This window comes from Acinetobacter sp. ANC_7682, from assembly GCF_056779795.1.
The window spans coordinates 1-47,780 of the sequence record NZ_JBWYIQ010000023.1; the positions used below are offsets into that span (position 1 = coordinate 1).

Annotated in this window: 47 protein-coding genes and 1 tRNA gene; 39 read left to right on the forward strand and 9 right to left on the reverse strand. The window is 38.3% G+C overall.

The window, feature by feature from the left end:
• The first annotated feature begins 333 nt into the window (after nt 1-333).
• The 4 genes from pabC (at nt 334) to AC1M9D_RS09825 (ending at nt 3,318) form a co-directional block, all read left to right on the forward strand.
• Nucleotides 334-1,143, forward strand: a complete 810-nt coding sequence (gene pabC / locus AC1M9D_RS09810) for an aminodeoxychorismate lyase (RefSeq protein ID WP_481612090.1) — start codon at nt 334-336, stop codon at nt 1,141-1,143.
• Between the two features lie 5 nt (nt 1,144-1,148).
• Nucleotides 1,149-2,198, forward strand: a complete 1,050-nt coding sequence (gene mltG, locus AC1M9D_RS09815) for an endolytic transglycosylase MltG (protein ID WP_481595968.1) — start codon at nt 1,149-1,151, stop codon at nt 2,196-2,198.
• 14 nt (nt 2,199-2,212) lie between these two features.
• The gene (gene tmk, locus AC1M9D_RS09820) at nt 2,213-2,836 is read left to right on the forward strand and encodes a dTMP kinase (protein WP_481597363.1); all 624 of its coding nucleotides are present in this window, start codon (nt 2,213-2,215) and stop codon (nt 2,834-2,836) included.
• Nucleotides 2,837-2,898: 62 nt separating this feature from the next.
• Nucleotides 2,899-3,318, forward strand: coding sequence for a PaaI family thioesterase (locus AC1M9D_RS09825; protein WP_481612075.1), 420 nt, complete (start codon nt 2,899-2,901; stop codon nt 3,316-3,318).
• Between the two features lie 35 nt (nt 3,319-3,353).
• Here the strand turns inward: AC1M9D_RS09825 and nadB are convergent, their stop codons facing one another.
• On the reverse strand, nt 3,354-4,985 hold the full coding sequence (gene nadB / locus AC1M9D_RS09830) for an L-aspartate oxidase (RefSeq protein WP_373683328.1): 1,632 nt from the start codon (nt 4,983-4,985) through the stop codon (nt 3,354-3,356).
• 233 nt (nt 4,986-5,218) lie between these two features.
• On the opposite strand from nadB, the gene AC1M9D_RS09835 reads away from it, so the two are divergent.
• The 11 genes from AC1M9D_RS09835 (at nt 5,219) to AC1M9D_RS09885 (ending at nt 14,475) form a co-directional block, all read left to right on the forward strand.
• Nucleotides 5,219-6,604, forward strand: a complete 1,386-nt coding sequence (locus AC1M9D_RS09835) for a Do family serine endopeptidase (protein ID WP_481597360.1) — start codon at nt 5,219-5,221, stop codon at nt 6,602-6,604.
• Between the two features lie 112 nt (nt 6,605-6,716).
• A complete protein-coding gene (locus AC1M9D_RS09840) occupies nt 6,717-7,178 on the forward strand; it encodes an acyl-CoA thioesterase (protein WP_481612076.1) in 462 nt (153 codons plus the stop codon).
• A gap of 163 nt (nt 7,179-7,341) precedes the next feature.
• Nucleotides 7,342-9,159 (forward strand): translation elongation factor 4, encoded by a 1,818-nt coding sequence (gene lepA / locus AC1M9D_RS09845; RefSeq protein ID WP_180028436.1) that lies wholly within the window; start codon nt 7,342-7,344, stop codon nt 9,157-9,159.
• Between the two features lie 16 nt (nt 9,160-9,175).
• Entirely contained in the window at nt 9,176-10,030 is an 855-nt protein-coding gene (gene lepB, locus AC1M9D_RS09850) for a signal peptidase I (protein WP_035267182.1), read from the forward strand.
• Between the two features lie 25 nt (nt 10,031-10,055).
• Complete coding sequence (locus AC1M9D_RS09855; protein ID WP_481609875.1) at nt 10,056-10,430, forward strand: DUF4845 domain-containing protein; 375 nt, start codon at nt 10,056-10,058, stop codon at nt 10,428-10,430.
• Entirely contained in the window at nt 10,402-11,103 is a 702-nt protein-coding gene (gene rnc, locus AC1M9D_RS09860; RefSeq protein ID WP_035267179.1) for a ribonuclease III, read from the forward strand. The genes AC1M9D_RS09855 and rnc overlap by 29 nt, the downstream gene beginning before the upstream one ends.
• Nucleotides 11,100-12,128: a GTPase Era gene (era, locus tag AC1M9D_RS09865; protein WP_035267178.1), complete on the forward strand. Its 1,029-nt coding sequence runs from the start codon at nt 11,100-11,102 to the stop codon at nt 12,126-12,128. The genes rnc and era overlap by 4 nt, the downstream gene beginning before the upstream one ends.
• A gap of 26 nt (nt 12,129-12,154) precedes the next feature.
• On the forward strand, nt 12,155-12,346 hold the full coding sequence (locus AC1M9D_RS09870) for an NF038104 family lipoprotein (protein ID WP_180028433.1): 192 nt from the start codon (nt 12,155-12,157) through the stop codon (nt 12,344-12,346).
• A gap of 12 nt (nt 12,347-12,358) precedes the next feature.
• Nucleotides 12,359-13,072, forward strand: a complete 714-nt coding sequence (gene recO / locus AC1M9D_RS09875; protein WP_481612077.1) for a DNA repair protein RecO — start codon at nt 12,359-12,361, stop codon at nt 13,070-13,072.
• A 9-nt stretch (nt 13,073-13,081) separates the two neighbouring features.
• A complete protein-coding gene (pdxJ, locus tag AC1M9D_RS09880; RefSeq protein WP_481612078.1) occupies nt 13,082-13,807 on the forward strand; it encodes a pyridoxine 5'-phosphate synthase in 726 nt (241 codons plus the stop codon).
• Between the two features lie 14 nt (nt 13,808-13,821).
• Nucleotides 13,822-14,475: a MiaE family protein gene (locus tag AC1M9D_RS09885; RefSeq protein WP_035267174.1), complete on the forward strand. Its 654-nt coding sequence runs from the start codon at nt 13,822-13,824 to the stop codon at nt 14,473-14,475.
• An 86-nt stretch (nt 14,476-14,561) separates the two neighbouring features.
• Here AC1M9D_RS09885 and AC1M9D_RS09890 read toward each other — a convergent pair.
• Nucleotides 14,562-14,637 (reverse strand) — tRNA-Asn (locus AC1M9D_RS09890).
• Nucleotides 14,638-14,876: 239 nt separating this feature from the next.
• Between AC1M9D_RS09890 and AC1M9D_RS09895 the strand changes: the two genes are divergently transcribed.
• On the forward strand, nt 14,877-15,320 hold the full coding sequence (locus tag AC1M9D_RS09895) for a hypothetical protein (RefSeq protein WP_481612079.1): 444 nt from the start codon (nt 14,877-14,879) through the stop codon (nt 15,318-15,320).
• 512 nt (nt 15,321-15,832) lie between these two features.
• Here AC1M9D_RS09895 and AC1M9D_RS09900 read toward each other — a convergent pair.
• Nucleotides 15,833-17,059: a pyridoxal phosphate-dependent aminotransferase gene (locus AC1M9D_RS09900; RefSeq protein WP_481612080.1), complete on the reverse strand. Its 1,227-nt coding sequence runs from the start codon at nt 17,057-17,059 to the stop codon at nt 15,833-15,835.
• 215 nt (nt 17,060-17,274) lie between these two features.
• Here AC1M9D_RS09900 and AC1M9D_RS09905 point away from each other — a divergent pair, with 215 nt between their 5' ends.
• Nucleotides 17,275-17,457, forward strand: coding sequence for a hypothetical protein (locus tag AC1M9D_RS09905; RefSeq protein WP_179997905.1), 183 nt, complete (start codon nt 17,275-17,277; stop codon nt 17,455-17,457).
• A gap of 41 nt (nt 17,458-17,498) precedes the next feature.
• Here AC1M9D_RS09905 and AC1M9D_RS09910 read toward each other — a convergent pair whose 3' ends face one another.
• The 4 genes from AC1M9D_RS09910 to AC1M9D_RS09925 form a co-directional block, all read right to left on the reverse strand.
• Nucleotides 17,499-20,393: a calcium-binding protein gene (locus AC1M9D_RS09910; protein WP_481612081.1), complete on the reverse strand. Its 2,895-nt coding sequence runs from the start codon at nt 20,391-20,393 to the stop codon at nt 17,499-17,501.
• A gap of 261 nt (nt 20,394-20,654) precedes the next feature.
• Entirely contained in the window at nt 20,655-22,097 is a 1,443-nt protein-coding gene (locus AC1M9D_RS09915; protein ID WP_481590307.1) for a sensor domain-containing diguanylate cyclase, read from the reverse strand.
• Nucleotides 22,098-22,242: 145 nt separating this feature from the next.
• Nucleotides 22,243-23,676 carry a diguanylate cyclase gene (locus AC1M9D_RS09920; protein WP_481612082.1) on the reverse strand — a complete coding sequence of 478 codons (1,434 nt, stop codon included), beginning with the start codon at nt 23,674-23,676 and terminating at the stop codon, nt 22,243-22,245.
• A 76-nt stretch (nt 23,677-23,752) separates the two neighbouring features.
• Nucleotides 23,753-24,538, reverse strand: coding sequence for an A1S_2505 family phage non-structural protein (locus tag AC1M9D_RS09925; RefSeq protein WP_092767050.1), 786 nt, complete (start codon nt 24,536-24,538; stop codon nt 23,753-23,755).
• Between the two features lie 190 nt (nt 24,539-24,728).
• Between AC1M9D_RS09925 and uvrB the strand changes: the two genes are divergently transcribed.
• From uvrB to AC1M9D_RS09960, 7 genes are all read left to right on the forward strand, one after another.
• Nucleotides 24,729-26,750, forward strand: coding sequence for an excinuclease ABC subunit UvrB (gene uvrB / locus AC1M9D_RS09930; protein WP_180028424.1), 2,022 nt, complete (start codon nt 24,729-24,731; stop codon nt 26,748-26,750).
• 122 nt (nt 26,751-26,872) lie between these two features.
• The gene (locus tag AC1M9D_RS09935; protein WP_481612083.1) at nt 26,873-27,475 is read left to right on the forward strand and encodes a lipocalin family protein; all 603 of its coding nucleotides are present in this window, start codon (nt 26,873-26,875) and stop codon (nt 27,473-27,475) included.
• 106 nt (nt 27,476-27,581) lie between these two features.
• On the forward strand, nt 27,582-28,526 hold the full coding sequence (gene rarD / locus AC1M9D_RS09940) for an EamA family transporter RarD (protein WP_481612084.1): 945 nt from the start codon (nt 27,582-27,584) through the stop codon (nt 28,524-28,526).
• A gap of 156 nt (nt 28,527-28,682) precedes the next feature.
• The gene (locus tag AC1M9D_RS09945) at nt 28,683-30,395 is read left to right on the forward strand and encodes a hypothetical protein (RefSeq protein WP_481612085.1); all 1,713 of its coding nucleotides are present in this window, start codon (nt 28,683-28,685) and stop codon (nt 30,393-30,395) included.
• A 245-nt stretch (nt 30,396-30,640) separates the two neighbouring features.
• Nucleotides 30,641-32,098: a glyceraldehyde-3-phosphate dehydrogenase gene (locus AC1M9D_RS09950; protein ID WP_180028420.1), complete on the forward strand. Its 1,458-nt coding sequence runs from the start codon at nt 30,641-30,643 to the stop codon at nt 32,096-32,098.
• A 189-nt stretch (nt 32,099-32,287) separates the two neighbouring features.
• On the forward strand, nt 32,288-33,046 hold the full coding sequence (locus AC1M9D_RS09955) for an MFS transporter (protein ID WP_092767044.1): 759 nt from the start codon (nt 32,288-32,290) through the stop codon (nt 33,044-33,046).
• An 11-nt stretch (nt 33,047-33,057) separates the two neighbouring features.
• Nucleotides 33,058-33,738 (forward strand): hypothetical protein, encoded by a 681-nt coding sequence (locus AC1M9D_RS09960; protein ID WP_481612086.1) that lies wholly within the window; start codon nt 33,058-33,060, stop codon nt 33,736-33,738.
• 27 nt (nt 33,739-33,765) lie between these two features.
• Here AC1M9D_RS09960 and AC1M9D_RS09965 read toward each other — a convergent pair whose 3' ends face one another.
• Nucleotides 33,766-34,629, reverse strand: a complete 864-nt coding sequence (locus AC1M9D_RS09965) for an SDR family oxidoreductase (RefSeq protein WP_481612087.1) — start codon at nt 34,627-34,629, stop codon at nt 33,766-33,768.
• A 117-nt stretch (nt 34,630-34,746) separates the two neighbouring features.
• Between AC1M9D_RS09965 and AC1M9D_RS09970 the strand changes: the two genes are divergently transcribed.
• Nucleotides 34,747-35,121: a winged helix-turn-helix transcriptional regulator gene (locus tag AC1M9D_RS09970; RefSeq protein ID WP_092767041.1), complete on the forward strand. Its 375-nt coding sequence runs from the start codon at nt 34,747-34,749 to the stop codon at nt 35,119-35,121.
• A 55-nt stretch (nt 35,122-35,176) separates the two neighbouring features.
• Here the strand turns inward: AC1M9D_RS09970 and AC1M9D_RS09975 are convergent, their stop codons facing one another.
• Nucleotides 35,177-36,358: an MFS transporter gene (locus AC1M9D_RS09975; RefSeq protein WP_481612088.1), complete on the reverse strand. Its 1,182-nt coding sequence runs from the start codon at nt 36,356-36,358 to the stop codon at nt 35,177-35,179.
• A gap of 257 nt (nt 36,359-36,615) precedes the next feature.
• Between AC1M9D_RS09975 and cgtA the strand changes: the two genes are divergently transcribed.
• The 14 genes from cgtA (at nt 36,616) to AC1M9D_RS10045 (ending at nt 47,579) form a co-directional block, all read left to right on the forward strand.
• On the forward strand, nt 36,616-37,827 hold the full coding sequence (gene cgtA / locus AC1M9D_RS09980; protein WP_092767039.1) for an Obg family GTPase CgtA: 1,212 nt from the start codon (nt 36,616-36,618) through the stop codon (nt 37,825-37,827).
• A gap of 28 nt (nt 37,828-37,855) precedes the next feature.
• Nucleotides 37,856-38,989, forward strand: a complete 1,134-nt coding sequence (gene proB / locus AC1M9D_RS09985; RefSeq protein WP_035265485.1) for a glutamate 5-kinase — start codon at nt 37,856-37,858, stop codon at nt 38,987-38,989.
• A 201-nt stretch (nt 38,990-39,190) separates the two neighbouring features.
• Complete coding sequence (locus AC1M9D_RS09990) at nt 39,191-40,381, forward strand: tyrosine-type recombinase/integrase (protein WP_286379817.1); 1,191 nt, start codon at nt 39,191-39,193, stop codon at nt 40,379-40,381.
• A 144-nt stretch (nt 40,382-40,525) separates the two neighbouring features.
• Complete coding sequence (locus AC1M9D_RS09995; protein ID WP_286379816.1) at nt 40,526-41,653, forward strand: DUF6387 family protein; 1,128 nt, start codon at nt 40,526-40,528, stop codon at nt 41,651-41,653.
• 102 nt (nt 41,654-41,755) lie between these two features.
• On the forward strand, nt 41,756-42,049 hold the full coding sequence (locus AC1M9D_RS10000; protein WP_481612089.1) for a helix-turn-helix transcriptional regulator: 294 nt from the start codon (nt 41,756-41,758) through the stop codon (nt 42,047-42,049).
• A 3-nt stretch (nt 42,050-42,052) separates the two neighbouring features.
• Entirely contained in the window at nt 42,053-42,346 is a 294-nt protein-coding gene (locus tag AC1M9D_RS10005; RefSeq protein ID WP_286379814.1) for a hypothetical protein, read from the forward strand.
• Nucleotides 42,347-42,348: 2 nt separating this feature from the next.
• The gene (locus AC1M9D_RS10010) at nt 42,349-42,567 is read left to right on the forward strand and encodes a helix-turn-helix domain-containing protein (RefSeq protein WP_286379813.1); all 219 of its coding nucleotides are present in this window, start codon (nt 42,349-42,351) and stop codon (nt 42,565-42,567) included.
• Nucleotides 42,564-42,761, forward strand: a complete 198-nt coding sequence (locus AC1M9D_RS10015; protein WP_180075242.1) for a hypothetical protein — start codon at nt 42,564-42,566, stop codon at nt 42,759-42,761. The genes AC1M9D_RS10010 and AC1M9D_RS10015 overlap by 4 nt, the downstream gene beginning before the upstream one ends.
• A 2-nt stretch (nt 42,762-42,763) precedes the next feature.
• Nucleotides 42,764-43,072 (forward strand): hypothetical protein, encoded by a 309-nt coding sequence (locus tag AC1M9D_RS10020; protein ID WP_286379812.1) that lies wholly within the window; start codon nt 42,764-42,766, stop codon nt 43,070-43,072.
• A complete protein-coding gene (locus tag AC1M9D_RS10025; protein WP_286379811.1) occupies nt 43,065-43,463 on the forward strand; it encodes a hypothetical protein in 399 nt (132 codons plus the stop codon). Before AC1M9D_RS10020 ends, AC1M9D_RS10025 begins: the two co-directional genes overlap by 8 nt.
• Nucleotides 43,460-45,583 carry a DUF3987 domain-containing protein gene (locus tag AC1M9D_RS10030; protein WP_286379810.1) on the forward strand — a complete coding sequence of 708 codons (2,124 nt, stop codon included), beginning with the start codon at nt 43,460-43,462 and terminating at the stop codon, nt 45,581-45,583. The genes AC1M9D_RS10025 and AC1M9D_RS10030 overlap by 4 nt, the downstream gene beginning before the upstream one ends.
• A gap of 231 nt (nt 45,584-45,814) precedes the next feature.
• A complete protein-coding gene (gene ssb / locus AC1M9D_RS10035; protein ID WP_350320692.1) occupies nt 45,815-46,141 on the forward strand; it encodes a single-stranded DNA-binding protein in 327 nt (108 codons plus the stop codon).
• 105 nt (nt 46,142-46,246) lie between these two features.
• A complete protein-coding gene (locus AC1M9D_RS10040; RefSeq protein ID WP_286379809.1) occupies nt 46,247-46,621 on the forward strand; it encodes a hypothetical protein in 375 nt (124 codons plus the stop codon).
• Between the two features lie 655 nt (nt 46,622-47,276).
• On the forward strand, nt 47,277-47,579 hold the full coding sequence (locus AC1M9D_RS10045; RefSeq protein WP_286379808.1) for a hypothetical protein: 303 nt from the start codon (nt 47,277-47,279) through the stop codon (nt 47,577-47,579).
• The last annotated feature ends 201 nt before the right edge of the window (nt 47,580-47,780 follow it).

A 47,780-nucleotide genomic window follows, 5' to 3' on the forward strand; every position in this document is an offset into this window, starting at 1 on the left:
GGTAGGACATTTGATTTGTAGCGTTATTTTCATACCTCTATTTTATCAAAAGCCATATTGTTTTTTTCAGCATACTTTTTGAAACACCACCGAAACATTTAAAAAAACTTTTGCGAGTGTGGAAACAGAAGTGACTGAAAGTAAAGCCGCAATGACCCCAATTTTAAAAGAACGCATCATTATTCCCATGTGTTTGTCGTTTTTTGATGATTTGAGCATAGGGAAATTTTTTAAAATAAAAAAATAAGAAGAAATGAAAAAGTTATGATCAAAACAGCTATTCATTTTGTGAGTGACTTTTTACACTATGAGAACGGAATGAGGTTGCTTGAAATGATCTGTTTAAAAAATGCCAAGCCAATGGATGCAATATCTATTTTGGATCGTGGCTTCCATTATGGAGATGGCTGTTTTACCACGGCGAGAATTCGAAATAATAAAATTGAATTATTTGAACGTCATTTAAAAAGATTGAATACCGCAATTGAGCAATTGTCGCTTCAAGCTAATCTCGACTATATTGCTGAGTCTATCCAGTATTTACAGCAAGCGTATGATCAATTAAACGGAACCATTAAAATTGTACTGAGTCGAGGCGAGGGCCAACGAGGATACAGTTTACCGCATCATTCAGCAGATCTTTGGCTGTATTATTATCCGCAAAACGTGACTGATCATCACTATGAAGTCATTGCGAGTGGTTTACTTGAGCGAGCAATGGGTTTAACCATGCCACAATTGGTGGGAATTAAATCACTGAATCGGTTAGAACAAGTGTTACTAAAGCAGGAAGCCGATGAGAAGGGTTTTCAAGAAGCCTTAGTTACAGATGTGCAAGGCTATATTGTTGAAGGAATCAGCAGTAACTGCTTTATACGATTGAATGATACGTGGATTTGCCCTGAACTTCGTTATAATGGCGTTCATGGGGTGATGCGTGCTGAAATTTTGGAGCGCATGAATCATTATGGTATAACGTTCCAAAAAAGAGTAATTGATTTGAATGAGCTTCCTGACATTCAAAGTGTATTTTATTGTAATGCGCTCCACCCAATGAAAATCGCCTCTTGCCTTGATGATCATCGATTAGATACACAAGCGTGTATTGATCTTTTTCGCCACCTTCAACTTAATCAGATTTAAAGCTTATGTCCTCTCCTCAGAAATCAACAAAGAAAAAGAACAGCAAGACATCCTTTAAACCTAAAGCGCTTTTACTCATTATTGCAGGCCTAATGTTGCTTGCAACCATGATTTTATCTACAAGTCTATGGAAGGATTATCCTGTAGAGGGTAAAAAGCAAATGCTCGCGATTAATCATGGTGATACTTACTCACAATTTATTGATCGTTTAGCTCAAAATAAACAAGTTTCATTTCCCATTATTTTAAAGATTTATCAACGATTGATGATTCATGACAGCATGAAAGCTGGAGTTTATGAAGTTAAAGAGGGAATGAGTGTCCGTCAAGTTCTAGACATGATTTCGAATTCTGAAAATGCACAACTGAATCGAATTTTGGTCATTGAGGGTACAACATTTAAGCAGTTAAAAAATGCACTCAAAAATGATGAATTGGTGACGAAAGAGCTGGTTCATTTGAGTGATGCAGAAATATTAAAGGAATTGAATATTCCATTTTCACATCCAGAAGGTTTATTTGCGCCTAATACTTATTTTTTTGCGAAGGGTGAAACAGATCGTAAAATTTTAACTGATTTGTATCAACATCAGATGAAGGCACTAGATAAAGCCTGGGAAAATCGAGCTTCTGATTTGCCTTATAAAAATAAATATGAAGCGCTCATCATGGCATCAATTATTGAGAAAGAAACCAATGTTGATCATGAGTTAGATAAAGTCTCGGGCGTATTCGTTCGTCGATTAAAAATAGGTATGCGTTTACAAACTGATCCAACCGTCATTTATGGTATGGGCGATCAATATACGGGCAACATTACCCGTAAAGATTTAAGAACGCCGACACCATATAACACATATACGATTTACGGATTGCCACCAACACCGATCGCATTACCAAGTGATAAAGCGATCGAAGCGGCAATGCATCCAGATCATTCTGACTATATTTATTTTGTGGCGACTGGAAATGGAGGTCACAAATTCAGTACCAATCTAGATGACCATAATCGCGCTGTTCAAGAATATCTTGCTGTGATTCGATCTAAAAAATAAGGGGTAAAATAGACGTGTTTATTAGCTTTGAAGGCACAGAAGGTGTTGGTAAAACGACATTGATCCATAAAATTCGTGACTACTTCCTTGAGCAATCAAAGCAAGTTGTTCTAACTCGTGAACCAGGTGGTACTCCGCTCGCTGAGCAAATTCGTTCCGTACTTCTGACGGTGAATCATGAAGAAAGAATGAGTAATGATACTGAACTATTATTGATGTACGCAGCTCGAGCGCAACATCTGCAACAAGTTATAATGCCTGCACTTGAAAATAGTTCGATCGTGTTATGCGACCGTTTTTGTGATAGCAGTTTCGCGTATCAGTGTGCAGGTCGTGGGTTAAGCCGTGAAAAATTAGCGCTTTTAAACCAAAACTTTGTTCTAAAAATGCCTGACCTGACATTTTGGTTGGATGCTCCGACTGAACTCGGAATGCAACGAGCGCGTGCGCGTGGAGCATTGGATCGGTTTGAACAAGAAAAAGCAGCTTTTTTTGAAAAAGTACGCGCAGGATTTGCTGAATTACATCAGTTAGAACCCAATCGTGTTAAGCGTATTGATGCAACACGAAGTCCTGAGCAAGTATTTAATGATGCAATTGAACGAATTAGTTCATGGAAAGCTGAGCATAAATGCTAATTAAAAGATGCAAATATGATTTATATTGAGTCATTGTTTATGGAAGAACGATTAGACTCAATATGATCAGTAATAAAGAAGAAATACTCAAATTCCTACAAACCGAATTTCCACAAAGTCTCCAAAAATGTGAAATAATGTCAGTAGAGCCACGTGGTGCTACAGTCATTTATCATGTTGATGAAAATGATTTAAGACCTGGAGGGACAGTTTCAGGTCCGACTATGATGACAGCAGCCGATTATGGATTGTATATCGCAATACTCGGAGAAATTGGTATTGTAGGTCTTACAGTGACGACCAATATGAATATAAACTTTCTTAAAAAACCGAAAGGTGGTTGTGACATCAAGGGTGTTTGTAAATTAATGAAAGTTGGCAAAATTCTAGTTGTCGGAGAGGTTTACTTGTACTCTGTTGGGAATGATGAGCCGATAGCTCACGTTACTGGAACTTACTCAATTCCTCCCAAAAGGGCATAAAAAAGCGAGTATGAACTCGCTTTTTTATGTTGAACTTAAACCTCAACTAAAGGTGTTTCCACTTCAAAATTTGGTGGGGTGAGTACGGTTTTTCGTAATTCTTGCGAAGGCTCAGGATAGTCCAAAGTGTAATGTAATCCGCGTGATTCTTTTCTTTGCATCGCACAACGAATAATCATTTCAGAAACGAGCACAAGGTTACGAAGCTCAATTAGATTTTTACTGACATGATAATCTTGATAATATTCGGTGATTTCATGTTTCAGCATTTCAACGCGGTGTAATGCACGTTCTAAACGTTTGGTCGTTCGTACAATACCTACATAGTTCCACATGGTCTGACGTAACTCATCCCAGTTTTGTAAAATGACAACGTCTTCATCAGGATTCATGACTTGAGAAGCATCCCATTCAGGGACTTCATAGTGATCTATAATATTTTGATGTTGATCTTGAATATGCTTTGCTGCACTCATGCCATATACAAAACATTCTAAAAGTGAGTTACTTGCCATACGGTTAGCGCCGTGTAAACCTGTATAAGACGTCTCACCAATCGCATATAGACCTTGAATGTCCGTTTGACTATGTTCATCGACTACGACACCACCACAGGTGTAGTGCGCTGCTGGCACAACTGGGATCATATCTTTGGTAATATCAATACCCAGCTCGAGTAGGCGAGCATACAACGTAGGGAAGTGCTCTTTAATGAACTCAGGGGTTTTGTGGGTAATATCTAGCCATACATGTCGTATACCCAATCTTTTAATTTCGTAGTCGATAGCTCGAGCTACAATATCACGTGGTGCTAACTCTGCACGTTCATCGAAACGAAGCATGAAGCGTTCGCCGTCAGGTAAACGAAGATAAGCGCCTTCACCACGCATTGCTTCAGTAATTAAGAAGGAACGTGCTTGAGGATGATATAAACAGGTTGGGTGGAATTGATTAAATTCCATATTGGCGACGCGGCATCCAGCACGATATGCCATTGCAATACCATCGCCTGTAGCGATATCAGGGTTAGAGGTATATAAATATGCTTTCATGGCACCGCCACATGCCAGTGCAGTAAATGGTGCTAAGAAAGTATGCACTTGCTCGGTTTGCTCATCTAAAGCATATAAGCCTAAAGCACGATTTTCCTGATTCAAATGCCCCAGCTTATGCGCTGTAATGAGGTCAATCGCAATGTAATTTTCAAAGATGTGAATATTGTTTTTTTCTTGTGCCCGTTCAACTAAAGTGGTTGAAATTGCTTTCCCTGTTGCATCTGCGGAATGAATAATGCGGCGCTGAGAATGCCCACCTTCACGTGTGAGATGCAAGTTATCTTCATCATCGAGTGTGAATTTAACACCTTGTTTCAGTAAAAAATCAACAGAGGGTTTTCCTCCTTCAACCGTGTGTTGAACAGCTTGTTTTTCACAGAGATAAGCACCTGCAATGAGCGTGTCATCAATATGTTGTTGAATAGAATCAGCCTCATCAAGAACAGCTGCAACGCCGCCTTGTGCATAATACGTGCTGGCATCTTTCAAATGAGATTTTGCTAACACTGCGATATTAAAATGATCAGGTAATGAGAGTGCTAGACTTAAACCCGCACCGCCACTGCCCACAATAATCACATCAAATTGATGCGTACTTGTATTTTTCGGCATTTCCATTCGCAAACTGAATTTTAAAAGTGCGTTAATATGGCTCTTTTTCAAAGCAAAATTCAAGAGTTTGATTGATCAATTTTTTTTTTATGCACTTGAACTATTAGTTTTTAATCATATTTTAAGTAAAGTATTGTTTTCTATTAATATAGAAACATTTATTTACGCACAGAGAATTTTGATTGTGCTAAAAATTATTTTATCCAAGAATCATAAATGAGAGTTCACTTAACATGAAAAATCGCGTTATAGCATCAGGACTTTTTGCTGCAGTATTTACTGCGGCAGTGCAAACTCAAGCGGCGGCTACTGTTGACTTTTCAAATCTTGTAGAGCGAGTAAGTCCGGGTGTCGTCAGCGTGAATGTTGTTAAGAAAATGACACAAGAAGAAATTCTTCAACAACAAGTACCTGAACTACTGAAACGATTCTTCGGCAATCAAATTATTATTCCGCAGCGCCAAGCTCCTCAAGAGAAAACGGGTTTTGGGAGTGCATTTTTTATTAGCCGTGATGGTTACCTGATTACCAACCATCATGTTGTAGAAAATGCTTCACAAATCACCATCATGTTAAATGATCGTCGCGAGATTGATGCCAAAGTTATTGGTAGTGATGAACGTACTGATGTGGCATTACTGAAAGTTGAAGGTACGAACTACCCAGCACTTTCGACTGGGAATATCGACCAATTAAGAGTTGGGGAACCTGTTCTCGCCATTGGCTCACCGTTTGGTTTTGAATACTCGGCATCTGCAGGGATTGTCAGTGCCAAATCAAGAAATATGTTGGGTGAAACATCAGTTCCGTTTATTCAAACCGATGTCGCATTAAACCCTGGTAACTCTGGGGGACCATTGTTTAATCAACAAGGTCAAGTGATTGGTGTGAATTCTCGTATTTTCAGTGGTACTGGCGGATATATGGGATTGTCATTCTCCATTCCAATCGATGTAGCGATGGATGTGGCGGATCAATTAAAGAAAACTGGTAAAGTTACTCGCTCATATCTTGGTATTCATTTACAAGAGATTGATCGTAACCTCGCAGAAGCTTATAAACTACCAAAACCTGAAGGTGCTTTAATCACAGAAATTGCGCCAAACTCCCCAGCAGAGCGCGCTGGTTTAAAGCAAAATGATATTATTTTGAAATACAATGGAACTGCAATTTCAAGAACGAGTGAGCTATTAAATTACTTAAATAGAACACAGCCAAATCAAAAAATTCAGTTAGAAATCTTGCGCGATGAACGTGTACGTACGATTTCAGCAACACTTGCATCAGCACCAGATGAAACACCTGCACAAGCGCAAAATGTAAGTGAAGCTAAAAAACGCGGACCTACATTAGGTGTTGCGATACGCGAACTTGCACCTGTTGAAAAAACACGCCTTGGTGTTAAAGGTGGTGTCTACATTCAAGAGGTTGTACGCGGAGGTTTGGCGGCACAATCTCGTATTATGGCTGGTGATGTGATCACCTCGATTAATGGTAAGAATGTAAGTACAACACAAGATTTTGTGGAAGCGGTGGCTAATCTTAAAACGAATACAGTTGCACGAGTGGGTATCATCCGTGAAGGGCGAAATGCCATGATCGGATTAAGAATCAAATAAACATAAATTGAATAAAAGGCCTTGCGACAGCAAGGTCTTTTTTATTTAACCCTAAAATTATATTAAACTCTTTTCGAATGTTGATGATGAATACGCAATACAAGGGAATACAGTGAGTACAATCTTTGACCTTAAAATAAAAGCAACAGCACAAGACATTGATATTTTAGGTCATGTGAATAATGTGGTGTATGTAAAATGGATGCAAGATGTTGCAACAGCACATATTCAACAACTGGGTCTGGGGGTTGAGCAATATCTAGAACTCAAACATGCCATGGTTGCTGTTGAGCATCACATGAATTACAGAAAGGCGTGTTTTGAAAATGATGAAATTATTTTAAGAACTTGGCTTAATGATTTGAATGCGATGTATTCATTCCGTCAGTACGCTTTTTTTAGACCTTCAGACCAATCATTATTATTTGTGGGAAATACCAAATGGGCCTGTGTAGAGATTGCGACAGGCAGACCTAAACGATTATCGCCAACATTTACTCAAGCTTATCAGCCTATTTCTGAGGTATTAAATCCTTTGGATTTCACTCAAGATTATTCTTTACCCGCTAAATAAAGAATTGCTTGAGTCGGACGAATTAAATATTTCACCACATGGTGTTCATTATTATGAATACTTTGAAAAATCCATCTGCTATAATCGTCCGCAATTTGTTAAACAGCTTTTGCTATGTAGTTTTTATTTCATGCATAGCGCAATTTATTGTTCAAGGTAACCCATGGCGCAAGCTAAAAAATCCGTAAATATCAAAAATATACGTAACTTTTCGATCATTGCTCACATTGATCACGGGAAGTCAACTTTAGCTGACCGTTTTATTCAGACCTGTGGTGGTTTGCAAGATCGCGAAATGCAAGCGCAAGTTCTAGACTCAATGGAGCTTGAGCGTGAGCGCGGGATTACCATTAAAGCTGCATCTGTGACGCTTTATTATACACACCCAAATGGCGAAGAATATCAACTGAACTTTATTGATACACCTGGGCACGTTGACTTCTCATATGAAGTTTCGCGCTCGCTTGCTGCTTGTGAAGGTGCACTTTTAGTTGTTGACGCAGCTCAGGGTGTTGAAGCTCAGTCAGTTGCAAACTGTTATACAGCTATTGAGCAAGGTCTTGAGGTTCTTCCAGTACTTAATAAAATTGATTTACCTCAAGCTGAACCAGAGCGTGTTATTCAAGAAATTGAAGACATTATCGGAATTGAAGCAACTGAAGCACCTACGTGTTCAGCTAAAACTGGATTAGGAATCGAAGGTGTTTTAGAAACACTTGTGAATACCATTCCTGCTCCGACGGGTGACCGTGAAGCGCCGCTTCAAGCTTTAATTATTGACTCATGGTTTGACAACTATTTAGGTGTTGTATCCTTAGTTCGCATTAAGCAAGGTCGGGTGCGTAAAGGCGATAAAATGTTGATGAAATCAACAGGTCAAACGCACATCATTACCTCTGTCGGTATTTTCAATCCTAAACATACAGAAACTGATATTTTAGAAGCAGGTGAAGTTGGCTTTGTGATTGCTGGTATCAAAGATATTTTTGGTGCGCCAGTTGGAGATACGATTACACTTGCTACAACGCCGGAAGTAGAAACTTTACCTGGATTCAAAAAAGTTAAACCACAGGTATATGCTGGTTTATTCCCAATTGATTCGAGTGAATTTGAACCTTTCCGTGAAGCATTACAAAAACTGCAAATTAACGATTCAGCATTATTCTTTGAACCTGAAAGTTCAGATGCATTAGGATTTGGTTTCCGTTGCGGTTTCTTGGGTATGCTGCACATGGAGATTGTTCAAGAGCGTTTAGAGCGTGAATATGATCTAGACCTGATTTCATCGGCACCGACTGTAATTTATGAAGCTGTCATGAAAAGTGGTGAGACAGTTTATATCGACAGTCCATCAAAAATGCCAGATGGATCTACTGTAGAGGATCTTCGAGAGCCGATTGCAGAATGTAATATCCTTGTGCCACAAGAATATCTTGGTAATGTAATGACGTTGTGTGTTGAACGACGCGGTGTTCAAAAAGATATGAAGTTTATGGCAAACCAAGTAGCCATTACATTTGAGATACCAATGGCTGAAGTCGTGATGGATTTCTTCGATAAATTGAAATCATGTTCACGTGGTTTTGCATCATTAGATTACAACTTCGTCCGTTTTGAGTCTTCTTCTCTTGTAAAAGTAGATGTCTTGATCAATGGTGAAAAAGTCGATGCATTGGCAATGATTTGTCACCGTCAAGATGCGCGACATCGTGGTATTGCACTTGTAGAAAAAATGAAAGATTTGATTCCGCGCCAAATGTTTGATGTGGCAATTCAAGCTGCGATTGGTGCTCAAATTATCGCGCGCTCAACAGTAAAAGCAATGCGTAAGAACGTATTGGCAAAATGTTATGGTGGTGACGTTTCACGTAAGAAGAAACTTCTCGCTAAACAGAAAGAAGGTAAGAAACGTATGAAGCAGGTGGGTAGTGTAGAAATCCCACAAGAAGCTTTCTTAGCTGTGTTAAAAGTAGAGCGATAACAACAAGGAATATCCCATGGATTTTGATTTTAACCTCATTCTCGTACCTGCAACCCTAATCTTTTTTGGATTGTGGTTGCTGGATAAATTGGTGCTCAAACAAAGAGCAACCAAAGGAAAAGGGAATGAAAATTTCATTATTACATGGGCATATGATTTTTGGCCTGTACTTGCAGTTGTGTTAGTGCTGCGTTCATTCTTCTTTGAACCTTATAATATTCCATCTGAATCCATGGTTCCGGCATTGGAAACGGGTGATTATATCTTGGTGAACAAATATCAATATGGTGTTCGTTTACCGATTAGCAACACCAAAGTGTTGAATGTCAATGAGCCTGAACGTGGTGATGTGGCGGTATTTAGATATCCACCAAACCCATCAATTAGCTATATTAAGCGTATTATTGGTTTACCTGGTGATCATATCGTTTTTGAGAATAATCAATTAACCATCAATGGTGAAAAAGTTGTAACGGAATCGGCTGAATTTAATCGTGAAAAAGATGTTTCAGACACGCCAAATTCAATTTATCATTATGAAACTTTAGGTGATCATAAGTATTTGGTTCGTAATTTGGAAGGTCAAAACCCGATTATTGCGCATTTCAATTATGCACAAACCAAACAAGATCTTCCTTATGTTGCCACTGCGAATGATCGCTTTGTGAGAACAAATGGTCAAAGCTGGGAAGTAACTGTTCCGAAAGGATATTACTTTGCCATGGGTGACAACCGTGATCAGAGTGCTGATAGTCGAATCTGGGGATTCGTACCTGAGGCAAATTTAACAGGACAAGCAATTTATGTATGGATGCATAAAGAAGCTGGTTTGAAATTGCCATCATTCAGTCGTAATGGTCAAATTCAGTAATCTTTAAATATATGGATAATAAAAAATGCGTAACACTCAACGTGGTGCATCGTATACAGCGATTTTATTAGGGGTAATTGTTGCGGCATTTGGACTTAAAGTGCTCGTAACATTGTGGCAGCCTTATTGGGATGACCGACTAATCAATCAATTGATTGAAGAACAAGTTGCAATCAGCTCAAAGGCGACAACACCACAACAGTTTGCTTCAACAATGGGGCAGAAGTTTAGCATGAACAATATCCGTGACATTGAGTTCAAAGATATTGCGACTGTCAAATCTAAACAAGGTTTACAAGTGACAAAGAAATATGAAGTAAGAAAGCCATTCTTATTTAATATTGATTTAGTCCTCACATTCGAGAAAAGTTTTGATCAAAGGTCAGTTCAAAGTAAGTGATTCTCGCTTACTGAGTCGCATCGGTTATCAGTTTAAGAAAATTGAATTACTTCAACTTGCGTTGACACACCGATCGGTTAGCCATAAACATAACTATGAACGCCTAGAGTTTCTAGGCGATTCATTGTTAGGTATGATTATTGCCAATTACCTTTATCATGCTTATCCACATGAAAACGAAGGTCGTCTGACGCGTATGCGAGCTACTTTGGTTCGACAAGAAGCGTTAGGCAAAATTGCAACAGATTTGAAACTTAGTCAGAGTTTAATACTCAGTACTGGTGAATTAAAATCTGGTGGTCATCATAGAGAGTCGATACTCGCTGACACAGTCGAAGCGATTATTGGTGCAATCTATACTGATAGCCAAGATTTAAAGTTGTTAGAATCAATTGTGTTGAAATGGTATGAACCTTATTTAGATCATATTGAACCAACAGATCAATTGAAAGATCCTAAGTCCCGTTTACAAGAGTATCTTCAAGCTCGTAAAAAACCTCTCCCAGTGTATGAGGTTGTTGATATTCAGGGTGATGCACCAAACCAACATTTTAAAGTGGAATGTATGGTTGAAGGCTTGCCAAAATGTATGGGTGAGGGTTCAAGTCGTCGTTTTGCTGAGCAAGCAGTAGCGGCGGAAATTTTAAAATTTTTGGAGCAAAAGTCTTCATGACTACTCATTCCGATCACATCGATGCTGATCACGAGTCGCAAGACAGCGGCAATGATTTAATCAATCAATTTTTTAGTTCTCAAGGTACTACAATTCCCTCAGACTACAAAAGTGGCTTTGTAGCAATTGTAGGTCGTCCGAATGTAGGTAAATCTACATTAATGAACCATATTTTGGGTCAGAAGCTTTCGATTACGTCTCGTAAGCCTCAAACAACTCGACACAAGATTGTGGGTATTGATACGCGTGAGAAATCTCAGGCAGTATTTGTTGACACCCCTGGAATGCATAAGAAAGAAGTCCGTGCTATCAATAAAATGATGAATCGTGCAGCTCATTCAGCCTTGCGTGATGTAAATCTTGTACTGTTTGTTGTAGACGCTGACAAATGGACTCAAAATGATGAATTAGTCCTTGAGAAGCTCAAAAATGCCGAAATGCCTGTCATCTTGGTCATTAATAAATTGGACACATTTGAGAATAAAAATCAGGCATTACCACTAATTCAAGAACGTACTAAATTAATGAATTTTGCTGAGATCGTTCCGGTATCGGCATTGCGTGGCGCTAACCTTGATCATCTTAGAGATACGATCGAAAAATACTTACCGTTTCAACCACCATTGTATGCACTAGATCAACTCACAGATCGTTCTGAACGCTTCTTAGCTTCTGAAATTATTCGTGAAAAAATCATGCGTCAACTGGGTGAAGAGCTTCCATATGATTTAACGGTTCAAATTGAATCGTTTAAAACAGAAGAAGCGACTCTAAATGAGAAAACTGGTCGTATGAAGCCCGCTTGTACCTATATTGATGCTACGATTTTTGTTGATCGCCCTGGGCAAAAAGCCATTGTCATCGGTGAAAAAGGATCAAAGTTGAAAAAAATTGGTATGGATGCACGTGCTGATATGGAAAAAATGTTCGAAGAAAAGATCATGCTCACCCTTTGGGTTAAAGTCAAAGGCGGTTGGTCTGATGATGAGCGTGCATTAAAAAGCTTAGGATATAGTGATATCTAAGGGTTAAGCAGTTATAGGAGCTGATGATGATGAAGATGGTTGCGATAATTGTATGTGCTTTGGTTTTACAAGGTTGCATTCATAAAGTTGTCACAGTTCCTGTAAAAGTTGCGTATAAAACCACCAAAGGAGTCGTCAAAGGTACTGCAGCAGTAGTTGGGGCTGTTATTCCCGATGGTGATGACGATGATGAAAAAGAACTAAAGAAAGATAAATAATAAGATTAGTCGATGCGAAATGAACTTTTGCATGGATACTTAATCCATCATCGAAAGTATCGAGAGCGGAGTCATATTGTCCATTTATTCACTGAAGAGTATGGACGAGTTGACGGCATACTAAGACAACCTCCACCACCGCAATATCAGCCTATCGCACTTCAAGCGACAGGAAAGTCTGAATTAAAAAACTTCACAAAATTAGAAATTGTTAATCATCCCATTTTTTTTCATGGTGATGCATTCTTTTCAGGATTTTATTTAAATGAAATCTTATTGAGATTATGCCCATTAGAAGAGGCAATGCCAGATACTTTTGCACAGTACCACAAGACATTAGAAAATTTACAAAAATTAGCCCAACATTCAAATCCTAACGAATTCTTGAAGCAAATTCTTCGTCAATTTGAATACGTACTTCTAGAAGAGCTTGGTTATGCGATTGATTACTCGATAGACGCACACCAAAATGAAATTTTAACTTCACAAAAATATCAATTTCAATTAAACGAAGGCTTCATACCAGTTCAGTATTCAAGTGCCGCTACACTGACAGGTGAGCAAATTCGCAGCATGATAAATTATGAAAATGGTACAGATTTCAACGCTGAACAGTTACAATTACTGAATAAATTATATCGTCAAATGATTACTTCATTATTGGGTGATCGCCCACTAAAAAGTCGTCAATTGTGGATTCAAAACGCTCAATCAAAATCAAATTAGGAAAATGTTATGGCTGCATTGCTTGGTGTGAACATTGATCATGTTGCAACTCTAAGACAGGCTCGAGGCACACGCTACCCGGATCCAGTACAGGCAGCACTAATTTGTGAAGAGGCAGGGGCTGAAGGCATTACATTACATTTACGTGAGGATCGTCGTCATATTCATGATGATGATGTCCGTCGCATGCGCCCTGTACTTAAAACACGCATGAACCTTGAAATGGCAGTGACAGATGAGATGGTGGCATTTGCTAAAGAAATAAAGCCGCATCACGTGTGTTTTGTGCCTGAAAAGCGTCAAGAAGTCACGACCGAAGGTGGCTTAGATGTTGTTGGTAATTTTGAGGTTGTTAAGTCTGCTACACAGGAATTAGCAGCGATTGGATGTGATGTATCGTTATTTATCGATGCTGATATTGAACAAATTGATGCTGCAATTGCCTGTGGTGCGCCAACTATTGAGATTCATACAGGTGCTTATGCAGATGCTGAAACAGAAGAAGCACAGCAGGTAGAGTTACAACGTATTATCCGTGGAACAGAATACGCTGCTGCTAAAGGTTTGGTTGTAAATGCTGGACATGGACTCAATCTTGACAATGTTGCTCCTATTGCAGCAATTCCTCAAATACACGAATTGAATATTGGACATGCTCTGATTGCCGATGCTGTTTTTAAAGGACTTACGCAAGCAGTTCAAGATATGAAAGTAGCAATTAAAGCTGCACGATAAGATTGATAAGTACGATGTCAAATATTGATTATGATGAATTAATGAAGCCTGTCATAGGCTTCCTTGGTTGTGAAACTCCACAAGCTTGGTTAGATGAGGCTGTAAATAATCTTGATATTTTGATGCAAGATCATGCGAACTGTGAAAAGAAAGCAGCCAGTACAGCCATGAATCTCATGTTTAGATACAGCTTTTTTGTAGATTTACAAGTCAAGCTCGCTCAATTAGTGCGTGAGGAAATGCTGCATTATGAGCAGGTTTTAGAGTTTATGAATAAGCGCGGGCAGCAATGGGTTGGTTTAAGTGCCGGGCGTTATGCGGGTGGCTTACGCAAAGAAATTCGGACGTATGAACCAGAAGCGCTAATTGATGTTTTAATTATTGGTGCGTTTGTGGAAGCACGCTCATGTGAGCGTTTTTATGCATTAGCGCCTAGAGTCGATGAGGAATTAGGGCGCTATTATCGCTACTTACTAAAATCTGAATCACGCCATTATGAGGATTATTTGGCTCTAGCTCTGGATGTGGCTAAAACTGCGAAATTGAAAGATCCTGAGGAGGATATTCAAAGTCGTATAGAGCACATTCGTGAAGTTGAAAAGCAACTCATCTTAACACCTGATGAAACCTTCCGTTTTCACAGTGGAGTTCCAGCAAAAGCAGCTTAAAATATGGTTGAGAAAATCCTCCCAAGTGGGGGATTTTTTTGGCATAAAAAAAGCCCAAGTCTTAAATGCTTGGGCTTTTTAGTATTTGGCTCTCCAACCTGGGCTCGAACCAGGGACCTGCGGATTAACAGTCCGTCGCTCTACCGACTGAGCTATTGGAGAATCTGAATGCGATTATAAGGGGATTTAAGATTGGGTCAAGTGTAAATTGCCATACAATTGTCACTTTTGAGCCACATGTTGTTTATTTGCTCAAATAAAATATTTTTTTTAAATTTACTTGCCAATTTAGAATGAGCTTGTTAGATTTATTTAACAACAGAGCGCTTGAAACAGAGTTTTAAGCAGTGTGGATTTATACCAACTTGCCAGCACTAAATGGCTAAAATAGGAGAAAGCGAATGAATACGCTTACCATTTCTCAGATCTTTTCTAATCTTGAATTCTATAAACAAAATTACCTGTCTATCTTGAATTCGCCTAGTTCTTATTTCATTGAAGTAGATGGCGCGGTAATTGATGTATTTCCTTTTAAAAAACATCATCTGGTTTTGGGTGAGCTATTACAGCTGTGGTTTTCTGAAAAATGGTCTGTTGATTACGATCAATCATGCACGCTTGAACAATATTTGGCAGCAAATGACTTAACACCTAACGTAAATAAACTCTATATCTACTCCATAAAAGGGAATGCCATTCTTGGCACGAATAAATCGTTTGCTTGGGTAAATGAGTCGAATGCGGTGAGCGAGATTTTATTAAAGTCACCACTTAAATATTATGTTGAATGCCTAAGTTGTTCTCGTCCTTCAAAGCATTTGTTTAATAAACAGCTTGCAGTTTAGGCAAATTTTCACAAGTCAAATCTGAAATTGTTGAATGAATTGATTTTTTTTAAATATAGTCCAAGTTAGCCTGTGTCATTTTATCTTCTTTAGTAGGGTGAATTGGTGTTTCTAGAAGTTTTTTTATTAATTAAATCCTATATTGTGGTTGCTTAGATCGGTTTTATCTTCTATATGATGGTGCAAAGCATATCTATAAATGGGATTTTTCAGTGATAAATATGATCTTTCAGAATGAGCTATCGATACTATGAATAGTGTTTAAATTTCAATATTTTCAATATTTTCAATATTCTATTTGGATCACTGATGGACCATGTTTGGATAGCTTTAAAAAAACCTCCGACGTTTATCCAATCCTAAAAGCACAATTTGTTCGATTCAGTGAAAGAGCGTATTAACCAAAAGGTTTTATGTTGAGTATTGGGTTATGTAGGTGCATGAAGGGGTTTAGATTTAAGCAAAAAAAACCCGCGAAAATCGCGGGTTTTTGATCTGATTAATTTATCAGATTATTTTTCAGCTGCGATAGAGGCAATTGCTGCATCTACGCCTTCGATTGAGTCAGCCGCTTTTTTGATACGTGCAAGCGCATCAACTAGTACTTCATCTGCTGTTGCATATGAAATACGCATATAACCGCCTAAACCGAATGCATCACCAGGAACAACCGCAACACCAGTTTCTTCCAATAACCATGCAGAGAATTCTGTGCAAGATTTTAAACCTTTTGCACGGATCAATGGACGAATGTTTGCATAAGCATAGAATGCACCGTCAGCAGGTAAGCATGTAATGCCTTTGATATCATTCAAGCCATTAACAACCAAATCATGACGGCGTTTGAAAGCTTCAATCATTGGTTTAAGTACGTCTTGAGGACCATTCAATGCAGTTTCTGCCGCAACTTGCGAAATTGAAGTTGGGTTAGAAGTAGATTGTGATTGAATTTTCTTCATTGCGCCGATTAATTTAGCAGGACCTGCTGCATAGCCGATACGCCAACCTGTCATTGCATATGCTTTAGATACACCGTTGAGAACGATTACGCGATCGTAAAGATCTGGTGCAACTGTAGCAATGTTATAAAACTCGTCGTCCCAACGAATTGGTTCGTACATATCATCAGAAGCAACATATACTTCAGGATATTTACGAAGAACTTCAGCTAATGCTTCTAATTCTTCTTTGGTATAAATCATACCTGTTGGGTTAGAAGGGCTGTTTAAAACAACTAGGCGAGTTTTATCAGTAATTGCAGCTTCTAATTGAACTGGTGTGATTTTGAAACGTTGTTCTTCACCACATTTAACAATAACTGGCACACCTTCTGCGATGATCACCATATCTGGATAGCTTACCCAGAATGGAGCAGGGATGATTACTTCATCGCCTTTATTTAACAATGCAAGCGCAAGGTTAAAGAATGATTGCTTACCGCCACAAGAAACGAGAATCTGGTTAGCAGCATAATCAAGGTTATTATCACGTTTTAATTTAGCGATAATTGCTTTTTTAAGACCTGGCGTACCGTCAACTGCGGTGTATTTAGTGAAACCGTTGTTAATCGCTGCAATTGCTGCATCTTTGATGTGTTGTGGTGTATCGAAATCCGGTTCACCTGCACCTAAGCCAATAACGTTTTTACCAGCAGCTTTAAGTTCTGCAGCTTTATTGGTCACAGCAAGCGTTGGGGACGGTTTGATGGCATTGACACGATCAGAGAGACGTACGTCCACGGCAGTATTCCTTCTTATAGGGATTAAAAAATAAAAAGCACACTATCTTAGCTTAAATTGAATGTTTTAGTCGTCCAATATCTAGGCAAATTAGCAAAAAATCACGAAATTCACCGAATTTTAATGCAATGATACATATCCACATTAAACAACGTGGGTCGCATAAAAAAACAAATTTCCGTACAATAGCGTTAGATTGAAATGAGTAGTCTCAAATGAGTTCGGAAAATTCTCCCAAAAAGAAGCCTGTAGTGAATCTTCCATTTCCTATCAAGCAAGTGAATGACGCAAAGCAAGCTGATGAAGAAATCGAAGATCTACGTCCAAAGCCTCAGCGCTATGCTGATCGCACATGGATGCCGCCACGTGGTACACGTCGCTCAATGGGTAAAAGATAAAAAATAGGTGCTTTAAGCACCTATTTTTTTGCAGGGAAGAATTACACGTAACTTAAGTTTTGATCTAGAGTCAGTAAGTTGAATGTAGAACCGTCTTTAAATACGATTGATTCAACTTGATGTGCTTCACCTTTAGCCCAATCTTTAATAGTGATTTGATCAGCAGAATCTTTAAGTTTGATGATACGATCATTCCCAGAGTCTTGAACGAGTAAATCATCAATTGAGATACCAGCACCAAATTGAATGGTATCTTGACCACCTTTTTCATAGATTGTATCTACTCCAAAGCCTTGATCAAAATAGTATGTCTCGTTACCAAGATCGCCATACAATTTGTCGTTACCAATACCACCATTTAAGATGTTAATTAGACCCCCGTTTGCGATTAAGGTGTCATCTCCAGCGAGGCCTTTTAATTCGTTATTTACGAATTTGCTACCTGTGATAATGTTGTCAGATTGGTTACCCGTACCACTTTGTTGAATTTCTGATCCAGCAATCAAAAGTTCTTTGATTGGATTGATCAGCGTAAGGTTTTCAATATTTTCGGTTAATTGATACTGATCTGCAGAACTAATGACAGTGTCTGTACCTTCATAGTTGTGTTCAAGTACGAAGTCATATTTTGATTGTACATAATAGGTATCGTCACCACGACTACCTACGAGGACATTGATGCCTTCACCACCTTTTAGAATGTCATTGCCCCAACCACCAAAGAGCAAGTCATCACCTTTACCACCTACAAGCGTATCGTTGCCGACACCGCCTTTAATGATGTCATTACCATCTTTACCGTTTAAGGTACGTCCGAAAACTGAGTAAGTGGTAATAATGTTGGTGTTAGGGTTAAATAAGTTTGTCGCTACTGCTACAGAACCAGCTAAATCACCTGCATATGCGTAAGCAAGTTGAGTCAATGTATTTACAAGTTGATCACGTGAAGAGAAGCCATCATCAAATATTTCACCTTTGATGAATTGTCCAACGAAGTTTAAGCCCTCAGTCACGATTTGATTCACAACATCAAAGATACTCGCACCAGCTTTTAAGTTCGCTTTAACCACATCACCTAATAGCTCTAAATACCAAGTAAACGGACGGCTATCACCACCGTTCAATTGTGAAGTATCCACACCTAAATAGTGATCAAGAATACTTAATGGTGTGATACCTGTCCAATCACCTAGCTTGCCACCCAAGTTTTCAAGAGCTTGAGTTGCATCCATAAGTACCAATCCAAACTTACCATCAGAGCTTGGTAAATATCCTGCTGGAACAACAGTCTCGCCATCAGCATTTTTAACGCCATTCAAGAAATTGTCAGCTAAAGTTTTGATCAATACATTTGATGCTTGCCAGAATTGTTCATCCGTAATATAGATGCCTTTATCTGCGAGTGATTTACCTGTTCCTAAGCGAACATATTGATAAAGGAAGCTCTGAGGATCATCTATTGCAACAGCTTCAGCAACTTTTAACCAGTTTTTAGTACCCTGATCAACTGCGTCATTTGATGCTAAATCTTCTTTGATCACGGTATAAATAGGGCGCCAGAAATTTTTACCTTGTAAAGAACCAGTTGAGATAAACTTGTTATATAGTTCTTGAACTTGTTTAAATGCAGATTCACTTACGCGGTAACTGAATTGATTGTCAATTTTGTAGAATTTAGGACGACCGTCATCTGATGGATTAGATTGATCTGGTTGTTTTGGTTGCCCCCATTCTCGATCAAAATGTGAGTCTGAAGGTGGAAGAGTGGCACCAATATCCTTACCAATATTTACGATAATGTCTGAAATTTGATCAATGATTGCATCACCGGCTTTATGAATTTCTTCGAAACCAGGAATGAATTTATCACCAACTTTAACCAATGGCGCAACGCTATCTAATAAATCATTCACGATGCCATCTTTGCCGATAATCAAATTACCAACCAGCTCACTTGGAATTTTTAAAATTGAATCAAGGCTAAGTTCGCCATCTTTCCATTCATTTTTGTGGTGTGTATCTTTTGCTTCTACATTTGAGCCGAGGGCTTCACCAGCACCACTGAGTAAATTCGATGCTGCATCGATAATACGGTCACCTAACTCATGAACAACTTCAAATGGTTTACCAAGTAGAGCATTACCTGCTAGGCCAATAGGAGAAGCCACATCTAAAACTGTATTGACTAAATTTGCTGTTGTGACTAAACCATTACCTAGTAACTGAGCTGGAATAGAAAGTACTGAGCTAAATTTGAAATCAGGAACATAATCGAAAATAGGTTCAAGTTCATTTTCAACTTGATTTGCAACTGTATTCACAATTGATTTTAGGTTTTCAGTAGCTGATGGAAGCTCTTGAGACCATTCATTGTCATAATGCGTATCTTTAGGTTCAATAGTCCCGCCAATCGCTGAGCCAATGTCATGAGCCACATCAGAGACAGCATCAATAATCGTATCACCTGCTTTATGAACAACATCAAAACCAGGTATAAGCGCATTTCCTGCAATAGCAATTGGTGCAGCAGCATCAAGAATATCATTGGCAATATTGGTTGCACCAATAATGGTGTTTCCAATTAAATCCCCAGGAAGGCTTAAAATATTATCTAAGCTGAGTTCTTTGTCTTCCCACTCATTTTTATGATGAGTGTCATTCGGTTCGATGGTTGCACCAAGTGCTTTACCCACTGAATTCACTGCATCTGAAGCTGCATCAATAATTTTATCACCAATTTCGTGCACTGATTCGAAGGGTTTGCCAAGTAAAGCATTACCTGCTAAACCAATAGGAGAAACTACATCAAGAACAGTATTCACAGCATTGGTGGCAGCGATTAGACCATTACCAACGAGTTGAGCTGGAATTGAGAGAACTGAACTTAATTTAAAGTTAGGTAAGTAATCGAATGATTTATAATTGAACAAAGCCATTGTTATAGTCTCTTATAAAAATAAAGTGTTTTTAATCATTGTTTGTGATTAAAGTGTGATGAGAATCACATTTTATTAATTTAAAATCAATTGCTTTTGTTAGACAAGATCATGAATTTTTTGTCATAATTTAATGAAAAATATAGTAAAGCTTATATGAGAACTGAATAAGATTGATTTTTTCAAAAAAAAACACCAGTGCAATGACTAGTGTTTCAAGAGCAAATAAAATGTATGATCTAAAAATATAAATATTATAAACTATTGATTTTTATTGGATAAATATTTGTAGTATTGTCTCTTATGATCATACATGGATTGATCTGCACGCTTTAACATATCCTCAATTGTTTCATTCTCAAGGCTTGTAGCAAATCCCATTGATGCACTGATGATATGGTTAGAATAATATTGATTATCGATATTCAATAATTCTTGAATGGTCAAAATCGTCGACTGAACGGTAGTTTCATTTGCACCTTGCATCAAGATAACAAATTCATCACCTCCAATTCGAGAGGCTGTATAACTGGTATTGTGAATCGTTCTACTTAAGATATTACCCATTCTGCGTAAAATCTCATCACCTGCATCATGACCAAAGTGATCATTAATCGGTTTAAGGCCATTCATATCAAGAAAAATTGCAGAAACTGGGCGAATAAGTGCGCGTTCTAATCGATGGATTTCTTCAGTGTAGAACGAGCGATTTTTGAGTTTGGTTAAAACGTCGTGTTTACCTAAATATTCTAAATAGCTCTCAGCTTTTTTTCGCGCTGTAATGTCCGTTAGGGCAAGTTGTACAAGTCCCCAATCTTCTTCATAACCTGGAAACACAGTGAATTGAAGTAAAACATAACGAATTGAACCATCCAAAGCGTAGTTGATTGCTTCACGACTATGATGAATTTTCCCATTCCATAGTTCGATTAATTGTTCCTTAAAAGTTTGATGCATTTCTTTTGAGAAAACCTTTTTTAGATTTTGAAATAAATCAGATTTCGTCGATGCCTTGAATAAATCCAATGTTGCTTGATTGACATCTAGTAATACAATGTCTTCAATGCATTGTTGTACGAAATCTTGATGCACATCTAAAAAAGTTCTGAAATCATCAATACCAATTGATTTAAGATGATCGAGTCTTAATTTAATGCGACTAAAGTCTTCAACCCATAATGATGTGGGTGAATAACTAAATCTTGCTTCAGCTAATCGACGATTTTTTTCTTCTAAACGCCGAGCTTGCATATAACCACTAATATCTTCTGTAGTAAGCAAAATACGGTCTAAACTTTGTTCTGAACCAGGTAAAACGACAGCTCGCAGTTTTATGTCTAAGGGTTGACCACTCAAGGTGAAATTAGTGGTTGTACTTGTAAACTCTAATTCACCCTTCCAAAGTGCAACTAATTCCGCTACATGTGCATCAAACATTTGATGTTGGAAAATGGTGCTTAAATTTTGGGTGAGATGTTTAAGGCTTTGTGCTTCAAAAAGATCGAGTGTTTTTTGATTTACTTTAACAATCTTAATTTGATGTGCGCATAAAGTCACAAGATCTGGATTTTGCTGCAGATGTAAAGCTAAATCAGTAACCCCATCACTACGCCATTGGTTAAAGATGGTTTGAATGGCACTAAAATCTTCCAACCACATTGGGATAGGAGATAAATCAAAAATTGATGAATCAAGTATCTCCATAACTATCCTTGAACTTTTCTTTTAAAACAATAAATTGTGGATAATATAGCACTAAATTATTTTGATATAAAATTCAAATTTTTTATTATTTACGTGATTTAAGACACTTTTTTAAGCTAAGCTAACGTTGAGCTAAATCCTAAGCTCAATTCGTTAGATTTTTATTTTGATAAAAATGATGCTTGTTAATATACATGCATTTATCTGCACGGCGTAACATATCTTCTAAGGTTTCGCCTTTAAGTCTTGTGGCATGTCCGAGTGAAACGCTGATAGAAAGATGAGGGTGATCTAGATTATGTTGATGTATTTGAGTTTCAAGATCATGAACAAGGATTTTAACTTGCTCAACATCGGCATGAGGCATCAATAATACAAATTCATCGCCACCTATTCTAGAAATTGAAAAATCTTTTTTGTGAGTGACAAATTGAAGAATTTCGGCAAAGTTTTTTAGATACTGATCACCGACATCATGTCCGAACTGATCATTGATGATTTTTAAACCGTTCATGTCAATGTAAATACAAGACACTGGATAGAGATCAAGTTGCTCAATCCGTTCAATTTCTTCATTAAAATAAGTTCTGTTATGTAAATCAGTTAAAATGTCATGTTGACCCAAATAATGTAAGTGATTTTCTAATTTTTTTCGCTCAGTGATATCTGTAAGGGCGACTTGTATCACCGCCCAATCATCTAAATTATGTGGAAAAATATTTAATTGTTCTAAAACGAAGATTTGTTCTCCATTCGCGTTGTAGAAACTACTTTCTCGCTGTTGATATTCTTCATGATTCCACAATTGTAGTAACTGGCTTTTAAAATTTTCCAAACGTTTAATATCAAATAAATCATGAGAATGATGTAAAAATTGAGATTTATCTTTCACAGCAAAAAGTTTGAGCGCCGCTTCATTAACATCAATGAATTGTATTTGCTCGAAGCATTCCACAACAAATTCTGGATGTTGATGAATGTGTTGATCTAAATTTTCAATGTTTTGCATACGGAGCAGCTCAAATCTTTTTTTTATTTGGCTAAAATCCATGATCCATAGTGCTGTTGGATTATAAGTAAATAAAGATTCGGCAAAATGACGTGCTTTTTGATATTGGGAAATATCTTCGGTGGTCATGAGTAGGCATTTCCAATTATCCTCATAACCTTTTAATTTCATACCGCGTAATTGAACATCTAAACGCTTTCCATTGGTCGTATAATTGATCACTGGAATATGATGTTCAGTATTCTTCCAAAGTGATACAAAAAATTGGATTTGGAAAGTGCTGACTTCAGGATGAAGGAACTTCTGAAAACTTTCTAAAATTTCTTCTAAGTTTTTTGCTTCATACAGTTTAAGCGTACTTTGGTTAACACGTAAGGTATGAATCGTACTCAAGCAAAGGTGGAGACGACTGTGATCCTCCATTAAATATGCTTCAATATCTTCAATATCTTCAATATCTTCAATACCTTCAGCAGTCCATTGTTCGAAAATTTGTTTAACACCGCTGAAGTCTTGTAGCCACATCGCAATTGGAGATAAATCAAAGATGGTCAGATCTAAATGATCCATAGATGCGAGCCTTGGTGTTTAAAATTCATTCATTTATACAATATAAGTGAATGAATCTTATAAAATCAACATCTTATTAAACTGATTTTTTTGCTCGATGCTCAGGTTTTGGCGCAGAAATTGACTTAAGCCCTTGCCAAACATCAACAAAATCTTGTTCATTAATTTGGTAGAGTTCAAGTAAAGCCAATACCACACCACCCATCATGAATGCACGATCGGACTTCGGTTCATATTGGAAGGTTTGATCTTTTAGATGATAGAGGATATCTTCGATTTCAAATATGCGTTCACGTCCATTACTATCCACGGGGAACATCGGCGTTTCAATCAAAATATTGGCTAGTTTCTTTTCAGATTCATTTAAATTAAGTTGCTCAAATGCCGTTTCTAAAGAATCCGCGAACAGTAGTTCGGAAGAAAAAATGGCATGTAATAAAGGTTGGTTTAATTTAGGAAAGGTTCGTTCAACGAAAGGTTTAAACGAAATCGGGAAAATCACATTTTTTGATATACCTTTGAACATGGGGGCTATTTCAGCAACTTTGTAACCTGCTACACCACAACCAACGGCTGTAATAAAATACTTAATCTTGGGGTGGTTTTTTGTATAGATCTTAAAATCATTGATGTAGTGTTCAATCTGGGATAGAGGCATTTGTTGCAAATGCTCATTCATGGTGGGTATTGCATAGCTCTGTCCAGCCCATCCGCGGCCAGCACCTTTAATCGCACCGAAATGTTGAAGTGCAATTTTTGCAGCACCACCTGCATGAGTGCCTGCTAAATTACTACCAAATACAAATACTGTATCTTCATTTAAACTGTTGATAATCGTTTCATCGTGATATTGGTAAGTCATAGTTTTTTACATCAACATGCAATTTAAGTTCATGGTGCAATTGATTGCTGTAAGGGTCAAGTAAAATTGATTGAATTTATGGTTTTCACCCTCATCATCAGATGAGTAAATCATAAAGATTTGAGCAAGCAAGCCATGCATTACCAGTGTTATTGCATATTTTCATCATCTGTATAGCGAGAATTATCGAGTGAGTGACAGTCGTCCATTTGAATTAGTAACTAATTACGAGCCTGCAGGTGATCAACCTCAAGCGATTGAGAAACTTGTTAAAGGAGTAGAACAAGGTTTTAAGGATCAATTGTTATTAGGGGTAACAGGCTCTGGTAAGACCTATACGATGGCGAATGTGATTATGCAATTACAACGTCCTACTATTGTAATGGCACACAACAAAACCCTTGCGGCTCAACTCTATGGAGAATTTAAAGCTTTTTTTCCACATAATGCTGTTGAGTATTTTGTAAGTTATTACGATTACTATCAGCCAGAAGCATACGTACCGTCATCTGATACTTTTATTGAAAAGGATTCTGCTATTAATGATCACATCGATCAGATGCGGTTGTCCGCAACGCGTGCTTTGCTTGAGCGTAAGGATGCCATTATCGTTGCTTCGGTGTCCGCCATTTATGGTTTAGGTGATCCTAACGCATATATGAATATGCTCTTACATATTGTGACAGGTGATCGAGTCAGCCGTGATGAGTTGATTCGTCGATTGGTAGAAATGCAATATACGCGTAATGAACTCGAATTTTTACGAGGTACTTATCGAATTCGTGGAGAAATTCTTGATATTTTCCCCGCAGAGTCAGAACAAAATGCAGTGCGGATTGAGCTATTTGATGATGAAGTGGATTCGATCCGCTGGTTTGATCCTTTGACTGGAAAAATGATTCGTAAAGTCCCACGAATCACGATTTATCCAAAAAGTCACTATGTGACGCCTAAAGATAACTTACAGCGTGCCATCGAAACGATTCGTGAAGAACTCAAAGAGCGCTTGGCATATTTCAGAGCTGAAGATAAATTGCTTGAAGCTCAACGTATCGAACAGCGTACTCGATATGACCTTGAGATGATGCAACAGCTTGGTTATACCAATGGTATTGAGAATTACTCGAGACATTTATCAGGTCGACCAGCTGGAGAGGCCCCGCCAACGCTTTTCGACTACCTGCCTGAGGATGCATTACTTATTATTGATGAATCGCATGTTACGGTTCCTCAAATTGGTGCGATGTATAAAGGAGATCGATCACGTAAAGAAAATCTAGTGAATTATGGTTTCCGCTTGCCAAGTGCATTGGATAATCGACCAATGAAGTTTGAAGAGTGGGAACGTATTATTCCTACTACAATTTATGTCAGTGCGACGCCTGCCAATTATGAATTAGAAAAATCAGAACAAATTGCCGAGCAGGTGGTGCGTCCAACAGGTTTGATTGACCCCGTTATTGAGATTCGTCCAGTATTGACTCAGGTGGACGATGTCCTTTCGGAGATTAATCAACGTAAAGATAAAAATGAACGTGTCTTGGTCACAACGTTAACCAAACGCATGGCTGAAGATTTGACGTCATATTTAAAAGAGTACGGGATCAAAGTGGCTTATCTGCACTCTGATATCGATACTGTTGAACGTGTGAAGATCATTCATGAATTACGAACAGGTGTCTACGATGCATTGATTGGAATTAACTTACTCCGTGAAGGTTTAGACATGCCTGAGGTATCTTTAGTCGCAATTTTAGATGCCGACAAAGAAGGCTTTTTACGCTCAGAACGTTCACTTATCCAAACCATTGGTCGTGCTGCTCGAAATGTTGAAGGAAAGGCTATTTTATATGCAGATCGGATTACGGATTCAATGCAAAAAGCAATTGATGAAACGGAGCGTCGCCGTACCAAACAAATTAATTTTAACTTAGAACATGGCATCACTCCGCGTTCAGCAGTCCGCCAAGTCATCAAAGAAATTGATACTGGTGAAGAGTATGATGATGAGTCAATTGATGAGAGTGTATCGGGACAAGCACGTGCATTAAGTGCGGATGAGCGCCATATAGTTTCCGATCCAAAACTATTGGCAAAACATTTGGCTAAATTAGAGAAGGAAATGCTCAAAGCTTCGAAAGAGCTTCAGTTTGAGCAAGCAGCGCGTTTCCGTGATGAGATCGTGCGTTTAAAAGCACAGTTAATTCAGTGATTTAATTTACAGAAAACACTGTAAAATCATCACATAACGTAACATTAAGCCGAAAAATAACCGTTATTGTTGAAGAGTAAATGAATACTCACAAACAAATTCAATAAATAGGGGTTATTTAGATGATCAAGAGTCTCCCATCTGCTGGTTTCAATGTTAGCAAGATTGTATTGGGTGGTGCCTTATTGGTTGGTTTAGGGGCAGCAACGATGGTTTATGCTCAGGACAAGCCACTCAATACTGTTGAAAAAGTTGAACTCGATAAATACTTAGGTGTTTGGTATGAAGTAGCACGTAAGCCACTTTATTTCCAAAACAAGTGTGATCGTGATGTAACTGCGACATATACATTAAATGAAAATGGTAATGTGACTGTTGATAACCGTTGTTTTACCGCTGACGGTAAAGTTACCCAGTCAGTGGGTGAGGCATTTGTACAAAATCAGCCATTTAATACAAAATTGAAAGTCAGTTTTTTGCCGAGTGCTATTCGATGGTTACCAGTTGGTCGTGGCGACTACTGGGTGCTGAAACTGGATGAGGATTATCAAACTGTACTCGTGGGTGAGCCTAAACGTAAGTATATGTGGGTACTTTCTCGCACGCATAATCTTGATCAAGCAGTCGTGAATGAGTATCTTGATTATGCTAAATCTGTTGGTTATGACTTAAGTGATGTGATACGTACAAAGCAAACGGGTCAACAACCTGGTTCAACAAAATAATGTTGAAAATGATGAGAACCACGCTAAAGCGTGGTTTTTTTATGCATCGACATCTATTGATATGAATTATAGCTATAATATCGTTTGGTAAAATTTAGGTTCAGATATGTTAAAAGGTATAGCATTGTCAGTTATGGCATCAGTGACATTTGGGGTGCTATATTTTTATACGTATTTTCTTAGACCACTTGACAGTGAGCAGACCTTTGCTTGGCGAATGTTAGCAACATTACCTTTTTTAACGCTGTTTATGTGGTGGTCGGGTGATCTAAAATATGTTCGAGAAATTTATAATAAAATTTGCAAACAACCATCTATTTTAATTTGGCTCTTGATCAGTTCGTTTTTGTGTACAACTCAACTCTGGTTATTTTTGTGGGGACCAATCAATGGTCGGGGGCTTGAGGTTTCTTTAGGATATTTTTTGTTGCCTCTGGTGATGGTTCTCTTTGGTTGCGTTCTTTACAAAGAAAAGCTCTCAAAGTGGCAAATTGCAGCAGTGTTTTTTGCAATTCTTGGTGTTAGCCATGAAATCTGGCGCATCGGTACTGTGGCATGGGAAACCATGTATGTTGCTGTGGCTTATCCGATCTACTTTTTTTTAAGAAGAAAATTTGGAACAGATCATTTGGGTGGATTCTGGTGGGATTTATTGCTGGTGATTCCAGTTGCTGTTTTTCTAGCATTTTTTTATTCAAACACATTGCCCCTGATCATTGAGTTTAAATATCTCATTTTAGCCGTACTAGGTCTAGGTTGCTTAAGTGCCTTAGGGCTTGGAAGTTACATCTTGGCGAGCAGATATCTTCCATTTGTGATTTTTGGGTTATTGAGTTATTTAGAGCCGATTTTGTTGGCAGGAGTATCAATGGTAATGGGTGAACGGGTGGAAGCAGGAGAATGGTTGACTTATATTCCAATTTGGTTTGCTGTATTGCTCCTTATTTTGGAAGGTGCAATTTATCTCTATCGTCAAAGAAGAACTGAAAAGTTACTTCAATATCAACATAAGAAACTACAATCGCGTCTAGCCCAAAAAGATGAGCACTAAGTTTCATGTAATTACATAAGCATGAGTTGTACATAAGAGTTTTTGACTGAATGATAAGAATAATTACTTATTCTTTAAAAAATTTGTGACACAATTAACTAAAACATAAAAATGTGGTAAATTTGTTAAATCAATAATAATTCTAATTTAACAATCATGATTCAGTACCAAACAAGAGCAGCATTATTACAGATGGAGCCTAGTCTGGATTTAAACTGGCAAAGACTCTTAGAGCGTATATTTCAACATTCAGATAGTGACGTTCGCGAAGAAATTGATCGTCAAATTCTCAAACCTAAAGATATATTTTGGAATCGTGTGAATAACACATTCGAATATAAAGTCACGACGTCGCTGGGAATTTTAAAGCATAGTTTTTCTAGTGAAAGAATGCGCTCCATTGCAGCAAAGTTATGTCAATCTATCCAATGGTTGAAGGAGATGACGGATTGCGTACAAGTGGCGGACTATTTGGAAAATGCGCTGTATCAAATTGACCAGATTGCTGTTGAGGATAATTTAAAATTACAACGCGAAAAAATGCTAATGCGTCGGGTTTTTTTGCAAGATGTTGCTAAGTTAATTCGTGAATTAAATCTTGAAACACCAGTTGGAACTCGCCAGTTAACTTCAGCTCAGATTAAGAGCTTTATGATAGAAGTATTTATTAAGCAACAATTACTGGGGTATTGGTTTAAACCGCTTCTACCTAGAAGCTCATCGATCATGGAGCATCCTTTTTTTGCACAATGGTTGCTGAAAGAACAGTCCATTCGACACTTTGATATTGTTAAAACCTCTGAATTTCTATTCGTCATTGCACCAACCAGTCAGTTTGAACAAAATCCATTTTCGATCCGTCGTTTTTTATTTGAAGATCGAATGGAATACAACCAGCAAATTTATCTCAATGGGTTGGTTTTGGATATGCGCCGTTACAATGAAGAGGGGTATATCAAACAGTTTATGGAACACGTGCAGATGATGGTTACTATTCAGCATCAAGTGCATAAAGATGTCATTCAAATTGTGCAAGAATTTGAAGATGTTGCTGAACAGAAGATATTACCGCTTTTGACACAAAATTTAGGGATGGCTGGAAGTAATAGTGATTTTGTAGCCAAACAGCATTTACGGAAGATTGAGCAAGCATTGACTGTCGAATTGCTACAACCTCTCGTGGTGGCTTTAGAACAGCATTTATCACATATTAAAGAATATGAGCATCTGTTTAAAAGTGTGCATCGCATATTTTCAGATATTCTGGCGAATTATAAAGATTTTAAACAACAGCCTTCATTATTTTTTAATTCCTCAGTCCAATTGTTTGAATACAAGTTGTTAGCCTATTTAAAACTACTTGAAAAGCGTAAAGATGAAATATTTGTACCATTGAATATGTATGAGCGTGGAGTCATGCATGAGCGCTCCAAGAAACCGTTAAATGCATTACAAGAAGATTTAAGCCAACATATTCAAGATTACCGAGAAATGCTGTCTCATACGATGCGTTTGAAACGAGATTATGCTGAAGTTCAAGGCTCATTTTTAAAAAGAATGGTGGCTGGAGAAAAGTTAGAAAAAGAACTTCAACAAACTTCATTGGCCATGGTGAAAATCAAGAAGCAGGCTTATCTAGATATTTTAAGTGTGCCTAAAAACTATCGAAAATATAGTGTATTTATTGAATTTGAAAGTTTTTCAGCTACAAGTGAGTTTGAACGACATTATGCATTCCCTTCGGGGCAAAATGGTTTAACTAAGCTTCCAGTATTGGTCAAACTCCCAGAAAACTTAGAAGATTTTAATTTAGAAGATTTAAATATGATGTTGAGTCAGGATATTTCGGCTTCCCCAGTATTGAGTTGAACAGGCTTCAACTCAGTGACGAAATTGGATTTGTAGGCTTAATGATCAGTATTTGATATCTAAATGAAATCATTTACCCAAAAAATTATATTGTAATTCAATTGCTAAAATATATTTTTTACCAAGAGAAAATTGCTTTAGTAAAAAATAAACCGAGTTTTCATTTCAACTCTGAGTTAATTCCTTTACAATTATGGGGTTTTGAAATTTATGCTTAGATTTACAATTAATTAGAGGACGTATCTGTGAGCAAAGACACTATCGTTGCCCTACATGCAGAGCACCAAGGTCGCTGGAAAAACCGTGAAGAACTCGCGGAACGTATGATTGCCCTTGTTGGTCAGTTATACCGTGAAAAAAATATCGTAGCTACAGTATACGGTCGCTCTTTAATTAACCGCTCGGTTATCCAAATTCTTAAAGCTCACCGTCGTACACGTGTTTTAGACGTTGAACTTTCTGCTGTAGATACTTTCCCAATCCTTGAAGCATTGGTTAAAGTACAAAATATCGGCACAGCTGAAATCGATTTAGGCAAACTTGCTGTAGAATTTAAAGCAAAAGGTGGCGATGTAGATGCATTCGTTGCTGACGCTGTTAAATCACTACAAGGCAATGCCGCATCTGTTGAGCATAAAGATGTTGTGCTTTATGGTTTTGGTCGTATTGGTCGTATCCTTGCACGTCTTATGATTGGTCAGTCTGGTCTTGGTCGTGGTCTAAACCTTAAAGCGATTGTTGTTCGTAAATCATCTGATGGTGATTTAGAGAAACGTGCTTCTTTACTACGTCGTGACTCTATTCATGGTCCATTTGCAGGTACGATTTCTGTAGATGAAGAGAACGAAGCAATTATTGCGAATGGTCAATTCATCAAAGTGATCTATGCTTCTAATCCATCAGAAGTGGATTACACTGCATATGGTATTGAAAATGCATTGGTGATTGATAACACTGGTAAATGGCGTGACGCTGAAGGTCTTGCTCAGCACCTTAAATGCCCAGGCGCTGCACGTGTAATTTTAACTGCACCTGGTAAAGGTGATATGAAGAACGTTGTGTTTGGTGTTAACCAAGCTGACATTCTTGATGAAGATACAATCATCTCTGCTGCAAGCTGTACTACAAACGCGATTACACCGACGTTGAAAGTACTTCATGACAAATATACAGTGATTAATGGTCACGTTGAAACAGTTCACTCATTCACGAACGACCAAAACTTGATCGACAACTACCATAAAGCTGACCGTCGTGGCCGTGCTGCAACGTTGAACATGGTGATCACTGAAACGGGTGCTGCTAAAGCAGTTGCTAAAGCACTTCCAGCGCTTAAAGGCAAATTAACTGGTAACTCTGTACGTGTTCCAACACCTAACGTGTCTTTAGCAATCCTTAATCTGACTTTAGATAAAGAAGTTGATCGTGATGAAGTGAACGAATATATTCGTCAAATTTCTATCAACTCTAATCTACAAGGTCAAATTGGTTATACAAACTCTACTGAAGTTGTATCATCTGACTTTATCGGTTCACGCACTGCAGGTGTTTTTGATGCGCAAGCAACAATTACGTCTGGTAACCGTTTAACAGCATATGTATGGTACGACAACGAAGTAGGTTATAGCTGCCAAGTTCTGCGTATCGCTGAACAAATGGGCGGCGTAAGCTATCCAAAAGTTCCTGCTGAAACAAATGCATAATTTGTAAGGCATAAAAAGAGCCTCTTTCGAGGCTCTTTTTTATTTGCCTAAATTTACGTAATTAAGACTTTAGAGCAATATGGTTTCTTCAAAATAAGTGGTTTAATATTGAAAAATTGCGTACTTGTTCACATAAAATATGGATTGTGAGCAGGTGATTAAAAAAATAAGTGTTAAAGGATTATATTTTTGCGCATCAAATATCTTGTCATTGGCTTCGTGCTGATTGCTTTGGCTGCCGCGAGTGGTATAGCAATTGCCTTATGGGTTTTTCAACATTTTAAAATTTACATTCCACTTGAAGATCAAGCCGTGAATATTGATCTTCAGGAGCCATTGCAAGCGAAAGTTCACATCCATGATGCTTTGGATGTGAATGTGACAGGTCGCGTGAAAACGACCATTCCTATACGTGAAAATCTTTCTATTCCTGTACAACAAACATTGAATCCTATGGTTCATTTCGACAATCAAGTACCAATTAAAACGGTTATTCCAGTCCGTGAAAATTTGATTGTGGATCAAAATTTAGCAGTAGATACTAAAGTTAAGGTTCGCATTTTGGGCAAAGATATTACACTGCCATTGAAAGGGACGATTCCAATTAAACTTGATGTACCTGTTGAAATGGATGTTCCCTTAGATCAAATGGTTCACTTGAAATTTCAAGCACCTGTTCAAGCGGATTTAAAAGAGAATCTACGCATCTCATTAAAAAAGGATTTAGATGTGGATATACCAGTAGAAGGTCATTTGAATGCACCAATTAAAACTGCGTTAGAGGCTTCAGTCAACGTACAAAATACTTTGCCAATTAAAATACAAAAAGGTGAGTTGGTTATCCCACTCAATACCTTAACATTACAAAAAAATCAAAAAGTGGAAGCAGCATCACCCATTAAAGTTCAGAAGGATGATCAATCTGCTGAATCGGTGAAAGCCCAGTGAGCTCGAGAAGCATGAGTGCTAAAAAAATCGTGGGATATGGTTCGCTCTTATTTATTATCGTGGCAAGCATTGTCGCCGTAGGTTTTTGGCTATATCTCAATATTCAAGCATCCATTCAAGTCACTGCGAAGAATGCAAGTGTACAATTATCAGAATCATTGCCGACAAAAATTGATGTTGGGAATTATCTTGAGGTACAAGCGATTGGCGCGCTAAATACACAAATTAAAGTGCAGGAAAATATTGATTTAGATTTGCAGGGTAAATACAAAACCAATCTCAAGTTTAAAGTCAAAGTCCCTGTTTCTGTGAGTGTGGATTATCAAACGAAAGTAAAAATCGATCAAACGATTCCAATTAGTGCAACAACAGGTTTGGTGTATAAAACACGATTTTTACCTAAATTTCCGTTAAATTTAGATTTGCCTATTCAGCTTGAAGTTCCATTTCATTTAAAGCGTACTTATCAGGTTCCGATTACGATTGATTTTGATGGTCCTGTCTATTTAGATTTGCATGAGCAGCTTGATGTGGATATTGATCATGTTTTCAAACCGGTATTGCATTTAAATGATCCAATTTTGATGAAGGATGTATCTAGTTTTAGAGCAACAATGTATAACTTGGAGCGAGAAACAAAGGCGAATTTAGATATGAACTTGGATTTACCCCTTCGCAATATTAAAAAGTAAAAACTCCCCTTAAGGGGAGTCTATCCTCTAAGCATTCAGGGCTTGCTGAATGCTTTCACGAATCGATGTGGTTTTTCGACCAATTAAATGTTCAAGATCTTTGTGTTCACTGTACATCGCACCATGGGAAGTGTGAAGATCTGCATCTACAATGACGTCAATGAGACCTCCTGGTAAACCAGCTTGAATTAATCCTTGACGATAATCTTCTGGAGATAAGTTTTGATATTTCACGGGCTGTTGTGAAAACTCAGAAAGTAGGGTCGCAAAATCTTTTAAGCTAAAGCTTTCGCTACCAGCAAGCTCGTAAACTTTATTGAAATGTTGAGTGGATTCATCATTTAATATTTGAGCTGCAGCAGTGGCATAATCCAAACGAGAAGCTGAACTAATTAAACCATCTTGAGCAGCTCCGTATACGATGCCTGTTTCGATTTGATGGGTGAGGGTAGATAAATAGTTTTCGCTATACCAATTATTTCTTAAAAAGGTGTAGGTAATAGAACTTTCTCGTATTAGTTTTTCTGTTTCTCGATGTTCATTGGCTAAGCCAAGCGGAGAGTGATTTGCATTCAGTAAGCTGGTATAGATTAAGTGAGGAACTCTAGCTTGAATCGCAGCATCAATAACAGCCTTGTGTTGTGGAGTACGACGACCAATCTCATTGGCAGAAATGAGCAGGAGTTTATCAACATCCTGAAGGGAATTTGCGAGATCATTTGGCTGATCATAATCAAATTTGCGTACTTGAATATCTTCAGAAAATAAAATTTTAGCTTTTTCTGGGTTGCGAACCAAAGCAATAATTTCATGCTTGCTATGAAGTTTTTTAAGTTCTTGAACAACTAAACGACCTAATTCACCAGTTGCACCTGTAATCGCAATTTTCATTTTAATTTCCTCTCATTGTGGCTAAAAAATAAACTTGATGCAGGCATATTAATCTGTTAACTTACTTAATGAAAGTACGTACCTAAAAGTAAGTTATTAACTGTTAAGAGAAAAATGATGAATACATATGCGCATAGTGATTTATTAGGTCAAGTTTTATCCAGTGAATGTCCTTCTCGTGAAATTTTGGAGCATCTCACCAGTAAATGGTCAGTTCTCGTCCTAAGTTGCTTGAGTGATGGTGTGCATCGTTTTAGTGAGCTAAAACAAAGAATTGAGGGGGTGAGCGAAAAAATGTTGGCTCAGACACTAAAAACCTTAGAAAAAGATGGTTTTATTTTGCGCACTGTCTATCCAGTAGTTCCTCCAAAGGTGGAGTATCAACTCACTGTATTGGGTTCAAATGCAGCGATGAAATTAAATGAGTTGATCCATTGGATTGAGCGAAATTTACCCGAGATTTTGGAAAGTAAGGCAATTATTACGCGATAGTTATATTTCATCATTTCGTTATCGCTCAGTTTAAAGTGTGTACTGAGCGAGATGTTTATATGGTTTTCATGATCTTAAAATCATAACGATCAATACATAAAATTAAAATTGAGAAAAACAGTCCCAAAGCAACGCAACCAATCCATGCATAATGTTCCCAAGCATAGACAGCACCTAAAGAACCTAATGCAGCGCCTGAAAAGTAAATGGTCATATATACAGCATTAATTCGTGAGCGTGCTTGACCATCAATACGATAGACTAGATTTTGATTTAAAACATGAAATGCAGTGAGACCAAAATAGCTCATCAATACGCCAAGTGCATAAATGAAGATGTTCTGTTGCGCGAAATATAATGGAATACAAGAGAACAGCATCAAGCTGATACATAATTGAGCGACAAATTCTTCTTTCCCTTTGCCAACTGTTTTACCAGACCAACTCGAGGAATAAATTCCGATAATACCTAACAGACCAAATAGACCAATTTGAAAATCAGTAAATTCATATGGGGCACTCCCTAAAACAAAAGTCATCGATGTAAACACCATTGAGAGAATGCCAAATCCTAGGGCACCCGCGCAGGCACGGCGTATGAGATGCGGATTATGCTTCGCGATGCTCCAAAGTGATTTGTAAATATCGGTGACTTGTAAATGCGAAGCAGGTTGAGTGTCGGGGAGTTTTTTCCACATTAAACATGCAAAACATAAAGTCAAAATACCACTACTGAAATAAACGCCTTCCCAAGACCAATAAGTTGAAACAAAGCCGGCAAATGTCCTAGATAAAATAATCCCCATGACCAGTCCGCTCATGAGTTTACCTACAACTGCTGAGCTTAATTCAGGTGGGCTAATGGAAGAAGCAAAAGGGATTAATACTTGTGCTGATATGGCTCCAAATGTTGCACAGAGCGTAAAGATATATAAAGTGCTAATATCTGAGCTGAAAGACAAAAGGATCTGCGAAATTGCCGCAAATATCATTAAACTCACAATGAGTTTTCGTTTATTAAAAAAATCTCCAAGGGGTACCAAAAGCATGAGTCCGAGCATATAACCCACTTGAGCGATAACTACGGTAAATCCGGCTTGGCTGGTCGAAATTTCTAAACTTCTTTCGATTGAAAAAATCAGTGGTTGATTGAAATAAGCTGAACCTGCACAGACACCACAGGCCAAAGCCATAACAAGCACGAATTGTGAGGATAAAGGGGTAGCAGAGCGATCCATGTCAAAATCTTAGAGTGCAATTTAATGCACTATAGGCATTATTTTATGGTTTCAGAAATAAATAAAACCAATGATGTCATTTGATAAAACAATGAGTAATGAATAAATCAAATTTAATGCAGTGATACACCAAAATATTAAAGACTCAATTTATGAAAAAAGTCGCTAACTTATTCTCAACCTGCATAAATATAGTCGAGAAATACTTTAAAATATGGCAGAATAGACGGTTTTAAAGTTTTTAGAGGATTGGCATTATGCGCTTTGTTGATGAAGCAGTCATTACCGTAGAGGCTGGCGACGGTGGCAATGGCGTAGCCAGTTTTCGCCGTGAAAAATTCGTACCATTTGGTGGTCCAGATGGTGGTGATGGTGGTCGTGGTGGCAGCGTATATATTCAAGCTGATGACAACACCAGTACGCTTGTAGATTATCGTTATACCCGTAGATTTCGTGCTGAACGTGGTAAAAATGGTGCTGGCGCAAACTGTGCAGGTCGCGGTGGTGAATCCGTAACACTATATGTTCCAGTAGGAACAACAATTGTAGATACTGAGTCTGGCGACATCATTGGTGATTTAATTGAAAATGGTCAACGTGTTCTTGTTGCTCAAGGTGGTGACGGTGGTTTAGGTAACACTCACTTTAAGTCATCAACGAACCGTGCTCCACGTAAATGTACACATGGTAACAAAGGTGAGTTCCGCGAAATTCGCCTAGAGCTGAAAGTCTTGGCAGATGTTGGCTTATTAGGTATGCCAAATGCGGGCAAATCAACATTTATTCGTGCTGTCTCTGCAGCAAAACCAAAAGTAGCAGATTACCCATTTACAACTATGGTACCTAATCTTGGTGTTGTAGATGCAGATCGTCACCGTTCATTTGTAATGGCTGATATTCCAGGTTTGATCGAAGGTGCTGCAGAAGGTGCAGGGCTTGGTATTCGCTTCTTAAAACATTTGGCGCGTACTCGTATTCTTCTACATATCGTGGATGTACAGCCAATTGATGGATCAGATCCAGCTTATAATGCTAAGGCAATTTTAAATGAACTTTTAAAGTTCTCTCCAACATTGTCAAAACTCCCAGTGGTGTTGGTTTTAAATAAAGTAGATCAGTTGCCTGAAGACTCAAGAGATGAGTGGTGCAATCACATCCTTGAAGAGTTGAAATGGGAGGGTCCAGTATTTAAGACTTCAGGCTTGATGTCTGAGGGAACCAAAGAAGTCGTTTATTATTTAATGGATCAAATTGAACAACAGCGCGAACGCGAAGTTGAAGATCCAGAGTATGCAGCAGAAATGCAAGCATTCCGTGATCAGCTTGAAGCTGAAACACGTGAACAAACCATTGCAGCTAAAGAGGCTTATCGTGAAATGCGTCGTAAACAACGTCTTGCCAGTCAAGAGGATGACGATTTTGACGATGATGAAGATGATGGCGAAATGGAAGTGTACTACGTACGTTAATCTCTTTATATAAGAGACAGAGGACAAGATGATAGAAGTGGTAGATGGGCAACGTCAGCTCAAGGGTTGCAAAAGAATCGTTGTTAAAATCGGATCATCTTTACTCACAGCAAACGGAAAAGGTTTAGATATAGATGCAATCTCGCATTGGGCGGGGCAAATTGCAGATCTACACAATGCAGGGCATGAGATTATTCTCGTGTCTTCCGGTGCTGTGGCTGAAGGTATGGTTCGAATGAAACTTGAGAATCGACCCACGGATCTACCCAGTCTTCAAGCTTGTGCTGCCATTGGTCAAATGGGGCTGATACAAACTTGGTCTAGTGTATTGTTGAATCACAATATTCAGTCTGCACAAGTTTTATTGACTCATGATGACTTGGCTGACCGTCGCCGTTATTTGAATTCTTGTGATGCTTTACAACATTTAATCGATTGGAAAGTGATTCCAGTGATTAATGAAAATGACACTGTATCTACTGATGAGATTCGATTCGGAGACAATGATACTTTAGCTGCAATGGTTGCAGGCCAAGTTCATGCTGATTTATTGATTATTTTGACAGACCAAGAGGGGATGTTTGATTCAGATCCTCGCTCAAATCCTAATGCGAAGTTGTTTCATACAGTTCGCGCATTAGATGAAAGTTTGTTTGATATGGCAGGTGGTGGTGGTAAGTTTGGTCGAGGTGGAATGCTGACCAAAGTACGTGCTGCTCGTTTAGCTGCGAAATCAGGATGTCCTACACTGATTGCCAGTGGAGACAGTAATCATGTGTTAACTCGATTAATGTCGGGTGAGATGCTAGGTACGTTGTTTATCACTGATAATGATCGAATCACTGCTCACCAACAATGGTTAGCTGCGCATTTGCAGACTGCAGGGCGATTGGTGATTGATGATGGTGCTGTGAAAGCGATCAAAGAAAATCATCGGAGTTTATTGCCTGTAGGTGTGAAAGCAGTTGAAGGGCATTTCGAGCGTGGTGATGTGGTGGAGTGTGTGGATCAGCAACGGCATCGCGTCGCAGTTGGTCGTGTCAACTTTAGTTCACGTAGCGCTGAAATTGTCAAAGGCTTACCCTCAGATAAGGTACACCAAGTTCTAGGTGAAGCACGTTCATTAGAAATGATCCATCGCAATCATATGGCAATATATTAGCAAAAACCTACCATAACCTAACATAACGTTAAGGCTTGATTCTGAAAGGGATTGAGCCTTTTTCTTGTGTGATGCAATAACATGCAATAGACTAGCAGGAGGTTAAACTGAGAGGTTAAATTGGAGGTTAAAAAAATTAATCGCCATAAAATTTGAAATCTCTTAATTGCCTGAAAATTTAAGCATTGTCGTGAGGTCGCTGTGTTATCTAAATTGCAGATTGATGCTATTAAGCCATCGAGTAAATTACAGAAAATTAATGATAGTGAGATGCTGTATTTATTCGTATCTCCGACAGGTCGTAAAACCTGGAAGGTGCTTTATACGCTGGACGGTAAAAAGAACACAATCACACTGGGCGAGTATCCAAAGGTACTCAATGCTAAAGATGCACGTTTAAGACGTGATGAGATAAAAAAACAAATATCAGAGGGCATCCACCCAACAGAACAAAAACGACAAGACAAGATTAAGGATTTATCAGATATGGCATTTGCTGATCTGATCCAGCTTTATGCTGAAAAAGTCACACCACACAAAAGGGGCGGACGTGTGGAAATTGTCATTTTGAATAGTTATATAAAATCATTTCCCCGATTGATGAAGAAACCAGTAAACCAACTGGGGCAGCTAGATATGATTCAATTTAGGGATGAGCGATTAAAAAAGGTAAAGAGTGCGACAGTAGCTAGGGATTTAGGTTTATTAAGTGCTGTATTCAAGTATGCACGACAAGAGCTAAGAATTATGAGCAGCTCCCCATTGGATGATGTGGCCAAGCCGAAACAGTCAGTGAGTAGAAATAGACGTATTTCACAAGATGAGATAGAGAGAATCTTGGATGCTTTTAAATATGATGGACGTTCCCAGCCAATCACTAAGAAACAACAAACAGCATGGGCGTTTTTATTTGCTATTGAAACAGCAATGAGGGCAAGCGAGATAACAGGCTTAAAGTGGACGGACGTTTACGACAAGCATGTAGAGCTTGAAATCACAAAGAACGGCGCAGCTAGAAAAGTGCCTTTATCCAAGCGAGCTATTGAGCTTTTGAGTTATATGCGAGGGATAGACGAAACCGAGGTATGCACTCTTAAAAATAAGGTGGCTGATGGTGAAGTGGGCAGAGGTGGATTGTCAGCATACTTTACCCAGGTGGTGAAAGGTAAATTAAAAATTAATGATTTAACTTTTCACGATACCCGACATGAAGCCATTTCTCGAATGGTTAAGAATGCCAAGCTCCCGGTAGAAGTGCTGGCAAAAATTACAGGCCATAAAACCATAAGCATTTTAATTAATACCTATTACAACCCCGACATTGAAGAACTAGCCAACCATCTACACAAAGAGGATGACCCCGATATTATCTTGTTTAAAAAGTCTATTTGAGTGCGACAAGCTAGGACGTGCAATAACTAGCAATGAATCACTATATTGATTAAGATTAAATCGTTAAGCCTAGGTTCGCTACCGAAAGTCGGACACCCATCCGATTGGCTTAACTTTTTTATTGGGGTGCTGTGGGAGGTAGCTATGGCTTATATAAGAAATGTTTCCGAATTACCAAAATGGTTTAGTTTGGACAACTATAAATTTGATTTGTCGGCTAACGATATACTTCAATTATTGATGATTAGATTTGTAGCATTTGATTTATTACTGAATGATGATATTGATATTTCATCTGAAGAAGAATTAGAAAATCAAGATTTATTTGAATATATTAATAATTTTAATAAAATTCCAATAGTTTTGGTTAATAAAAGAACTATATTGAAAAGAAGTTATCTTAAATCTGTAGGTAAAGAATATTTATACTATAATTGTTTAGAATATATATTTTCAAAAATCACTAAAGATCCTTTAATTATAAAAAGATGGAATGATGCTGATAGTCAGTCATTTTTGACGCTTAACTACTTATTAAAATGTGCTGTAAATAGGAATATTAGAAAATATGAAATTAACCCTATTCAAACACTTAAGATTGACGATATAGGGAGGATGGTTGCATGCCTTCCAAACAATGTTAGAGATTTTTCATTATACAAGTATAGCGAAGCAATTGAGTATGCTTATAAGGAAGATGAAGAACTCGAGGATGATGAGATTGGTGATGCAAAGAGAGATGCTTGTAGACATTATTTAGCTAAATTAGATGAATATTTCTCTGAGCTACATGATAATGATTTGGAGGTTTATGAGGTATTTTGTTCACAAGATTATCATAGCTACAGTACCGAAGATGAACATCCATATTATGCCCCTCATTATATATCGGTAGATCTAAATGTATCTGACTCTGTTCTGAGAGAGCAGTTTAATGCATGGTTATCAAATACTAGAAAAAAAGCTATTAATTTGACAGCGGAGGATAATTTAAACTCAGATTTTATAATAAATTCAAATGGAGTTAAAATTATTGAAAAAATTAATAAATATAAAGTTATTCCATTTATGGATTTGATGCTTTGGGAGTTAATAACTGGAAACAAAATTAAATTATCTGTTTATGCTCATGCTCTTTTTAATGATGGTAGTGCTGATAGTGAGTATGTTAGAAAGACTATAAGACCATTTGTTCAAAACTTAATAAATGATGATTATCGAATGATGCATGAACTATTTGCTTTAAAGAATATGGAAGATTTTAGCTTATAGAAATATCCGTTTTTAAAAATTTTATGAAACTCCATTCTTTCTTAAGAAATAATAAGAAGCTTCACCTAAGCAATAACGCTTCAAGCATTGCAAAGGTGAATCATGCTACACAAAGAACAATATGCACGAGTTAAACAATTAGCGAGTGCGCCAGCTACTCCTGAAAAAATCTACACAGTAAAGACAGGCGAAAACGCAGGCATGAAACGCAAAGTTAATGCCAAGCCTGAGCGTGTCGGATTATTGCCGGTTAGTGAAAAAACAATCTGGACCTGGGTTAAACAAGGTAAATTTCCTCAGCCTATCCGCATGAGCGGCAATGTCACTGTATGGCGTATGTCAGAAGTGCAGGCATGGATAGAAGAACAAGCCACCATTGCAACGATGGAGGCTTAATCAATGACTCACATCACTAAAAGAATGACCCAATTAGGGAAGGTATCAAGAGGCCTAGACCGCTCACATCCTGAATTTAAACGACAGTGCATTGACAAGCTGGCGCGTCCATTAAGTAAAGCTATCAATAGTGTAATAGATCTTGAAAAAGAACATGAGGAATCCTGCCTGCGTATGGCAGTGGCCAGAGTAATTGCTATTGATGCCATCTCAATGCTGGAAGAGAAGCAGGACGTAAAGGAAATTATTTCTGTCCTGGTTGAATTAATCGAAACGCTAGACGGCGTGGAGAACTAATCATGAATATAAATCATCAAACCCAAGTTTTAGCCCATCTCAAACAAGGTAAAACACTCTCACAAGCTGAGGCCATTCAGAATTTTGACTGCTATCGCCTTAGCGCCGTCATCCAGCGCTTACGTCTTGCCGGCTATGACATTGTGACCCATAACGAGCGCAATAAGTCAGGCATTGGTAGACATGCACGATATGAGCTTATGAAAGAGGTGGCAGCATGAGCCAAATAATAGATTTTAAATCCGAAACTCAAGCCGATAGTCAGCCTATGACTGATGACGAAATGCGGTTAGCCAATATCTACGATGTTGCAGTCGGTTTAATTATTGATATTGAGGAGGGGCGTATTTTCTCAATGGCAGAAATCAAAGAACAAATGATTGAAGTGCTAGAAATCATACAAGAGGAGCTTTGAGCATGAAAAATAAATTAAAGAATATTGCTAACATGCCCAAGTATGGTTATAGTTCTTCTGCTTTGAGCAAAATCTCAAAGTCAACTTTAGCAGGTTGCAAATTCTCACTAGGCGCACACAGTCCGCATCGGGCTTTTTTTGTGCGTAATATCTCTATGCGTTCGCATGTTATGGCGGAGCTGGAGAGGGACACCTTCGGGTGTGCAGGTAACCTAGTGAGCCTGTCTGCTAACCCTTTTCAGCTTTGCCACCATTATTTAGCAGTAATCGGCAAGGCTTCTATTTCACTAGGAGCGCATTCTCATGCCTAAATCTATCTCAAATAAAACAGCTCAAGACTTTTTAGAAAATTCTCAAGTGATTATTGAATCACTGGAAGGTACATTGCTTCGCTTATATGTGAGCTATGACCAGCACGGCATATCTGATGACAAAGCAAAGGCAATGTTTGAAGTATGCGAAACGCTGGCAAGTGCTGCCTTAGAAGATATTGAAAGTGCGAGCGCAAAAACAATACTAGATATATCAATGATTGTTAGCCTTGCTACTGGCATTTTATACACGCTTGAAGAATTGTCACGTTTAGACTTAGCCAAAGGCTATACAGCAGCAGCTATAAACGGCTTGACCTTAGCTTGTAGCTCATTAAATGAATTATTAGAAGTTGCGGTAGATTACACGATGAAAGGGGGTGCAGCATGAATGCAAAAATCACTCTTAACGCTCCCTTAGTGGTCAGTACCGATCCAGTGACAGGCAATATAACTGCATATCATTCAATTGAAGATTTTGTAAAAGGCTGCATTGATGAGCAGAATTTTAAAGTTAAGCCTGAGAGCTATATTTGTTCTAAATTGCCCGATTATAACTGTGAAGAATGCACAGTACTGCCTTATGTGAATCCTGAGCAATTGAGCGAAATTGTAGGCTATGCAGTCAAAGGCATTGCCAAAAAATACGACACGGATCAGACACCACACAAAGAAATTGATTCTAAAGAAGTATCTTTTTTGATAGGCAAAGCTGGAGTATTCGCAAGCAACACAAATAATAAATATATGCCGTATGTTCTAGGTACAGACAATATAGATTTATTTGTGCAACTTGCTAAGGCTGGAGAGGCCGTTGTGCTTCATAAAGATATTGATGCAGCGTATCAGATTATAAACAATGGTATGCCTGAAACAATATTTAGAATGATGGTGGGCTTTAATCTATCTCAACAGAATCAGGATTTATTTGTTCAGGTGAATGATAGTTTTAAAACACTTCCACCAAATCAGATAAAGCAATTTCTTCTTGATAAAAAGCAGCAAATCATAAAATCAATTGAATCTGATTCATCTGTACAACCTCAAGTTGAGGAGATTCCAGTAAATCTGAAGGTAGATAATTCAGGAAGCTGGCAGGCTCCAGTGAGCCTGAGAAATGACACTTTAATTCAATCAAAACCTTATCCTATTAATGAACTTCCTGAAGTTGTCAGAGAGGCAATTTTAGCCACCACTGAATACGTTCAAGCTCCCCTAGCAATGGCAGCTCAATGCGTTTTAGCCAGTATTTCATTTTTAGCACAAGGTAAGGTGAATGCACCTAGAGAAACCAACAGGGAGGGAATGCCTTCCTCTCTATTTTTCTTAACTGAAGGTGGTAGCGGTGGGCGTAAGTCATCATGCCAAAAGTTGGTTGAGCTACCGATCCGGGAGCATGAGCGCCAACAGAATGACGAGTACAAAAAGGTGCTGGACGATTGGAACGCTAGGTCAAAAACAATTGAATCAAAAGAGTTTGCTCAATGGACGTTAGATAATCCAAGACCAACCGATCCGACCAGTATTTTTTCAGACATTACTATCGAAACCTTAACCAAGTTTTATATTAAAGGAATAGTTAAAAATGCTTCGTTAAGTAGTGATGAGGCCGGACAGTTCTTTGATGGTCACACCATGAAAGGCGACACAGCCAAAAGCGCCTTAGGTACATTCACCAAGTTGTTTGATGATGGATATTGCCAGAGAAATCGGGCGTCATCTGATGATAATGGAACAGCCTATGATGTTCGCCTGACCTTCAACCTACTTGGGCAACGAGCGGTACTTGCTAGTGCGCTAAATGACACAACTTTAAGAGGACAAGGCTTTTTACCTCGATTTATTTTAACTGCTCCAGAGAGCATTGCTGGACAAAGAACGCATACGGTTGAGTTTAGACAAAAGCTGAAAAACTCACACAATGACCCTCGATTAACTAAATTTTGGAATCGTTGTAGAGATATTTTAAAAGATGAGTTACCCGTCCTTTTGAATGATTCAGGAGAGGTTTCATACTTCCCTGTGATGCAGCTATCGAATGAAGCAGAGCTACTGGAACTTGAGTTCTACAATGAGTGTGAGATTTTACAAGGTAGCGGAAAACAATTTGAATTTATGCAGCCTTTTGCCAGTCGTGCAAATGAACTTGCCAGACGTTTAGGAGCGGTCTTAGCTTACTTTGAAAACAGGTCTGAAATTGATTTAGAAACCATGCGGGCAGCTTGCGCCGTCATTCGACATTCATTGTCTGAGTGGTTCAGGTATTCGGACATTGAGGTTGCTGATGAGAGTGATTCTGAGAAGCTGATTAAGTACCTCTTAACCAAATGCAAAAAGGAAAAAACCAACCTGTTGCAAAGAACGATAGCAATGAAAGGCGCACCACTTCAAATAAGAAAAGCGAAGGAGTTCGACCCTTGTTTAAACGAGTTAATCGAGTTCAATTATGTTCGACTGGTGACCATTAACCGATCCGCTTACATTGAATTGAATCCGGCATTGCTGAAATAGTTGCGATTTTGCGTTTTTTGGCTGAAACCCTTGTGGTGTAAGGTTCTCCATGTCGCAAATGGTATGCGATTCGTATGCGGAGCATGCGATTTTTACTTGCTCATGTCGCATACATCGCATGTGAATCGCAAGGGTAATGCGATACGGAAAGCCACACAGAGAAAGGCATACAAGGGAAAAACGCAAAATCGCAGATAAATTACAGAGAAATAGAAATAATAGGTGTGAAGAATGGCAAATTTAAATAGAGTGACAGTAATGGGCGTTCTAGGCCGTAACCCTGAAACTAAGAATTTCCCCAACGGTGGCAGCATTACGACATTTAGCGTTGCAACATCCGAGTTCTGGAAGGACAAGGCCACTGGAGAGCGCAGAGAAGCTACAGAATGGCACAGAATCACCACTAACAACCGATTAGCCGAGATTGCGAGTAAGTACCTCAAGAAAGGCGGGAAGGTGTATGTCGAAGGCTCATTGCGTACAAGGAAGTGGAAAGACAATAAAGGAGCGGATCGGGAAGTAACCGAGATTCGAGCCGATGAGCTGCAACTGCTTTAATCAAAAGCTCCCTTAGTTGGGGGGGCTTTTTTATAGGCGGGAAATTGGGTAGCGGATCGGTTGCTAGTAATGGGATGCGCTTAATCAAATCCAGGGGAATGCAATATGATGTTTATCCAGGGCGATCGTGTAGATACTACTGTATTTAAAAAGTCACCAGCAGAGAGATTTATCAACCTTAGAACTCAAAAGAAAGTTAAGGAATTTATTGTCAAACTCCGTGGCTATAAACGCCCAGACTTCAATCGAATAATTCTTGATCTTGGCCGTCTTGGTTGGACCCATGAGAAAATAGCCTTTGTATTACCTGTCTCTGGTGCTTCGACAGTAAGTGAATGGGCGCGTGGTGGCGTTCCTAATTATGAAAATGGCGAGGCATTAATTCAACTATGGCAATCTGAAACTGGCGTTGAACGCGTTCCTCGTGAAGGTGAATGGGGAACTTATCAATATAAGATTGGACAATTAGAACTGCTTTGAATGGGCTATCTATAGTTTAGTCTTACAGATATAAGCGAGCCCTCTAATGAGGGCTCTATTTATTTCTTGATTTGAGGTTGTGGTGGATAAGATGGTTTTGTTGGAATCAACCTGTCACCCTTAATCACTCTTGTTGGTGGTGGTGGAATTGTTTGGTTTTGAACGATCCCGTTTTTGGGATGCAGAACCTATCAATGAACCTACCAAAGAATCTGTCAGTTTAAGTGAGAAGAAAAGCACAACGTTTCAAGTGCTCATTAGAGTGTTTTTAAATTGAGATTTTGATATGGATTTATAGTTTTTTTAAAGAATTTCTAAAAATGACCAAATCTATAGCCCCATTTTGCAGCCAGTTCCTCACTGAGTAATTCTAATAAGAAAAATGACAAAGTGTACATGGAAAGATTTAAGGGGCTAATACGGTAAATAAGAGCTTTTTAGAGATGCTTTTAAAAAGTGTCATTTAATCCATTTGAATACGCCGTACTGGTAAAGATAATTGACGGATGGTGCTGATTACCAGATGAGGTAAAAGACTAAAAATATAGTGTTTTACGGTCTCCCTCGCGCGCGCGCGCGTTTTGTTGAAATATACCCATTTTTTGGGGACTTGGATTGCCTCCTAATAATTTGAAACTTATTAGAGGGGAGGGCTATGGGGGTTTATATTGAGCTTAATAATTTCGAAGTATCCAAAAGGCTAATTTTTCTCAAAGCACAGACTCAATATCAGGCACCTGATTACTCTGCGATAGTGCGAGAGCTTTATGAATACCATGAGATGAGTAGCGAAAAAATTGCTTTCTTACTACCCGTCTCTGGTGCTTCCAGTGTGATTGAATGGACTAAAGGTGGACAGCCAAATTATGAGAACGGTGAAGCCTTAATTGAGCTATGGAAAACTCTTACTGATAAGACGGATCAGGATATCCCAAGAATTAACCACTGGAGTGCATAAGAACATGGGGAATATAAAGACACCTGCTTTTAAGCCATTAGATTGTGATGAGATGGAGAGATCCATCCAGCTATGCAATGGTATTGAATATTTAATTGATGAGTTTCAGAGGGCTTTGTTGCACAAAGATTTGAAATGCAAAGCGCCCCTAATTGAGCCAAATTTAAGGCGTAACTTGGGTAAGTGGTCGACCTAATTCCG

Coding starts and splice junctions, on each gene's coding strand:
- pabC (WP_481612090.1), top strand. CDS start 334: ATGATCTGTTTAAAAAATGCCAAGCCAATGGATGCAATATCTATTTTG.
- mltG (WP_481595968.1), top strand. CDS start 1,149: ATGTCCTCTCCTCAGAAATCAACAAAGAAAAAGAACAGCAAGACATCC.
- AC1M9D_RS09825 (WP_481612075.1), top strand. CDS start 2,899: ATGATCAGTAATAAAGAAGAAATACTCAAATTCCTACAAACCGAATTT.
- nadB (WP_373683328.1), bottom strand. CDS start 4,985: ATGCCGAAAAATACAAGTACGCATCAATTTGATGTGATTATTGTGGGC.
- AC1M9D_RS09835 (WP_481597360.1), top strand. CDS start 5,219: ATGAAAAATCGCGTTATAGCATCAGGACTTTTTGCTGCAGTATTTACT.
- lepA (WP_180028436.1), top strand. CDS start 7,342: ATGGCGCAAGCTAAAAAATCCGTAAATATCAAAAATATACGTAACTTT.
- lepB (WP_035267182.1), top strand. CDS start 9,176: ATGGATTTTGATTTTAACCTCATTCTCGTACCTGCAACCCTAATCTTT.
- AC1M9D_RS09855 (WP_481609875.1), top strand. CDS start 10,056: ATGCGTAACACTCAACGTGGTGCATCGTATACAGCGATTTTATTAGGG.
- era (WP_035267178.1), top strand. CDS start 11,100: ATGACTACTCATTCCGATCACATCGATGCTGATCACGAGTCGCAAGAC.
- AC1M9D_RS09870 (WP_180028433.1), top strand. CDS start 12,155: ATGATGAAGATGGTTGCGATAATTGTATGTGCTTTGGTTTTACAAGGT.
- recO (WP_481612077.1), top strand. CDS start 12,359: ATGCGAAATGAACTTTTGCATGGATACTTAATCCATCATCGAAAGTAT.
- pdxJ (WP_481612078.1), top strand. CDS start 13,082: ATGGCTGCATTGCTTGGTGTGAACATTGATCATGTTGCAACTCTAAGA.
- AC1M9D_RS09885 (WP_035267174.1), top strand. CDS start 13,822: ATGTCAAATATTGATTATGATGAATTAATGAAGCCTGTCATAGGCTTC.
- AC1M9D_RS09895 (WP_481612079.1), top strand. CDS start 14,877: ATGAATACGCTTACCATTTCTCAGATCTTTTCTAATCTTGAATTCTAT.
- AC1M9D_RS09905 (WP_179997905.1), top strand. CDS start 17,275: ATGAGTTCGGAAAATTCTCCCAAAAAGAAGCCTGTAGTGAATCTTCCA.
- AC1M9D_RS09910 (WP_481612081.1), bottom strand. CDS start 20,393: ATGGCTTTGTTCAATTATAAATCATTCGATTACTTACCTAACTTTAAA.
- AC1M9D_RS09915 (WP_481590307.1), bottom strand. CDS start 22,097: ATGGAGATACTTGATTCATCAATTTTTGATTTATCTCCTATCCCAATG.
- AC1M9D_RS09920 (WP_481612082.1), bottom strand. CDS start 23,676: ATGGATCATTTAGATCTGACCATCTTTGATTTATCTCCAATTGCGATG.
- AC1M9D_RS09925 (WP_092767050.1), bottom strand. CDS start 24,538: ATGACTTACCAATATCACGATGAAACGATTATCAACAGTTTAAATGAA.
- AC1M9D_RS09935 (WP_481612083.1), top strand. CDS start 26,873: ATGATCAAGAGTCTCCCATCTGCTGGTTTCAATGTTAGCAAGATTGTA.
- rarD (WP_481612084.1), top strand. CDS start 27,582: ATGTTAAAAGGTATAGCATTGTCAGTTATGGCATCAGTGACATTTGGG.
- AC1M9D_RS09945 (WP_481612085.1), top strand. CDS start 28,683: ATGATTCAGTACCAAACAAGAGCAGCATTATTACAGATGGAGCCTAGT.
- AC1M9D_RS09960 (WP_481612086.1), top strand. CDS start 33,058: ATGAGTGCTAAAAAAATCGTGGGATATGGTTCGCTCTTATTTATTATC.
- AC1M9D_RS09965 (WP_481612087.1), bottom strand. CDS start 34,629: ATGAAAATTGCGATTACAGGTGCAACTGGTGAATTAGGTCGTTTAGTT.
- AC1M9D_RS09970 (WP_092767041.1), top strand. CDS start 34,747: ATGAATACATATGCGCATAGTGATTTATTAGGTCAAGTTTTATCCAGT.
- AC1M9D_RS09975 (WP_481612088.1), bottom strand. CDS start 36,358: ATGGATCGCTCTGCTACCCCTTTATCCTCACAATTCGTGCTTGTTATG.
- cgtA (WP_092767039.1), top strand. CDS start 36,616: ATGCGCTTTGTTGATGAAGCAGTCATTACCGTAGAGGCTGGCGACGGT.
- proB (WP_035265485.1), top strand. CDS start 37,856: ATGATAGAAGTGGTAGATGGGCAACGTCAGCTCAAGGGTTGCAAAAGA.
- AC1M9D_RS09995 (WP_286379816.1), top strand. CDS start 40,526: ATGGCTTATATAAGAAATGTTTCCGAATTACCAAAATGGTTTAGTTTG.
- AC1M9D_RS10000 (WP_481612089.1), top strand. CDS start 41,756: ATGCTACACAAAGAACAATATGCACGAGTTAAACAATTAGCGAGTGCG.
- AC1M9D_RS10005 (WP_286379814.1), top strand. CDS start 42,053: ATGACTCACATCACTAAAAGAATGACCCAATTAGGGAAGGTATCAAGA.
- AC1M9D_RS10010 (WP_286379813.1), top strand. CDS start 42,349: ATGAATATAAATCATCAAACCCAAGTTTTAGCCCATCTCAAACAAGGT.
- AC1M9D_RS10015 (WP_180075242.1), top strand. CDS start 42,564: ATGAGCCAAATAATAGATTTTAAATCCGAAACTCAAGCCGATAGTCAG.
- AC1M9D_RS10020 (WP_286379812.1), top strand. CDS start 42,764: ATGAAAAATAAATTAAAGAATATTGCTAACATGCCCAAGTATGGTTAT.
- AC1M9D_RS10025 (WP_286379811.1), top strand. CDS start 43,065: ATGCCTAAATCTATCTCAAATAAAACAGCTCAAGACTTTTTAGAAAAT.
- AC1M9D_RS10030 (WP_286379810.1), top strand. CDS start 43,460: ATGAATGCAAAAATCACTCTTAACGCTCCCTTAGTGGTCAGTACCGAT.
- ssb (WP_350320692.1), top strand. CDS start 45,815: ATGGCAAATTTAAATAGAGTGACAGTAATGGGCGTTCTAGGCCGTAAC.
- AC1M9D_RS10040 (WP_286379809.1), top strand. CDS start 46,247: ATGATGTTTATCCAGGGCGATCGTGTAGATACTACTGTATTTAAAAAG.
- AC1M9D_RS10045 (WP_286379808.1), top strand. CDS start 47,277: ATGGGGGTTTATATTGAGCTTAATAATTTCGAAGTATCCAAAAGGCTA.